A 57,671-nucleotide genomic window follows, 5' to 3' on the forward strand; every position below is an offset into this window, starting at 1 on the left:
GAAATACGGTATTCTGATGTGACAAAACCTGAATCCTGGTCGTTAAAGTGTTTGTTTGCACTCATATTTTAACTGTTAGGACTCAGGTTTTTTTATTTAAAGCAAACTATGGGACAGCAGTGGCCCTTAGGCAGCTTTTTAAATCGGTACGATGAACTTAAAGCGGTTTAAAACCCTGCTGACGCCATGCTTCATAGACAATCACAGCAGTCGCATTAGACAAGTTCAAGCTACGTGAATTCTCTGCCATTGGCAAACGAATCCAGTGCTCTTTCGGAAACATCATACGTACATGCTCTGGCAAGCCACGAGTTTCTGGTCCCATCAACAAGGCTACAGAACGATTTAGATCTGAGGTATGCGGGGTTTCAAAACCTTTGGTGGTCAGCGGATAAACTGCATCTACACCTACGCCCTTAGTAGCCAGATCGGCCAGACAGTCATCAATATTTTCCCAAATCTGCATATTGGCATATTCATGATAATCGAGACCGGCACGTCTTAGTTTTTTATCATCCAGTTCAAAGCCAAGCGGCTTGACCAAATGTAACTGTGCTCCCGTATTTGCGCATAGGCGAATAATATTACCTGTATTGGCAGGAATTTCAGGTTCATATAAAACAACATGGATCACAGCTTTTCTCTACTTTTGGGAGTCCAATGGCCGTTTAGGACCACTTCAATTTTTCACGTAAACGCACCACTTCACCAATAATGGTCAAAGTTGGTGCCTGAATATGGTGCTCATTCACTTTCGATGCAATATCTTGGAGCGTTCCCACCACTACTTTTTGCTCTGGTGTGGTGCCTTTTGAGACTAGGGCTACTGGCATATCTGGACGCTGACCATGCTCAATCAATTGTGCACAGATTTTTTCCAGTCCAACCAGTCCCATATACAGTACTAAGGTCTGGTTTTCATAGACCAGTTCATTCCAAGGCAGCTCTGGTGAACCTTCTTTTAAATGACCTGTCAGGAAGCGCACGCTTTGCGCATAATCACGATGAGTGAGCGGAATACCAGCATAAGCTGAACAGCCTGAAGCTGCAGTAATGCCAGGCACGACCTGAAAGGCCACGCCAGCAGCAAACAGCTCTTCAATCTCTTCACCGCCACGACCAAAGATAAACGGATCACCGCCTTTTAGACGACAAACGCGCTTGCCTTCGCTGGCATATTTCACCAGTAAGGCATTAATTCCTTCTTGTGGCACTGCATGATTAGACCGCGCCTTACCGACATAGATCTTCTCTGCATCACGGCGACAGAGATCCATAATTGGTGCAGAGACCAAACGGTCATAGATCACCACATCGGCTTGTTGCATCAAACGTAAGGCTTTTAGCGTCAATAACTCTGGATCACCCGGTCCAGCACCGACCAGATAAACCTCACCTTTTGGCTTTTGCCATTCATTTAAGGCTTGTTCAATCAGACGGTCAGCTTCAGCCAGATTGTCATTAAATACCTGTTCTTTCAAAGGACTGGCATATAAATCTTCCCAGAAGATACGGCGTTCATCGGGATTAGTGATCTTGGCTTTAACTGCACTACGCCACTTACCAGAGAACTCAGCCAGTTTACCCATACCATGCGGAATGGTAGCTTCAAGCTGAGTACGGATCTGACGGGACAATACCGGTGAAGTACCGTTACTCGCGACTGAAATAATCAGTGGTGAGCGGTCGATAATCGCTGGTACCATGAAACGGCAATGTGGTGGATCATCAACACTGTTGACCAGCACATTTTCAGCTTCACAGTCTTCAAACACCTGACGGTTGACTCGAGCATCATTGGTCGCTGCAATCACCAGACGGTAGGAACGTAGAGGAATTTCAGAATTGAAAGGTGCCTGAACATATTGACCGGCGGTCGCTTGAACAATCTCAAGCAGACTCGCTTCGATCTCAGGGGCAACCACCGAAATGACTGCCCCTGCTTTCTGTAGCAATACCGCTTTACGGTATGCAATATGTCCACCACCGACAATCAGACAAGGTTGCTGTTGCAACTTTAACGAGATTGGAAAGATATCCACAAAATGCCTCAAAAAGTTTTAAATCTGACTGTCTAAGCAATTTTCATGCACATTTTGGTGCATACACCGACATTTAGTCGATATAAGTTGCACCACCCATATACGGACGCAGTACTTCAGGGATCTCAATTGAACCATCAGCACGTTGATAGTTTTCCATGACCGCCAGTAAAGTACGACCTACAGCCAGGCCTGAACCATTCAACGTATGCACGAATTCAGTTTTTTTCTGGTCAGCACGGTAACGCGCTTTCATACGGCGTGCCTGAAAGTCCCACATATTTGAGCAAGATGAAATTTCACGATACGTATTTTGACTTGGCACCCAGACTTCAAGGTCATAGGTTTTGCATGCACCAAAGCCCATATCACCACCACACAGAATGATTTTACGGTATGGCAGACCTAATGCCTGCAAAATACCTTCTGCATGACCAGTCAACTCTTCCAGTGCCTGCATAGAGTCTTCAGGTTTTACAATCTGCACCATCTCAACTTTGTCAAACTGGTGCTGACGGATCAAACCACGGGTATCACGGCCATAAGAGCCAGCTTCACTACGGAAACATGGGGTATGTGCTGCATATTTTAGTGGCAGACGGTCAGCATCAATGATTTCATCACGCACGAAGTTGGTTACAGGCACTTCAGCCGTAGGGATCAGGTAGAATTCTTTCTCACCTTGCAGCTTGAACAGGTCTTCTTCAAATTTTGGTAATTGACCAGTACCACGTAGAGAATCTGCATTCACCAAATAAGGAACATAGGCTTCGGTATAGCCATTTTTAGTGGTATGCGTATCCAGCATAAACTGGGTAATCGCACGTTGCAGACGCGCTAAAGGACCTTTCAGAACGCTGAAACGTGAACCGGTCAGTTTGGTCGCAGTTTCAAATTCCAGACCGCCCATCATTTCGCCCAAGTCAGTATGGTCTTTGATTTCAAAATCAAATTCGCGTGGTGTACCCCATTTCAGGACTTCCACATTGTCATTTTCATCTTTACCTTCAGGTACAGATTCATCTGGAAGGTTTGGAATAGACAGTGATTTTTCTTCTAGTTCAGCTTGCAGTTCAGCCAGAGCAGCTTCAGCAGCCTTAATTTCATCACCAATCGCAGACATGCGTGCCATAATTTCAGAGGCATCGCCACCTGCTTTTTTGATCTGACCCACTTGCTTGGCACCGGCATTACGCTCAGCTTGCAAGGATTCAGTTTTGGATTGAATCTCTTTACGTCGAGCTTCTAATGATGCCCACTCCTCAACATTCAGTTGAACACCACGTTTTGCCAAGGCTAAATTTACAGCCTCAATATTATTTCTAAGTAATTTCGGGTCGATCATAGCCAATCTTTGGATAAGAAAAAAACTGGCTATAGTGTAAGCTCTTAACGTCAAAAAATACAGTGACTGACCTACCGGCTGGAGTTTATTAGCGCAATATTTAAAGGCTTGTTTGAGGCAGAAGCGATAAATATTCAGGCCGGATGATCTCGCTTAATGCTGTATAAGGTACTTTTAATTCTGCCATGTCACTGATTGGCTTACTCAACTCACCTGCCGGATAAACCAGTACCAAGCCCTGACCGTCAAAATAATAATTGTCGCTCAATGCTAATTTCTGCTGGGTGATTTGATAGCGATCTAGCCAGTCTTTATTTGCTTGATATAGAGCCTGTTTCAGTTTTTCATCTGTATTACCGCGCACAACCTGATGAAGAGCTAGACGTTTCTTCTGTTTTATATCTAGATTGACATATTCACTATGAGATTGTGACTGGGCACGTTCAGGCTGATGAGTAGTTTTGAAGATAAAAGTAGCTAGATGAGCATGCTGATTCAGGTAACTCACCTGAATGGAACGCTGATCAATAAATTTCGGCTCATCCTTTGCTTTAATTTTATTACTGGTCACTTTGCTAAAAGCGACCGGCTCAGTACGCTGGATCCGCTCCATAAAATACTGATCAATCCAGCTTATATTGGTATCTACAGTCTGCAAATCAAAACGCACACAACCTTCGATTTCACACACGACCTGATTAGCATCTTTAACCGGAATTGTTTTGGACTGAATTTGCCCCGTGTCTTCTGATTGCGCGGATGTAGTGACTGAAGAGGTTTGAGGCTGACAGGCAAATAGCCCAAGATTCAGACATAAGATACAATCGATCCAGCCTATTTTACATGAAGTCATTTTCATCCTGAGCTCCTAAAATTTTGCAATTTCATTGACTCAACTTTTGTTTATTCTAAAACGCCCGAACTTCCAGATATACGCCAACCTTGTAATGACTCCAAATCCATCCCGATCAGGAACAAAAAAAGCAACCCGAAGGTTGCTTTTTTATTTAGGGTGTATTGATGCTTACTGATCAATAATGTCTGTGCCCTTTGGCGGAGTAAAGTTAAACGTAGATGCCGGAATCGTGGTATTCAGTTTTACATTACTAAATTTAATATTCGTAGTCTGGCCTAAGGAATCTTGCAAAATCATCAAGCTAGGCGCTTTGTTCGCACCAAAACTAATAGTCAGGCTTTCAAACACCCCATCGGTATTTTTCGGATAAAGCGTGTAATAGGTTTTAGCTTTATTCGGCTGAGTTACGCGATAAGATTGCATAATCTGGCTGGTATTGCCGGACAATAATAACGCCGGTGTATTTGCCACCTGGTCGTCTAGACTCTGACGCACTGCTTGCTGCAAGTCTGGATCATAGATCCATACGGTTTTACCTGTAGTAGCAATAGTCTGTTTCGACGGGCTAGAAGTTTCCCAGTAGAATTTACCCGGACGTGCCACTTTCATCACACCTTTAAAGGTCTGGTTCATGTGCTGCGCGGTCAAGCCTTTTTTCTGGGTCGCTTTCGGATTCGTGACTTTAGTCGTTTGTTCAAAATTTGCAGTTAAGCTACGGATATTGCTGAGCTGTTTCACCAGATTCGCAGTAGCTTGCTGCTCCGTCGCTGCAGTTGCGGCAAATACAGTCGTGCTCATGACAGGTGCCAGTGTCGCCGTACCGATTGTTATGGCACATACAGTTTTACGAAGCATACTCATAATCTCACCTTTTTGTATTTGCATATTGCTATTTATCTAATGGCTCATATTAAACCAATTTCTCGAACTAAGATGATAGAAAATAAGAAGTTTTGTATTGTTATTAATGCAGAATTCCTGTTTTTATTCATCATGATGAAGATTCAATAGTGATATTTACATTCGCTGTCACAGCTTTATAAGCCGATAAATCTTCATGCATAAAAAAACCCACAGAAACTGTGGGTCTTTTTTCTATTTCAGCAAATTATGCTTCAACAGATACGTAGCGACGGCCAAATTGACCTTTCACTTCGAATTTTACTACGCCATCAGCAGTAGCAAATAATGTATGGTCACGGCCCATACCTACGTTTTGACCAGCGTGGAATTCAGTACCACGTTGACGAACGATGATGTTACCTGCAGTTACAGTTTGGCCACCGTAAACTTTAACACCTAACATCTTAGGATTCGAATCACGACCGTTCTTAGTCGAACCACCGGCTTTTTTAGTTGCCATGTCTATTTACTCCTAGTAATTAGCCTGAGATACCAGTAATTTTCAACTCAGTGAACCATTGACGGTGACCTTGTTGTTTACGGTAGTGCTTACGACGACGCATTTTGATGATGCGGATTTTGTCGTGACGACCATGGCTAACTACTTCTGCAGTTACTTTAGCGCCAGCTACAACTGGAGCACCGATTTGAATGCTATCACCGTTTACAAGCATAAGTACGTCATCAAACGTAATTGTTGAACCAGTTTCAGCTTTCAATAATTCAACTTTAAGGGTTTCACCCTCAACTACACGGTGCTGTTTACCACCGCTTTGGATTACTGCGTACATAATGTACTCCAAACATGCCCGTGTCGACGTGCCGATAAAGGAATATATCGATCTTAAAACGCGCGCCACTGGGGGTTATACAAGGGCAAAGATTTTAAGGGATATTATAAGAAACAACAAGCCATTTTAAGGAAATAATCATGAACTCCATTACAAAGCCTATAAATCATTAAATTATTCATTCAAAATCAAAGATTAATACCGGATATACTGACCAAAAAACGCTGCTCAATTCCGAGTTTTCCAGCTGCCTGAGAATGTTTAGAAAAAAACTTTAGCGGAAAGATATTGTTCATTTTTTAAATGTCAAAATTTAGGCTAAACTCAAAGAAGTGCTATAAAAAGCTGATTTTTAGTGGAGTTTGTGCTTTTCTTAGCTTTCACTCATGTTATAAATTGTTAAACTACCCGCTGCGATTTACCAAACTAGAGGTTTTCTTTCACATGGCCATCGACTTTAAGCAAGATATTCTCGCTCCTGTTGCTAACGACTTTGCTGCGATGGACACATTCATTAACGAAGGAATTACCTCAAAAGTAGCGCTGGTGATGGCGGTCAGCAAGCATGTGGTTGAAGCTGGCGGCAAGCGTATGCGCCCAATCATGTGCCTGTTGGCAGCAAAAGCCTGTGGTGCCGTAGAACTGGAACAACATCGCAAACTGGCCGCCATTATCGAAATGTTGCATACGGCAACTCTAGTTCATGATGATGTTGTGGATGAGTCAGGCTTACGCCGTGGCCGTCCAACCGCTAATGCCACCTGGAACAATCAGACAGCTGTGCTAGTGGGTGATTTCCTAATTTCGCGTGCCTTTGATTTGTTGGTCGACCTTAACAATATGACCCTGCTCAAAGACTTCTCTACGGGTACCTGCGAAATTGCCGAAGGCGAAGTTCTGCAACTGCAATCGCAACATCAGCCAGAAACCTCAGAAGAAACCTATTTGAGCATTATTCATGGCAAGACTTCTCGCCTGTTTGAACTGGCGACCGAAGGTGCCGCTATTCTTTCCGACAAGACTGAGTTCCGTGAACCGTTACGTAAATTCGCCGGTCACTTCGGTAATGCTTTCCAGATTATTGATGACATTCTGGACTATACATCTGATGCTGAAACCCTAGGTAAAAACATCGGTGATGACCTGATGGAAGGCAAACCGACCCTGCCATTGATTGCTGCCATGAAGAATACTACAGGTGAATCACATGAAATTATCCGTCGCAGTATTGCAACGGGCGGAACAGATCATTTGGCAGAAGTCATCAAGATCGTAAATGATTCTGGCGCCTTGGATTATTGTCGCCAGCGTGCAACTGAAGAAACAGAAATTGCAATTCAAGCCTTGAATGCACTACCCGATTCAGAGTATCGTCAGGCCCTCGTTAATCTGGCCAAACTGGCTCTTCACCGGATTCAATAGCCGCTTACCTCGCCTATGCATATTAATTTTCTTGATATTTTTCAAAGCATGCAGCACCAGCTTGAACAACCACAGACGGTGCTGGATGAGAATTTGCTCATCCAACTTGTAGAACGTATACGCCCAGAAGACAGCAGAAATACAGAAGAAATCGAAACAAAATTTAATGCATTTATCCGGGCTTTACTGCTCACTCCCAATGCAGTCTTAACCTTACAAAGTTTCACTTTAAGAGTTATCAATCGTTATAAACAAGCCAGCCTGTTTTCCGATACCGGAATTCTTTCTCTGGATGGTTTCTGGAATCAGCTGAATCAGCGGATCGGGGCGCATATCCTACCGGTGATTCCAGATCATCTACAACTTCAGGAATTGTTCCGCAAAATTTTCTATTTGCGTACCGATAAATACTGGCTGGATTATTTTGATGAAGCGGATTGGCAGCGACTTTTTGCTGTTGTAAATCAAGGTCATTCCAATCAGGTAGAAAAAACCCGAATCAAAGATCAGATCATTAAAGCACTAACGATTCTGTCCTACCGGGTGAGTGGGATCGGCCTGCATCCTGAATTTATTAATGCCCAGCCTGAGCTCATGGAATATGAATCACCTTTTCTGGTGCAAAACCGTGAGATCATTGAATTTATCCAGGAATATAAAAAACGCTATAACACCGTAGAACTGGTAGATGCGATTACACCGCCAGATGCTTCCCAAGCTCTGGTCATGCTGGAGCAGTGTCACGATGTTGTCGCCAAAATTCGCCGCTCTACCAAACGGATTGGGGTCAGTGTCAGCCTGACCTATATGCTGGCCTTACTGGAACAGTGTCTGGAACGGATTGAAATCCTGCTGAATATGGTGCTGGATGATGATGACCTGCGTTATCAATCCATTGGCCTGTTTATCGCCGATATTACCGAAGCAATTTATAGTGAACGCAGTGTGCGTGCCTTACTGACTACCAATAGTGAACTCCTGGCTTTACAGGTGACTGAAAATGCCAGTAAAACCGGTGAACATTATGTAAGTACCGACAAGCAAGGCTTTCTGGCCATGTACAAATCGGCAGCCGGTGCCGGTGTCATCATTGCCTTTATGGCTTCGCTGAAAGTCTTAATGGCGCGTGTCACGATGGCACCTTTAATGCAGGCCTTTAGCTATAGCATGAACTATTCGCTCGGTTTTATGCTCATTCATGTGCTGCACTTCACCGTTGCAACCAAACAGCCGGCGATGACTGCAGCTGCACTCGCTTCTACCGTACAACAGCGTAAGGGTTCGAAAACCGCCCAGATTGCTGAACTGGCTGCACTGATTGTGAATATCATTCGGACCCAGTTTGTCGCAATTCTTGGGAATATTTCCATCGCAATTCCGGTTGCAGCACTGATTGCCCTGATGTGGGAATTTGCCCTACATGAGCCATTAATGACACATGCCAAAGCAGCTAAAACCTTATATGACCTGAATCCATTTACTTCTTTGGCGATTCCTCATGCAGCAGTGGCTGGAGTATGTTTGTTCCTGTCAGGCCTATTAGCCGGTTATTTCGATAATATGGCAGTGTATCGGAAGGTTGGTCCTCGTCTGAGAGCTCATGTGCGCCTGTCGCAACTGATGGGACAAGAACGTTTACATCGATTTGCCGATTATATTGAACGTAATCTGGGTGCACTGGCGGGTAATTTTATTTTTGGGGTTATGCTGGGCAGTATGGGTACCATCGGTTTCATTCTTGGCTTGCCTTTAGATATTCGTCATATTGCCTTTGCCTCTGCCAACTTTATCCAAGGACTGATCAATATTAATGGTCCAGATATTGGACTCATTATCATCTCTTTCCTGGGTGTTCTGCTGATTGGTCTGACTAACCTTTTTGTAAGTTTCAGCCTGACCATTATTGTGGCATTACGCGCACGACGGGTGCGTTTCGAACAGTGGAAACCGCTCGCCAAACTGGTCATGACCCATTTCCTGACTCGCCCAAGTGAGTTTTTCTGGCCGCCGAAGCAAACCATTAAAATTGACGAAAATCATACATCCACAAAACTGTAAAATTGCGAGAATATTTGGGCATTTAGGTACAAAATCCCATAAATAAAAAATGGAATTTGCATAAAATACGCACTCTTGAAAAAAAGTGTACTGACAAGTACACTTTAGCGCAGACAGTTAACCGGTTGAATAACGGTTAAAAGGACAAGGATTTTTGGCATGCATTACTTGTTACTTATTGTCGGAATTTTATTTTTAATTTTCAGTGTGTTATTTCTTGATATTGCAACTTTAAGCCAGTTAGATGTGCTTGCAATAGAATGGATTAGCGGCTATCGCACAGAATTTTTAAATCAAATTAATCAGTCCTTATCAGTGATAGGTGGCATGCCATTTGTATTATTTTTATCCACACTATGGTGTATTTTTCTACTGTGGTATAAAAAGTATGCAAGCGTAATTTTTATATGTATCGGAATTATCGGAGGAATTCTCCTAGGCTGGCTTTTAAAATTCAGTATTGCCCGACCTCGACCAGCAGAGTCTTTTCATCTGGTTGAAAGCTATGGAAGCTCCTTCCCGAGTGCCCATAGCGTCTATGCAGCCTGTCTCGGCTGTCTGGCAATATTCATATATCGGCAACATCCCCGACATACCATCATCTGGATGGGTGCAGGTGCATGGATGCTGATTATGGGTATTTCAAGAGTTTATCTAGGTGTACATTTTCCTTCAGATGTCATATCCGGCTGGAGTATAAGTTTTATTTGGATTTCGTTGTGGTATATGGTCTGGATCAGATATTGCACGGCTCACAAATAAAAAAATTTAGATAAGAATCCAATTGAGGTGGAACAATGATGTCTGCAAAGCTTTGGGCTCCCGCCCTGACTGCTTGCGCATTAGCAACAAGTCTTGCACTTGTTGGTTGTAGCAAAGATCCTAAAGAGGGCCAGCAAGCTGGTGCTCAGCAGCAAATGCCACCGACTGAAGTCGGTATTCTTGTTGCACAGCCACAAAGTGTCGAGCAGTCTGTAGAGCTCTCAGGTCGTACAACAGCATTTGAGATTTCTGAAGTACGTCCACAGGCTAGTGGTGTGGTGCTTAAACGCTTATTCACTGAGGGTAGCTATGTCCGTGAAGGTCAGGCGCTTTATGAAATCGATTCAAGCACTAACCGTACTACTGTTGATAATGCCCGTGCTGCGATTGCCCGTGCTGAAGCGAATTTAGGTGTATTGCGTGTTAAAGAAGGCCGTTACCGTCAACTGGTCGGTACCAATGCCATTTCTAAACAGGAATACGATGACATTGCAGCACAGGTCAAACTGGCTGAAGCTGATTTGAATGCAAACCGTGCAACTTTACGTAATGCTGAAATCAACCTGGGCTATTCAACCGTACGTGCCCCGATTTCTGGTCAAACTAACCGTTCTTCGATTACGGCGGGTGCGTTAGTGACTGCAAATCAGACAGAACCACTGGTTACGATTCAGCGTCTAGATCCAATCTATGTAGATATCAACCAATCCAGTGCTGAACTGCTGCGCCTGCGTCAACAGCTAAGCAAAGGCAACCTCAACAGCTCAAACAACACCAAAGTGAAGTTAAAGCTTGAAGATGGCAGCATCTACCCTGTCGAAGGCCGTCTTGCATTCTCGGATGCCAGCGTGAACCCTGAAACAGGTACTGTGACTTTACGTGCAGTATTCCCGAACAAGAACCATTTACTTCTGCCAGGTATGTTTGCCACAGCGCAAATCGTACAGGGTGAAATTCCAAATGCCTTCATGATTCCACAAGCGGCGTTAACCCGTACGCCTACTGGTCAAGCCATGGCGATGCTGGTGGGTGCTGATAATAAAGTGACTCCACGTCCAGTAACGACAGTCGGGACTCAAGGCAGCAACTGGATCGTAACCGAAGGTCTTAATCCGGGTGATAAAGTGATTGTTGACGGTATTGCTAAGGTAAAACCTGAACAGCAAGTGGTGCCTAAACCTTATCAACCTCAAGCGGCTGCCCCACAAGGTGCTGCTCAACCAGCTGCACAGCAACCTGCAGCAGATGCAAAAAAGGCAGATGATGCAAAGAAACAACCTGAACAAAAACCTGCTGCAAATGCATAAGGAGTAATGGTTCATGGCTCAATTCTTTATCCATCGCCCGATTTTTGCATGGGTGATTGCATTGGTAATTATGCTGGCGGGTATTTTGACCATCAGCAAAATGCCAATTGCTCAATATCCGACGATCGCGCCACCGACAGTCACCATTTCTGCGACTTATCCGGGTGCATCTGCAGCGACTGTAGAAAATACAGTAACGCAGATCATCGAGCAGCAGATGAACGGTCTGGATGGCTTGCGTTATATTTCTTCGAACAGTGCCGGTAACGGTCAGGCATCCATCGCCTTAAACTTTGAACAGGGTGTCGATCCTGATATCGCACAGGTACAGGTACAAAACAAGTTACAGTCAGCGACTGCACTTTTGCCTGATGATGTACAACGTCAGGGTGTACGTGTTACCAAATCTGGTGCCAGCTTCCTTCAGGTATTAGCTTTCTATTCGCCTGATGGCAGCCTGACTGCAGATGACATTAAAGACTATGTGAACTCAAATATTTCTGAACCTTTAAGCCGTGTGGCCGGGGTTGGTGAAGTTCAGGTCTTTGGTGGTTCTTATGCAATGCGTATCTGGCTGGATCCAGCCAAAATGGCTAGTCTGCAAGTGACTCCAAGTGATGTGGCTCAGGCAATCCGTACCCAGAACGCTCAGGTGGCTGTCGGTCAATTAGGTGGTGCGCCACAGATTGAAGGTCAGGTGCTGAATGCGACGGTGAATGCGCAAAGTCTGCTGCAAACACCTGAACAGTTCGAAAACATCTTCTTGAAAAATACCACTTCAGGTGCACAAGTCCGTCTGGGCGATGTCGCACGTGTAGAACTGGGTGCAGACAACTACCAGTTTGATTCTAAATTCAACGGTAAACCGGCTGGCGGTGTTGCGATTAAACTTGCAACTGGCGCCAATGCGCTGGATACCGCTGAAGCAGTTGAAGAGCGTTTAAAACAGTTACGTCCGAACTATCCTCAAGGGATGGTAGATACCCTGGCATTTGATACCACACCATTTATTCAGTTATCGATTGAATCGGTGGTTCATACCCTAATCGAAGCGGTCATTCTGGTCTTCATCGTGATGTTCCTGTTCTTGCAGAACTGGCGTGCAACGATTATTCCAACCATGGCCGTTCCAGTGGTTGTACTGGGTACTTTTGCAATCATTAATATCTTCGGCTTCTCGATCAATACCTTGACCATGTTTGCGATGGTTCTTGCAATTGGTCTGTTAGTCGATGATGCGATCGTTGTGGTCGAAAACGTTGAACGTGTCATGGCTGAAGAGCATCTTGATCCTGTGACGGCGACTGCAAAGTCGATGAAACAGATCTCTGGTGCGCTGATCGGTATTACCTCTGTACTGTCTGCAGTATTCGTACCAATGGCATTCTTTGGTGGTTCTACAGGGGTTATCTATCGCCAGTTCTCAATCACGCTGGTCACAGCAATGGTTCTGTCTCTGGTGGTGGCCTTAACCTTTACCCCTGCCCTGTGTGCGACCATTCTAAAACAGCATGATCCGAACAAGCCGCAAAGCAACAACCCGGCTGCGCGTTTCTTCCGCTGGTTTAACCATAGCTTTGACCGTGTTTCTGTGAAATATCAGGGCGGTGTCAATCGTATGACCCACCACAAGATTTTCTCCGGTATCATCTATGCGGTGGTGATCGGGATTATTGTGCTGATCTTCCAGAAACTGCCTTCTTCATTCTTACCTGATGAAGACCAAGGTGTCGTGATGACACTGGTACAGTTGCCACCAAATGCAACCCTGGAACGTACCGATAAAGTCATCAACACCATGACTGGCTACTTCCTGGAGAATGAGAAAGATCATGTTCAATCTGTCTTCAGTGTGGCTGGTTTCTCATTCACAGGTGTAGGTCAAAACGCTGGTCTGGCATTTATTAAACTAAAAGACTGGTCTGAACGTACCACACCAGAATCACAGGTCGGTGCAATTATCCAACGTGGTATGGCACTGAACATGATTGTGAAAGATGCGTCTTACATCATGCCGTTACAATTGCCAGCGATGCCTGAACTGGGTGTGTCTGCCGGCTTTAACATGCAGTTAAAAGCAGCAAGTGGTCAAAGCCATGAGCAACTTTTAGCAGCGCGTAATACTGTTCTGGGTCTGGCTGCACAAGACAAACGTCTTGCAGGTGTCCGTCCAAATGGTCAGGAAGATAACCCGCAGTACCGTGTGATTGTCGATCATGCACAAGCCGGTGCTTTAGGTGTCAGCATTTCTGAAATTAACAGCACCATGAGCATGGCGTGGGGTGGTTCGTACATCAACGACTTCCTTGACCGTGGTCGTGTGAAGAAAGTATATGTTCAGGGTGAAGCCAGCTCTCGTATGATGCCAGAAGACCTGAACCAGTGGTATGTTCGTAACAATCGTGGCGAAATGGTACCGTTCTCGGCATTCGCAACCGGCGAATGGACCTATGGTTCGCCTCGTCTGGAACGCTATAACGGCGTATCTGCGATGAACATTCAGGGTACACCAGCACCGGGTGTGAGCTCAGGTGATGCAATGCGCGCAATGGAAGAAATCATTGCCAAGCTTCCTGAAATGGGCATGCAAGGTTTCGACTATGAATGGACTGGTCTGTCTCTGGAAGAACGTGAGTCTGGCGCACAAGCACCATTCTTGTACGCGCTTTCACTGTTGATCGTGTTCCTGTGTCTGGCTGCATTGTATGAAAGCTGGTCAATTCCATTCTCGGTTCTTCTGGTTGTACCGCTAGGTATTGTGGGTGCATTGTTATTGACCTTTGGCGGTATGATTCTGTTTAAAGACCCGAACCTGTCGAATAACATCTACTTCCAGGTAGCGATTATTGCCGTAATTGGTCTTTCTGCGAAAAACGCAATCTTGATTGTGGAATTCGCCAAAGAGCTGCAGGAACAGGGTGAAGAGTTGTTTGATGCAACCTTGCATGCGGCAAAAATGCGTTTACGTCCAATTATCATGACCACCCTTGCCTTCGGTTTTGGTGTACTTCCACTAGCACTTGCTTCAGGTGCCGGTGCGGGTAGCCAGCACTCTGTCGGTTACGGTGTCCTCGGTGGTGTAATCAGTTCGACGCTTTTAGGTATCTTCTTTATTCCTGTATTCTACGTGTGGATTCGAAGTATCTTTAAATACAAACCAAAACAACAAAATCAGGAGTACTAGTCGTAATGCAAAATATATGGTCTATTACAGGTCGTAGCATTGCGGTATCTGCCCTCGCGCTTGCTTTGACTGCATGTCAAAGCATGCGTGGCCCAGAGCCCGTTGCAGAGGCAAATATCCCAAGCAGTTATACCAATGCTTCAGGTACTTCTGTAGCAGAACAGGGTTATAAAGAATTCTTTGCTGACCAGCGCCTGTTACAGGTACTGGACTTGGCATTGACCAATAACCGTGATTTGCGTACTGCCGCATTAAACATTCAGCGTGCCCAACAGGCTTATCAGATTTCTGAAAATGACCGTCTGCCAACCATTGGTGCGAGCGGCAGCGTGTTACGTCAGGATACTGGCAGTAACAACCCGCAAAGCCGTGGCGCTGTGACGACTTATAATGTCGGTCTAGGCGTAACTGCATTTGAGCTAGATTTCTGGGGTCGTGTGCGTAGCTTGCGTGACAATGCTTTAGATACTTATCTGGCGACTCAAAGTGCGCGTGATGCGACTCAGATTTCCCTGATCGGTCAGGTAGCCCAAGCATGGCTCAGTTACTCATTTGCCAATGCCAATCTGGCACTGGCTGAGCAAACACTGAAAGCCCAGCTTGAATCCTATAACCTAAACAAGAAACGTTTTGATGTGGGAATCGATAGCGAACTTCCAGTACGTCAAGCACAGATTTCTGTTGAAACTGCACGTAATGATGTTGCCAACTATCGCACCCAGGTGGCTCAGGCACAAAACCTGCTAAATCTACTTGTAGGTCAACCTGTACCGGCCAACCTGTTACCGGCACAACGTGTTACCCGCATTACCTCTAATGCGGCACTAGGTGCAGGTTTACCAAGTGATCTGCTGATTAACCGTCCGGATGTACGTGCTGCTGAATATCGTCTGTCTGCTGCAGGTGCCAATATTGGTGCTGCCCGTGCGCGTCTGTACCCAACCATCAGCCTGACGGGTTCTGCAGGTTTTGCATCTGCGGATCTGGGTGATCTGTTCAAATCTGGCAGTTTTGCGTGGTCTATAGGCCCAAGTCTGGATATTCCAATTTTCGATTGGGGTACACGTCAGGCCAATATTCGTATTTCTGAAACAGATCAGCAAATTGCGCTGTCAGATTATGAAAAATCCATTCAGACTGCATTCCGTGAAGTGAATGATGCCCTGGCGGTACGTCAGAATATTGGTGACCGTATTGCTGCTCAACGCCGTCTGGTTGATGCGACTAACACGACTTACCGCCTGTCTCTAGCACGTTTCCGTGCCGGTATTGACAGCTATCTGACTGTACTGGATGCACAACGTGCTTCATATGCAGCAGAACAAGGTTTGTTATTACTTGAACAGGCGAATCTGAACAGCCAGGTTGAGCTGTACAAGAGCCTTGGTGGTGGTTTGAAAGTTAACACCTCAGACACTGTGCCGTATCGCCCATCTGTGACCGAACAGCGTCGTGTGGAACAGGCAAAATAAGCTCAACCTCTTTTTCAGAAAAGCTCACTTCGGTGGGCTTTTTTTATACGTTGGTCCAATAGCCGATATATTTTATTGAATCAAGAAATCTGTATACTCAATTGGATGAGACTTAACACTTTATAAAATGTAAATCGATGAAAAAAATATTGTTATCTGCCTTGGTAAGTTCAATTTTCTTAACCGCATGCCAACAAAAAAATACAGTAGATTCAAAACCTGAACCAACAGCGGAAACCGTCGCTGAAAAAGAAAGCTTACCGTTGATTAAGGCTAAAACTGAACGTGTACAGCTCAGTAAAAATGAAGTATGCCATCCAGCCAGTGAGGATGAGTTTGCCAGTTGCACTAAATATCATCTGCAAACAGTGAAAACGAATGTAAATTGGTTAAACCAATATTTTTTGGAGCGTTTACAAAAAGACCATGCTGAAGCTTTCGACAAATCACCTGCTGTAGAGGTCACTCTTGATCCTGAAATGCCATCAACCAACTACAGTACCACTGCTGTACGTTATATCGGTCAGCATTACAATATCGCAAACTTTACATACTTTTCCGAATATTACCCAGCAGGCGCTGCACATGGTATGCATCATAGTGACTACGTTATTTTTGATCTCAATACCAAGCAGCGTTTAAGCCTGAATGATATTTTGGCACCTGCAAGCAAAGAAAAACTCAAAACTGAACTTTACGAACATAATCGTGAGTGGCTTGAACAACATCATATTGAGCAAAATGCATTTGAAGTAAGTGATAATTTCTATTTCAATGCCAATGGAATTGTATTTGTCTATCCATTGTATGAATTGGCTTCTTATGCAGAAGGTATTACTGAACTTGAACTTCCCTATTGGTCAGCTCAAGGGGTGATCCAAACAAAGTATTTACCCCAGCTGCCTGAGTCATCTGAAGAAATTTATAATGACTAAACTATCTATTTTAAGTGTAATAATAATCAAAGTATTTTTTCTAATTTAGGGATATGAATGTTACTCAGCAATCTGGAATCTGTACCGGGACATACCATTCGCCAGCAAATCGATGTGGTCTATGGCAGTACTGTGCGCAGTAAGCATGTTGGACGTGATTTGCTGGCCGGCCTGAAAAATATTGTCGGCGGCGAGTTGACCGCTTATACCGAATTACTGGAAGAATCCCGTCAGGAAGCCATGAACCGGATGATTGAAAAAGCTCGCAGTATGGGTGCCAATGCGATTGTAGGTATCCGTTTTTCTACCTCAAATATTGCCCAAGGTGCTTCTGAGCTGTTTGTTTATGGCACAGCAGTCATCGCTGATCCAGTTATCGCTGATCCAGTCATGCCTAAACTGCCTGATCCATTTTCACAGGCGAACTAATGCATGGACGGATTGATTATACAGATTGTCATTTTTGCCATTCTGTTCAGCGTGGGTTTCGGTTTTGGTCGCTATAACGAGCGCAAGCATCTGCAATATCTGGATGAGCAGGAACAGCGTTTAGCTTATATCCGGGTCAATAATAGCCGTTTTAACGAATCTACATTCCCCGGTCATATGATCAGCAGCAATGTGGTCATTTCACATGATTACTTTAAATATGCGATTGCTAATGTGCAAAACATGTTAGGTGGTCGTTTGACCAGTTATGAGAGTGTCGTTGAACGGGCACGACGTGAAGCTATAGTACGGTTAAAACTGGAAGCAGAAAAAATGGGCGCTGACCAGATTATGGGAATCCGCCTCAGTACGACTGAACTTGGCATGCAAGGCGGTATGGTTGAAGTCTTTGCTTATGGCACTGCAATTCAGACCAAGTAATTATGCTTCTGCAAGCTTCTCTACAAATAGAATTCCATTCAGGTGGTCAATTTCGTGCTGTACAATTCGTGCCGGAAAGCCTTTGAACACTTGAACCATTTCATTTCCCTCTAAGGTAAAATAACGCACCTCAACCTCTTCTGCTCGAGCTACCCTCCCTCTTTGCTCGGGCACACTTAAACAGCCTTCCTCACCCAATACTTGTGTAGCTGAAGTACTGATAATCTCCGGATTGATCATGGTCACGGCTTCCATATACGGCGCATCCGGATAACGTAAATTCGGCCGTGATGCGACAATAATAATGCGTTTAGACACATAAACTTGCGGTGCTGCAATGCCCACGCCCTGACGTTGTTGCATGGTCTCCATCAAGGCGCTGTTAAATTGCCGCAACCAGTCACTGTCAAATTCAGCCTGTGTGACCGGACTGGCAATTAGGGTTAAAATGGCCTCACCTTGCTGTGCCACCGCCAAGGTATTTGTCATCGCGCTTTCCTGTATTTTTTTCATTTAACTCTATCTTAGAGGGAAAATTACAGAATGAACATCATACTAAAATGAATAAATACGTCTAAAAAAGATAAGCTGGGTTTTAAGTAGTATGTCGAAATCCAGCTTATGGTTGCCTTAATAACTTCACTTAACAGGAAAATAATTAATCAAAATATTCCAAATAATTTCGTTCGTTCAAATTTTAATAACTTTTAGTTTAGATTAAACAAAGAAAGATTGATTATTCAAGAAAATAACCCTTCTTTAAAATCAGCATTCAAGTCATGGATATTAAATAATGGAACGACCACATGAATGCACAACCCTATCTGAGCCGTGCTGATAAACGCACCCTCGGACTATCGTCCCTAGGTGGCGCACTGGAATTCTATGATTTTGTCATTTATGTGTTCTACGCCAAACTAATTTCCGAACTGTTCTTTCCAAGTACCCTGAGTCCATTTTGGGCCATGCTGAATACCTATGGCATCTTTGCCGCAGGCTATTTCTTCCGCCCACTCGGTGGTGTGGTGATGGCACATTTTGGGGATCTGATCGGTCGTAAACGTCTATTCAGTCTATCCATCTTGCTGATGGCGCTACCGACCCTCATGATCGGGATCATGCCAACCTTTGAAAGTATTGGTTATGCTGCACCATTACTGCTGCTATTGATGCGTGTTATTCAAGGTATTGCGATTGGCGGTGAAATTCCGGCTGCCTGGACCTTTGTGTCAGAGCATGTGCCAGAACGCCGAATTGGGATTGCCAATGGTTTGCTGACTGCCGGCCTATCGCTCGGGATTCTACTTGGTGCCCTAATGTCGCTATTTATTTCACTTCAGTTCACTGAAGCGGAAATCAAAGACTGGGCTTGGCGCGTTCCTTTCATTCTGGGTGGGATTTTCGGCTTTGTGGCACTGTACCTGCGCAGTTATTTGAAAGAAACTCCAGTCTTTAAAGCCATGCAGGCGAAAAAAGAACTGGCGAAAGAATTACCAGTCAAACAGGTACTATTAAGCCACAAAACTGCTGTAGGCATTGGGATGTTATTTACCTGGTTCCTGACCGGCTGTGTGGTGGTCTTGATTCTGGCGATGCCGAATCTGCTGGTGGCTAGTTTTGGCTTCGAACGTGCTGATGCATTCAAAATGCAAAGTGCTGCGATCCTGATGCAAATGCTCGGTTGCATTATTGCGGGTGTACTGGCTGACCGTTTCGGTGCAGGTAAAGTGATTTTGCTTGGCTCTATTTTTGTCGCGGCAATGGCTGGGATTTTTTATCACAGTCTGGGTCATGTTGAAGCATCTACCGTATTCATGCTGTATATGCTCCTAGGCCTGAGCTCAGGAACCGTGGGCATGGTGTCCTATAGCATGGTGAAAATGTTCCCGGCACAAATCCGTTTCAGCGGAATTTCATTTTCCTATAATCTGGCCTATGCGATTGCAGGTGGAATCACCTTGCCACTGGTACAATGGTTGAGCCTATATAGCAATATTGGTGCCCTGTACTATATCTGGACCGTTTGTCTAGTGACGCTATTTACTGCCCTGCTTTACCGCAGCAAATTTGAAAAAACAGCCTAAAATAAAAAAGAGCCTGACTCACAGGCTCTTTTCCTAAGCGTAAAAATACGAGCTTAAGCCTTCAGATTCTTGCGTAGCTCATCTTCCACGATGCTGATCTCGATCTCACTGAATTTACGGATTTCACCTTCGGCATGTTTTTCTAGCATGCCACCGACCAAAGGCACTTTCACATTCACCGTCCAGTTCAACAGGAACTGGATCTGCTGTTCATCACCTGTAACGGCACGCTGACATTTGGCTTCAATTGGCAGATTGGCACCTAGTTCCACAACAGAAGTCATTTCTTCTAAATTGCTGACATCGGTACGTTGCAAGCGAAATGCATCTTTTAGCAGTTTTTTGGCAATATCTGGGATTTTGACATCCAGATTGTAGGCACGTTTCAGGGTATACAGGTGTCCCTGCTTTTCTGAAACCAGAATTTCCATATTTTGAGCAGGGATCCGATGACAAACCGCTTCATGCAAACTGATGTCATTTGCCAGACGTTTAAACTCATCAATCGAAACACCGCGAATAATTGCATTTACGGTAAACTGGTGGGCCATATCTATTTTCCTTATTTTTATTAGGGGTTATGGACTCAAATTAAGTCAAATGAATCATCTGACAGAGAAGATAAGCTATTTAAGTCAATTTTACATCGGCTGTCATTATTTTTTTATTGAGAAAAATTGGCATTGAGGTCAATGTTTCCAGGCAATTTTTGCAGATATACAGGGTCCACAGCTGAGTAAAAGCTGAACTTCACGATACTCAATGACCGCATGAAATTCTTCTGCCCCATCATCTAGGCCGGAAGCATACCAGACCGTACCCGCAGGAAATTTCTTTAACCAGCTGGCCTTATAAAAATCAGAAACGGAATCAAACTGTAAATAGTGTTCCGGTTCAGCTTCAACCTGAGTCGCTAAAGCCATAAATTTCTGTAATTGTGCCTGATGAAAATCAATCAGCATGAGGTAGCCCTTCCTTTTGTATGAGGCGATTACATGCCATATAGGTAAGCATAGATGTCATTTACGACTCGTGAGTTTTGACATCATGGCTTAGATCAGATTAAAAATAATATAGATTCACCTCCCCTGATTCAATCCACGTATAAGGATATCCAGTATGCAACAAGGAAAAGTTCAGGTTGAAACCGTGCAGTTTCTGGCAGAAGATGGCTATACCTTAACCGGCAAGCTTTACCGCAGTGAATATGCCAAAGCCAATATTGTCATCGCCTGTGCGACAGGTGTTCCCCAAGCTTTTTACCGGCGCTTTGCCGATTATGCAGCACATGCAGGTTTTCAGGTACTGACTTTTGATTATCGTGGGGTGGCTGATTCTGCGCCTAAATGTTTAAAGAATTTTAAAATGTCATATCTGGACTGGGGGCAATATGATCTCAGCGCTGCGATTGATTATCTCAGCCAAACCGGTCTGGACATCTATATGATTGGCCATTCCTATGGCGGACAGGCCTTGGGATTAAGCAAATATCATGATCGCATTGAAGCAATGTACTGCTTTGGCACTGGTGCTGGCTGGCATGGTTATATGCCTTTAACTGAAAGAATCAAGGTTCAGGTAATCTGGAATATTGTTTTCCCACCGATGGTGGCAGTGACAGGTTATTTGCCATGGAACCGTTTAAATATGGGCGCTGACTTGCCACGTGATGTTTATCGTCAGTGGCGAAAATGGTGTAAAAATCCGACCTATTTCTTTGCCGATCCTGAACTGAAAGACCTGCATGCCCATTATGCGGCGGTAAAAACACCTATTTATGCCGTAGCCGCGCTTGATGATGCCTGGGCCTTACCTGAATCCAGACAAGCCTTTATGCAACATTATCGTCAGGCTCCGTTGCATTATATCAATATTCAGGCAGCTGATTATGGACTCAAGCATATGGGACATATGGGTTATTTCCGTCAGGGCGCAGAACAGCTCTGGGATGAAGTGCTCACCAAGTTCAGCGAATTACATCAACTCAAATATGCAGCTTGATTTTAGTTTCTAGAGCATTTAAGCATTTAGCTGCTTAAGCATAACGTGCCTGTTGAATATCGGTTCTGATTTCCTGACGGTGTTCCTCGCCGAAACGGTCGACATGGGCATAAAATACTCCATAACGGCCGACATAATACTCCAGTGACTGGTCATAAAAATTCCAGAAAATTGACCATTCGCCTAAATCCATCTGACGGATTTGTGTACCGGTATGCATCGGCATCTTACGGAGCAGTTCCTGCTGTAACTGCTCTGCTTCATTGCGGTCCTGAATCTGAACCTGATGCTGGAAAAATAATTGCGCCACGTCATCAAACAGTTCCAGCTCATAGGCATCGACCACATGCAATGTTTCCTGAGACTCAGATTGACTCTCTTCAGTACTGCTGGAAATCGGGTCCTTTTTTTCGACACGTTTACTCTTTACATAACGCTGGGTTTTATAGATTTTCATGCCGATAAACCAGGTCGCATAAAGTATCAGGGCTAGACATGAAAAAATCAGGAATTTAAGAATCATTGATCATCTCGTGTGGTTAATTTTATTTTTATCACGGTCTGCCAATTCTTGATTTGGCGATCTTCTTTCAACTTAACACAAGTCTATTTTTTGTACAGCAAACTTGAGGATTTTTTTAGATCTTCTTGGATTTTTTCTTTGGTTGAGCCCTATTTCCTAGTATTTAATTTGAAATGAAAATCTAAAATCTTGTTAAAAATTAGAATTAATTCAAAAGACCAATATTGATCAGGATAAATAAAGCAGACAAATCACTACAGAATTGATCATTAACTCTGGATTCTTTAGCAAATGCACTCAAAAAGCTACACGATTGGTATTTGTTTTTTTGAGCATTTTCCTTCAAATAAAAGGTCCCTCTTTATGGTCGAGTAAATGAATAAAATTATGATTCGTGAAGGGAAGATTCAAGATATACCTCAAATAATTCAGGTCATCCACGACAGTATTCAATCCTGTATTTTGGATCATCAACGTGAAGACAGCGTGATCCAGCACTGGCTGGAGCAGTTTAATCACGCCCAGTTAATTGTGGAAATGCTTTATAACGACTGCTGGGTGTATATTTTAAATGATCAGATTGTCGGCTTTTTGCTGGTCAGTGACACTGGAGAAATCCTGATGCACTATGTGGCTGCACGTTTCCAGCGACTCGGCTTTGGCACCCAGCTTTTTGATCAGATGCACAAATCCTTAGTGCGTAAAAATATCCATAAAATTAAAGTCCAATCGACTCAAACGGCTTTAAGTTATTATCAAAAAAATGGATTTTTCTCACCGAATCCTCAATCGGAAAATGAAGAAAATTATCATTTATATAAATACGCTTTTTAAAATTAAAACTTTTTTATGTCATTTTAAGTTGATCTCGCCCTGCCTGCTTAGCCGCATATAACTGTACATCTGCCGCTTTCATCAGTGCATGAATATCTGGATATGGATGTGTTTGATCCATCCAGGAAATGCCCATACTGACCGTGACATAGGATTTATCATCTGTGCGATTTAAATGTTCAAATTGCTGTTCGCGAATCTTGATTAAGACTTTTTCCAGAGATTGAAATGCTGCCTGGACAGGTACATCAGTAAGTAGAATCGCAAATTCTTCTCCACCATAACGGGCTAAATACGCGGATTCGGGGAGTACCGTCTGAATGACCTTGACCAGATTCTGTAAAATTTCATCTCCTTTTAAGTGCCCATAATAATCATTGTAGTTTTTAAAATAGTCGACATCGAGCATGGCAAAAATCAGTGTACTGTGTGGATGTTGCTGACAGTATAAAAACTGCTGCTGGATTTGGTCATTTAAAGCACGGCGGTTAAAGGCTCCCGTCAAAGCATCAATATTCACCTGATGTTCGAGTTTGGCATTCAGTTCACGTAATTGCTCGGTACGTGCTTTGACTTTCTGATCGAGTGAATTATTTAACTCTTTCAGATTCATATTCAACTGCTCTGTCGCATAGGTTTGATGGGCATAATTTTGCGACTGCTGAAACATAATGATCACGGCATACAGACTGGTCGAGATAAAAGACAGATGCACACTTTCAATCACATTGATCAGCAATAAATAGTCATTTATAAAGGTCAGGCATAGAAAAATGACCGCATAGAGAGTCAAGCGCGAATAATTGTCTTTATGATGTAAAGTCTGATAAAAGCCATAGATAAAATTGACCACCACGACTATCCCGAAAATCGCACTATACAAGGCCAGACGTTGAAAATTTTCCGGATCGGTCAACAGGGTTACGACACAGTTCAGTAGTAAAAGTCCTGCGGCAACACTATAAATAAATCGATGCAAATAGCGCTGATTAAACAGGTACATATAACTGAGGAAAAATAGAATCGCCAGGAAAGTGAACAGATATTCTAGGCGTGTTCCCCATAGCCAACCGAGCTTAGTCACGATCGAATAGGCATACGGCGCTGCAAAAAAGTTATGCAAGGCCAGAAAAATAATGAACAAGCCAAAGATAAAAATACTTTTGCTATTGCGTTCTGTTGATCCCCTAAACATTGAAAAAAGAATCGTGAAAAAGCCCACCCCCAGCACCAGTCCACAGACCATACTGATGCTCATCATAAGTTGCTGATATTGAAGGTTAATAGTCCCGGCTGTTCCAATGCGTATAGGCTGCTCAATCCCGCCATGTAGATGGGTATAATTTGACGCCTGAATACTCATGGTGAAATATTCACTTTCAGGAACAAAATAACCGATTCGAGGAGCCCTTTCATTTCTCTGCTCTTCCGCTGTTTTCGCAATTTCCCCATGCCGCAGAATAAATTTTCCATCGATATAGATTCGATAGGCACCATATTCAGCCGGAATATGCACGGCGATCCGACGTCCGATAAATTCTGATGGAATTTTGAAATGTCCGATAAAGGTTCCATAGCCAATATTTGAACCGGTCAGGTCTTTAAATGAAGCGGGTAATTGAACCTCTTGCGGAGTAAGTACGGAACTTGGTTCAGTAATAAACTGGTTTGGATAAAACTGCCAATTTTGGGGCAATTGGCTACTATGATCTTCAGTAAAGTGAATTTCGGAAATATGCGGTTGACTGTGCTGCGTGACAGAGGAAGATTCAAGAGATGCCTGGGCGAAAACTGGAATCATCACTAATAGGACCCAGCTAATGCTCCAAATCAATATTACAGAATAGACATTCCTTATCATGTTTTGCAAAGACAGTATTTTCCTGAAAAGTGCTTTATTCTTCTTATAATCTACGTCGAATAGCAGGGAGTGCAAAGCTTTTTTTGTAGCTCATCGGATGAAGTCCATATTGCTAAGACTTCACCCGTTCAACATTCACTCATCACAATGAATGAAGCTTATTTCAGTGAATCAATCACGTGTTTTAACATCATACAGTTCGATTTCAAAAATCAGGTTTGAATTGGCCGGGATGATATTCCCCATTTTACGTTCACCATAAGCCAAATGAGCAGGCACAATTAGTTTACGCTTACCGCCCACTTTCATACCGATAATCCCTTGATCCCAGCCCTTGATCACACGGCCAGTGCCAATCACGGTTTCAAAATAGTTACCACGATCCAGTGATGAGTCAAACTTGGTGCCATCTTCTAGCCAGCCAGTATAGTGAGTCGTAATAAGCGCGCCCTTAACCGCTTCTTTACCTTCACCCACTTTCAAATCAATAATTTCTAGCTCTTTGGTCATGACCAATATCCTTTCTCTGGCAAATACGCATAGTATAAACGGGATTAGACAGAATTCCTTTAGCTTTGAGGCTTAAAGGATTAAAAGCTGAGTTCCTGGATATTTGAATCATTCAGTAAATAGTTAGTCAATTTTTTATGATTTTCGGCGGAGCCAATTAAAATCCAGCGTCCACTAATACGGTGTTCCGTTTTATGCTGCACACTGCGAACGACTTTCATATTATAAGTTTTAAATAATTCTTCGTATTGCTCTAAGGTTTTACGTTGATAAGGACAGATAATTCGGTAGGTTCGTGCCTGACTTAAAGTTTCTATTCCCTCTTGGACATAGATCAGAAAAATCAGCACGATTAATACAATAAAAGTAGCAAACAGACTCAGCCATTCATAACCCGCGCCAGCTGCCATGCCCAGTGCTGCTGTCATCCAGATGGTTGTCGCTGTCGTAATGCCTGAAATCCGGTTTTCATCTTTAAAGATAACTCCCGCACCGACAAAGCCCAAGCCAGTAAGGATATTGGCTGCAATCCTATCCTGACTATCCAGACCAATTTTGATTGACATAATCGTGAACAAGCAGGAACTCAGACTGACCATGATCATAGTCCGCAAACCGGCAGACTTACTGCGATATTCGCGTTCTGCACCAATAATTGCACCAATACCGAGGGCAATGAGCAAACGATAAAGATCCGGATGCATATATTTATCCCTGTTTCATTTTTATTATTGTCAGGTATACGCAATTTCTGAATCAGGATACAAGCCGAGACTTGCATCCTTATTGGCTGTTATTGTAACTGTTCCCATTCAATTACAGCTTGGGCCTGATCACCGATCAAGGTCCATTCGCCATCCATGACATTCAGTTGCAGCTGCATGGTACGTTCACATAACTGTTGTACCGCTTCAGTGCTGGCGGTCGAGATTTTCCAGACCTCAACATTCGACAGCGTTTTCAGTTTGGAATTACGTTTATACCATTCATCAACTGAAGAACCATAAGCAACTACTGCGACCTGTTTGCAACGTGCGCTGGCTTTTTTGACTTTATCTTCGTCAGGACAACCCACTTCGATCCATTTCAATAATTGGCCAGTCAGGTCTTTTTCCCACAGCGCTGGCTCATCAGTCTCAAACAGATCCTTGGTAAATTCAAGCGCCTCGCCAGCAAAACGTGCATAAGCCAAAACACGTACCATCAGACGTTCAATGGTTTCCGAAGGATGCAGCGCCATCGTCAACTGATAGTCTTCATAACGATGGGTATCCATATCGGCAACGTTCAAATCTGCCTTATAAATTGTCGCTTTTAACGCCATAATACAATCCTCAAATTTGGCGCCTAGCATATAAGATTTATTGCATTTTTGCTGAACAGATTTCATCTTATCCAGCTATTTTCAACACGCAGATTCGAAGTTATTTTTCCTGAACAATCCGGCATTGCATTAAGGCGGTTTCAAATTCCAGCCAGTCACGTGAGGTCTGGTAAATCACTTCTACCCGGTTATCAATGCCTTCTTCGGCAGACTGATAATTAAACTGATCAGGATTGAAATTAAAGCTTTTCCAGCCCTGATTGGTATTAAAAATCCCTTTGATTCTGAGCCAATCCTGCTGCTCACAAAGCAGATCCAGCAGATCATAAAAATCAAACTGCCAGCGTTTTGGCAATTTCCAACCTGCCACCTGATAGCCTTGTGCACTTTCAACATAATGATAAGGCAACTGATGTACGACAGCCGGCACCTCTCCCAACACTTGGCGCTGTTGCTTGAGCAGTGGCTGAATCTGACGTGAAGCACCCTGATAATCCTGTTTGATTTGCTCAATATCCAGCTGTCCGTTTTCTATCATCAGCCAGTGCTGGGCATATGGCTGATACTCAGACTTGAGTTCAGTTAAAGCAGCATGATCAGTTTCAGTCATCAAATCAGCATGGGAAATAACCACGATATTGGCAACTTTCAGCTGATCCGCATACAGGTTCTGATGCGTCCAGTCCCGATCATGTAAACGTGAACCATCGACTACCGTGACCAGAGCCTGCATTTTCAAATGACTCTGCCAATGCGGTTCGGTGAGCTGTTCCAGCAGTTGCCCGGGATGTCCGAGTCCTGTAGGTTCAATAAATAGCCGGTCCGGTTTGGTTTCTGACAATAGCCGGGATAAAGCAATCTGCATTGGCAACTGACTGCTACAACATAAACAGCCGCCCAGCAATTCTTTTACTGCATAGCCCTGATCCTGAGGCAGTAATTGCTGGTCGACGCCAATCTGACCAAACTCATTCATCAGCACAGCCCAGACTTCTTGCTCCGGTTTCTGGCTCAGTAAATATTTTAATAAAGTGGTTTTACCAGCACCCAAGAATCCGGAAATGATGTGTACAGGAATAGGCTGCTGAGCGGCAAGAACTTTCAAAATTGATTCTCAAAGATAGAATTAGAAGTAGTAAACCTGACTATTATAGAACACTGGACTCTTGCAAAAATGTTCATTCTTGGATGATTAGATTCTATTTATCTCGGTTCAAATAAAAATAACAGTCTGTAGTAAGTACTTTTTAACCGTTAACTAGTTCACTTAAACGCTATATTTGAAATATTTACACACATTTCCAGCTAACAATTTCCTATACATTTAACAGAAGAAAACAAATTTCCAATGATTGTATTTGCTTGGTTAACAGCTTCGTGCGGCTTTTGTTAATTGCTTTGCTCCATAAAATTTTCATGCTTAGGATGAATTCCTGCCGGATTGATGTGATGGTCATTCGGCAGTTTATAAATGTAATAAAAAGGATGCTCAACATGAAATATGCACAAATCTTACTTGCAACAACGCTTACTGCAGCCGCAGCTACCAGTTTTGCAGCAAACAACACCACTGACACGAAGACCACTGAGGAACAGAAAGTCACTGTGACAACTCAGGAACTTCCTGCAACGAATAACCCAAATCTAAATGTAACCACAGCTGGACCTGCTGACCAGCCTGCTGCGTCTGAAGCTGCTACAGAAGACAAAGATGGTAAAAAAACAACTAAGTCGACATCGACTCGTTAATCAGGTTTAAAGCAACATCTCGTGCAGTAAATCTCCAGTAGGTTTGACCTATGCTGCCGGATGTAGACTAAGGCTGAATCATGCAACTGCGTGATTCAGCTTTTTTATACCTTATAGGCTATTCACTATAGCCAGAAATGATCATAGGATTCATTCATCTTATGAATAAATTTAAATATTATTATTTATTATCAATAACTTATTAAAATAAAATTCTTTTCAACTAAATCTTTTTGATAGACATGACCTACTATGGACTAGCTTGTTTAGCGCTATTGATTGTTCCTTAATAGTCTCAATCCTGAATTGATGGAATGGACATTCGCGATGAGCAATACAAATTACACCACTGAAGTGGCGATTTTGGGGGCCGGCCCGGTAGGTTTAACAATTGCCAACTATTTAAGCAAACAGGGTGTACAGGTCACTGTGGTTGAACAGCTAGATAGTCTGATCGATTATCCGCGTGCCATCGGCATTGATGATGAATCCTTGCGTACCATTCAATCTTTGGGACTGGTTGATCAGGTCTTGCCGCATACTACCCCGAATCATGCCATGCGCTTCCTGACACCCAAAGGCCGTTGCTTCGCAGACATTCAGCCACTGACTCGTGAATTTGGTTTCTCCCGCCGTAATGCTTTCATTCAGCCACAAGTAGATAACGTTCTGCTAGAAGGCCTCAAACAATATAAAAAAACTGAAGTACTTTTCTCTCGCCATCTGACACATTTCAGCCAGGATGCTGAGGGTGTAACTTTAAATGTTCAGACTAAAAATGGCAGCTTAGAAACCATTCGTGCGCAATACCTGATTGCCTGTGATGGTGGAAACTCTTATGTACGCCGTACCCTCAACATTCCATTCGAAGGTGAAACTGCGCCAAACCAGTGGATCGTGATTGATATCGATAATGACCCATTGGCAACCCCACATATTTATCTATGCTGTGACCCGGTGCGTCCTTATGTATCAGCTGCCCTGCCGCATGGCATTCGCCGCTTCGAATTCATGGTTATGCCAGGCGAAACTCAGGAAGAACTCAGTAAACCGGAAAATATTGCTAAACTGCTTTCTAAAGTTTTACCGAATACCGATGGAATCGAAGTAATTCGTCAACGTGTCTATACCCACAATGCACGTATTGCAGATAAATTCCGTGCTGACCGTATCCTGCTTGCTGGTGATGCTGCGCACATCATGCCGGTATGGCAAGGCCAAGGCTATAACAGCGGTATGCGTGATGCCTTTAACCTGGCCTGGAAAGTTGCATTGGTGATCCAGGGTAAAGCAAGCCATGAATTACTGGACTCTTACCAGGTAGAACGTAAGGATCATGCCAAGGCGATGATCGATCTTTCAGTCATGGCAGGCCACGTCCTTGCTCCACCAAAAAAATGGCAAGGCTTTGTTCGTGACGGTATTGCTTACGCATTGAACTATATCAAGCCAATCAAACAGTACCTGCTGGAAATGCGCTTTAAGCCTATGCCGAAGTATCATGATGGTGCCCTGCTGGCCAATACTCAGAAAGACTCTCCAGTCGGCAAGATGTTCATTCAGCCGCAGGTGAAACTGGAGTCTGATGAAACTGTATTGCTGGATGAAGTGATTGGCAATGACTTTGCCATCATTGCCTGGGGGGTGGATCCGAAATGGGGCTTAAGCAAGCAAACGATACAACAGTGGAAAAAACTTGGCGTAAAATTTATCCAGGTTATTCCTACAGTTCAATTGTCTAATCAACATCGTAAGCAATACGAAGATGTGATCACCATTGGTGATATCGGTACGGACATTCGTACCTGGTTCGGCAAGACCAAGGACTCTATCGTCATCCTGCGTCCAGACCGCTTCGTGGCAGCCTTAGCGATTCCTCAATCTATAGAAAGCACAAGTCAGGCGCTATTTAACAAGCTCCATGTCAAATAATTGACCTCAGTCAAAAAAACCACGCTACGGCGTGATTTTTATTTATAGATGAACATAGAAGCTAAGTTCGGTATTGCTCAAACCATGAAATATCTTTGAGAGAATCACGACGTGCCATTTGCTGTAGGAAAGGTTTAAATTCTTCCAACGGCGGCAAAATTTTGGTACTAATTGCGAAGATCAGACAATAGGCCACATATAGATCTGCAGCAGAAACTTTTTCACCTAAAAGATAAGGCTTGGCCTGCGACAAACCTCGTTTAAAAAAATCAAATACCGCGGCTTCGTTACCAAAACTTAAACTGGTTCGGACCTTTTCAATCTGTTCTTGAGATACTTGTAAATTTTTTACATCAATATATTCAGTCAGTGGCCCATGACAGAAGAAAATCCATTTTAAATAAGTACCACGCTTGGGATCATCTAAAGCGGGTGCCAATCCTTTGTCCTGATACTTATCTGCCAGATAGATGATAATAGCCGCCATTTCTGAAATTACGACGCCTTGATCGACCAGACATGGGACTTTACCCATCGGATTGATCTGAAGATATTCAGGCTGATGCATATCTTTAAAAGGAACTTCCACCTGCTCAAGCTGGTCTTCAATCTGTAGTTCTTTAAGGATAGGCAGCAAGGTCATGCCACGTGACTGAGGGTTGTTATAGAGCTTTATCATTCTGCTTCAATCGATTTCTTATTTTTTGAATTTCAGTATAAAGCGATTTTCCTCTGCGATTAAAAAGCATGTGCTACAGATCATTTCTGTAGCACATTTCATTTATGGAAGATCAATAATTTACTTAAAAAGGTCTACACAAAACTTTTCTTTGAGCACTTTCAGAATCAGCTCAATCGCAGGATGCTGGTTATTTTTACGGTAACTGACATAGAGAGCAATCATCGGTAAAGGTTCCAGCGTTTTCTTCACCACAATATTATCGCCGAGTAATGGAATCACATAGGCTGGTACCAGACTCCAGCCAACCCCCATGCCGACCAGATTGACATTCAGCAGAATATTGGTGGAATACTGCACCACATTCACGTTCAGTTTCGACTGCCTAAAGAAATCATCAATAATCTTATGCAGCTGTGGTGAGGCTTGTTCATCACTAATCACAAAGTCCTGATTTTCAAACTTCTTGATGCTGACATAGGGCATTTCTGCGACCGGAGAATTTTTCGGCACAATCAGCGTCAGTGGCTCATCAAAAATCTGAACGGACTCAAACTCATCCGACTGATCTCGGTAGCGGGTAAAGGCAATATCAATACTGCCCTGTCTCAGCGCGCTAAACTGTTCTGCATCGGTCAGGCTATGAAACAGTGCTTTCAGTTCAGGAAAATGTGCACGGATATTCGGCATGATATAAGGAAAAATTTTCATTTCCGCGACCGGTACGAAGCCGATATTCAGCTGACCCTTATGTGCATGGGCGATCTGACGGGCTGCCTGCACGGCACGTTCCGCATGTTCTAAGCTCAACAGAGCTTCCTTTAGAAAAGCCTGTCCAGCCTCGGTCAGCTCAACCTTGCGGTTATTCCGCTCCAGCAATTGCGCATCTACTTCACGCTCCAGATCCTTAATCTGCTGACTGAGTGAAGGCTGAACAGTATTCAGTTTTTCAGCTGCACGGGTGAAATTCAGCTCTTCAGCCACTGTAACAAAATAGCGTAAATGTCTTAATTCCATTTTATTCTTCCGGTAAGGATGCTGAAATCGAAGGTCGCTTCCTGGCCACATATTGACGGTAGATCAATAAAGTGAAAATCACCATCACTGCACAGAACATATAGGTCTTTTCAAAACCGTATTGCGCAATGATCATACCCATCACTACTGAACCCACTGCCAGTCCAATATCAAACAGGGTAAAAAAGGTAGAAATTGCATGGCCCATACGCTGTTTTTCGACAGATTGAATCGCCAGAGTTTGTAAACATGGAAATAATGAACCGTAACCAATTCCGATAAATACCGCAGACAACCACATAGTCCATTGGCTGGACATGACACCGACAATCATCATGCCAATCGCAAAGAAAATAAAGGAAGGATAGATAACTGCACTTGGTCCTTTACGGTCGTAAATTTTGCCCACCCAAGGCCGTACCAACAACATTGAGGCCGCAAAAACAATAAAGAAGATGCCGGTATAAGCCAGTAGTTGCTTGGTTTCACTAAAGGGCGTGATAAAACTCATGATACTGGAGTAAGCAAAAGCCGTGAGCAGTGCCACAAAACTCACCGCCAGCACTTTGACTTCAATAATGTCATGCAGGCTGAATTTTGATTTTTCGACCACTGTAGCTTGAGGTTTTGCTAATTCGGTAATTTTCAGCATGAAGGAAAAGATCAAGCCGATAGAGATAATCACGGCAAGCAAGCCAAACAGCACTTTAAAGCTGGTGAACTGAACTACGGTTAAGGCCAGTAATGGACCAAATACCACACCCAGATTAGTCGACATGACAAAATAGCCCATGCCCTCACCCTTACGAGATTCCGGAATAAACTCATTTGCAACGGGAACGGTGACCGTCGTCAGTATGCTGAACCAGATCCCATGTAAGAAACGCACTGCCAATAATGACCACATGCTATCGACCAGCAAATAACTAAAGGAAAATAAGGCAAAAATAACTCCGGCTCCGCGCATTGCCAATTTCTTGCCGAGTTTCTCGATGATCATGCCAGAAAAAGGTCGAATGGCGATGGATGAAACTAAGAACAGGGTCAAAGCTAAACCTGCTTCTTTGACTGATCCGCCCAGATCTTTCATGATATAAACCGGCAGAATGGTCAGTAAGGCAAAGTAATAGACAAACAGGAACAGATTGTTCAATAAACACAGAATAAAGGAGCGATTCCATAAGCGCTCAGGACTAGCAGACATAACACGCAACTTTTAAAAACAAATTTAAGAACTGACTAAACTCAGGGAGAAATCAAAGCTGGGCTTAAGGCCAGATCTACCAGATTCTGGATATATTGATCATCCGGCATGCGGTTGAAGAAAATGATCTGGTAATGAATCGGCCCGTATAAGGTGTCCAGCATCAGGTCAAAAGGATAATCCGCACGTAATTCCCCACGCTTGATGGCCTGTTGAATCAATTGGTGGGTTTGTTTTCGACGTGGTAATAGATACTGCTGAAAAAAGTCTGCAGCCAGCTCCCGATGATTGGCCATAACGACCAGCAAAGCTCGGCCTACCGGATGATTAAGCGCCTGAACCAGCAGAGTTAGCTGTTGAACCAGATTGCTGCGCAAGCTTTGTGAAGCATCCAGTTCAAATACCCCTGCTGTGCGCTGCTTGAAAGCATCTAGTACCAGTTCAGATTTATGTTTCCACCAGCGGTAAATCGTAGATTTGCCAACCCCTGCCCGTGCAGCCACATCTTCAATGGTTAGCTGATGATATTCACCTTCTGCCAGTGCATCCGAAACCGCCTGCAGAATACTGTGCTGACGCCGTGAACATTTTTCTTCTTCACTCATGCTTAAAACCAAAAAACAAAACGATACGTATCGTTTCATATTAGATTAAAAAAGAAGCTTAAGCCAGAGTTAAATGAATTTTATAGACAAAAAAAGACCTCTCATTGAAGGTCTTTTTAATAAGCAAATTAAGTTTAGTTCTTAGCTATGCGCTGATTTTTTATAGATACTGCATGAAGGATGATGATTTTCCTGCAGACGGGCAACTTTACGTTGTTCAGCTGCTTCAAAACGGCAACGTTTCCAGTCATTGTCCAGATTCAGCGGTGGAATCTGTTTAGGCTTACCATTTTCATCAACAGCGACCATCGTGAAGTAGCAACTATTGGTATGGCGTACAGTACGTTTCTGAATATTTTGCGCTTCTACACGAATGCCAATTTCCATTGAAGTACGACCTACATGGTTCACACTTGCCAGGAAAGTCACCAGCTCACCCACATGAATCGGTTCTTTGAAATTTACTTTGTCTACAGACAGGGTTACGACATAACTACCCGAATAGCGACTCGCACAAGCATAAGCAACCTGGTCCAATAATTTCAGAATTGTTCCACCATGTACATTTCCTGAAAAGTTCGCCATATCTGGCGTCATAAGGACCGACATCGTTAACTCTGACTGGTCATCCGATGCTGTTGCAATTTGATCTAAAGGGGCCATCGTTTTCTCTGAACTCTTTGAATGACAATGATATAGACCATTATTATAGCGTTTTTGGCCTAAATAAAATGTTCAATTCGGCAAATAAAACATCATAATTCTTGATATGAAATTTTTCTCCATACAAAAAAAAAAGATATTCCTCTGAGGATCCATAGAAATCATCAGAAAGTTATTTTCAGTAACTATAAAATAAACAGGAATTTATCCACTAAAGTATTTTCTTGAATCAATGCACTGCAATGAAGAAATTTTCCATTAAGCATGCAGAACTCGGTTTAAGAAAACTGCATGCATTAACAAAAAATAACCTCGAATTAAGCAGGCACTTGTCTCAACATTTCTCGCGCCACATTCTCATAACTTAAAGTCTGCTGGCCATGCAATATAGTTTCAACGGTAAAAGAACCATCGGGATGAACTTTAGTTACAGTAAAAATCGTATTTTCAAACTGAGCTAATGTGACTTGCTGGCCAATTTCGATGTGATTCATATGGCTTTTACATTTATTAATCTGTCGATTTTTATTCTGTCATGATCTTCTAAGCTTTTGAACAGTTGTTTAACTTAAGTCTGTGAATAATTTTGTTAAAATCAAAAAATAGCCTTAAAATATTTTCATAAAATCACTATATTTTTATAATTCAAAGATTTATTTCCCATTAAAACTTGGGCTTTAAGTGACTTTCAATAGGTAGAAAACATCAGCTCATCTCTAAAAACGATGAGCAAAAATGAGCCGCTTTTCACCTATATGAGGAAAGTGGTGAATATCTTTATACATCTATTTGAAAAATAAATACTTTATTCAAAATCTTAGAACAAACTATTGTTGCTGAGCCAAGAGCAATGGAATCTGATGACCTTGACTATAATTATGCTTCTGATAGACCTGAGCAATTTCTGGTAGCTTGAGTTTAGCCGCCTCAATCCCAGCATCCATGGTCAACTCCCTGCCACGCACGTCAAAGATATGACCTTTTTCGCGTAAGTCTGGTTGAATCACTACATCGGCGTATTGCAGTTCCTCAGAAGCTAGACGTTGCTGCATGATATTGATGTTCTGGTTGAATAGGCCCCAGACATTGGTGGTTTCGGTATGGATCGGCTGTGCCAGAATATCGACAGCAATCACAATATCAGCGCCCAACTCACGAGCCACTTTGACCGGCACCGGACTGACCAGCCCTCCATCCACATATTCCTTTTTCTGGATAACAGTCGGAATAAACATGCTTGGAATAGAAACGGATGCACGCACTGCCTGACCGGTATTACCATAATTAAAAACTACGCGCTTGCCCTCTTTCAAGGCTGTGGCTACCACAAACATCGGGATTTTCATGGCTTGCAGAGGTGTCTGATCGACCTGTAAATTCACATAATTTTCAACTTTTTTGCCATCAAAAAAGCCTTTACGGTCCAGCTTGATGTCGCGGACGTCAGTTGCTTTCATGCTTAATGCAATATTACGCAGTTCAATCGCTGGTTTACCACTGGCATAAATGGAACCTACGATACTGCCAGCACTGGTTCCCACAATAAAGTCAGGTTGTATGCCTGCCTGCTCCAATACTTCAATTGCACCGATATGCGCATAGCCACGCGCACCGCCACTGCCAAGAACGAGTGCAATCACCGGACGGTTTTCTGTTTGCTTGATCTTGCGGAAATTGATCTGGTTTGGACGTGCCTGGGCTTCTGCTACTGAACTGGCAGATTTGATATGACTAGAGTTAGATGGATTAAAACCGGATGTCGTTTGGCAGCCGCTCAAACCTACCATTGTCATCGCCAATATACTCAGTACATATTTCTGCATGCAGAGCACGTCCTCATTTTGTTAAAGCAACATAGTGTATAAACACATGCTTAAATAATCTGTAGAATTTCGTAAAACTGTCATACAGTTGCACTAATGTCTTTCAATTTTCAGCCACTGTATGAATACACCTTCACTGTACCGGATCTTTCTCACTTTCCTGCAACTGGGCTGTATGGCATTCGGTGGACCGGCAGCGCATCTGGTGTTTTTTCACCGTAAATTTGTCGACCAGTTACAGTGGTTAAATGCGACACAATATGGCCAGCTGGTTGCATTAGCGCAGCTTTTGCCCGGCCCAAGCAGTAGTCAGGTAGGCCTTTCAATTGGCTATCTGCAAAGAGGTTATGCTGGGGCATTCGTGGCTTGGCTTGGATTTACTCTGCCTTCAACGCTTCTGATGAGCTTGATCGCAGTACTCGGTCAGCACTATTTCCATATTCTAAACTCAAACAGCTTTCATAGCATTCAATTGATCGTTTTTTCTGTAATCGTCTGGGCATTCTGGCAAATGCTCAATAGCTTCTGCAAGAGCATCTGGCAGTATGTACTGGTCTTCATTTCAGTCCTGATCCTAAGCTTCATTAGTATCAGTTTGAATCAGCTACTGGTCATTATTTTAGGGGCAGTTTTTGGCCTCGTAATGGCAAAATTTTCCAATTCTCCTCAGGAAAATAAGCCCGCTTCAAATTCATCTACCATTCACTCAAGTTATATTCGGCCACGTCATGCACCTTACTGGTTCATCGCATTTTTATTACCGTTTTTCCTGATTCCTCTACTAGTCAAATCTGGTTCTTGGCCTGAACTCGCATTTTTTGCTGATTTCTATCAAACTGGCTCATTAGTCTTTGGTGGCGGGCATGTCATTCTGCCTTTGCTGCATCAGGACTTTGTGGCGACCAATTTACTTTCGCCCCAATCTTTCGATCTAGGTTATGCATTTGCCCAATTGATGCCGGGTCCATTATTTAGTTTTTCCAGCTATGTCGGTGCTCTGTTGCCTTGGACAGGTTCATCCTGGATTAATGCACTGTTAGCAACCTGTGCCATTTTCCTGCCTTCGTTTTTTCTGATTTTTGCTACTTTGCCTTATTGGTCATGGTTAATGCAGCAACGTATTATTTTTCAGGCGGTGAACGGGATTAATGCAGCGGTGGTCGGTCTGCTTTTATATTTGCTGATTGATCTCTCTCAGGCATATTTTCGTTCCTGGTCTGATCTGGTTTTTGTCATCGTGATGATTTTACTGTTACGCTCGAAATTACCAGTCTGGTTCAGCCTGATTGCTGGCTTTATCCTATATCAAAGCTATCTTAATTTTGTGTCATTCTAACCATTTAAACCCATAAAAAAGCCCCGAACCAGTCGGGGCTTTTGCTCAAGTCTTACCAGATATCTGATTTAACTTTATCTTTAAATTTCGGATGATCATCGAGCTTAAACTCTGGTTGCTCGATGCCACGTTTCAGCTGACCGGTATAGTCCTTGAGCAGCATCAAAATAAATGGCATCAGCAGCACAATCGCAATCAGGTTAATACTGGCCATGACACCCATGAACAGGTCCGCCATATTCCAGATCAACGGCACACTAGCAATCGAGCCAAAATACACCATAAACAATACCAGCAACCGGAAAATAAACATGACCTTGCTGTTATTATTGATGAACTGAATATTTCCTTCTGCATAGGCATAGTTACCAATGATAGAAGAATAGGCAAACAGGAACAGAATCAAGGCCAGGAAGTCATCGCCCCAAGCACCAATCTGGCTTTCAAGCGCCATCTGGGTCAAGGTCACGCCTTCAAAACCGGCATTTTCATATAGGCCAGAAACCAGAATCACGATAGCGGTACATGAACACACAACGAAGGTATCTACAAATACGCCAAGCATTTGAACCAGACCCTGATTCACCGGATGTTTCACGTCAGAGGCAGCCGCCGCATTCGGTGCTGAACCCATCCCCGCTTCATTCGAAAATAAACCGCGCTTAATCCCCATCATCATGGCCATCGAGATCATGGCACCGAAGAAACCGCCTGCAGCTGCTTCAAACTCAAATGCTTTGCTAAAGATCAGCTGAAAAATAGACGGCAACATATCGTAATTGATGACGGCGATATATAAAGCTACACCCAGATAAAGAACTGCCATGAAAGGGACCACCCCTTCAGCAACTTTTGCAATCCGTTTGATCCCGCCAAAAATAATCATGGCCGTAATCAAGACCAAGACCAGACCAATCCAGGAAACTTCCAGATCGAAACCACCTAATGGCAACATCAGATTGGCTTCATTCCAGCCCCAGGCATGTGAGGTTGCACCCGTAATGGCATTGGCCTGCACGGCATTGAACACAAAGCCATAGGTCGTAATCAGTGCAATTGCAAAGACAATTCCCAGCCATTTCTGTTTAAGACCCTGAGTAATGTAATACGCAGGTCCACCACGGAATTGCTGATTCTTGTTATCCCGAACTTTAAACAACTGGGCTAATGATGATTCTACAAAAGCAGAACTCATTCCCAGAAATGCAGTAAACCACATCCAGAACACAGCACCTGGACCACCGACAGCAATCGCAATGGCAACACCTGCAACATTACCCACACCGACCCGGCTAGCCAGACCTGTTACAAAGGCCTGAAACGGCGTAATACCATGGTCATCATCGACCTTGCCACGACTACGTTTCATGACTTTGATACTGTGCCAGAATAAACGGATCTGTACTGCACCGGTCATGATCGTATACAAAATACCGACTGCGACTAGAAACACCACCAAAAAGTCCCAGAGTGGACCATTTAAGGCATCGACCCAGCCCAGTAAGGTTTCATTTAGCTGATCATTCATGTCATATCCTTATGAGCTTATGACTCATTATCAAGCTTAAAATTAGACGAAAAATTTCAAGATCATCTGGATGATCGTGGCATTAATCAAGTCAACGAAGAAAGCACCACATAATGGAACGATCAGAAAGGCTTTATGCGAAGCGCCATACATATTGGTAATCGCCTGCATATTGGCAACAGCCGTTGGGGTTGCACCCATCCCAAAACCACAGTGACCTGCAGCAAGTACTGCGGCATCGTAGTTTTTGCCCATCACCCGGAAAGTGACAAATGCTGCATATAAAGCCATAGTCAAGGTCTGTGCACCGAGAATCACCATCAATGGTCCTGCCAGATCCGCCAGTTGCCATAATTTTAATGACAGCAGCGCCATGGCCAGATAAAGCGACAATGAAGCATTACCAAACACATCAATCGCACGGTCGAAGATCTGGATTTTCAGGATACCTTCCAGCACGTTACGCAAAATCACGCCGCCAGCCAGTGCCCATACAAAGGTTGGCAGTTCAAATACTGTATCTTTACTAAAGCCAGTCATCAGTTCTGCAAATGCCAGACAGCCTGCAAACAGACCAAGTGTGGTAATGGCATTATCTGCAGTGATCAGACGGACACGATGTGGATATTCAAATTGAACATATTCATCTGTCGTGCTGTCCATTGGTGTATTGTCACGCTTTTCGATCTGCTGATCGGTACGTGCCACAGCAAGATTATGACGGTTAATCAACAGTTTCGCCAAAGGTCCACCGATAACACCACCAATGATCAGACCAAAGGTTGCACTTGCCATCCCGAGCGCCAAAGCCCCCTGAATACCATGCTCAACCTCCATAATTTCACCCCAGGCGCCAGCAGTACCGTGTCCACCAGTCAAGGTAATCGAACCGGCAATCAGACCGATCAGAGGATCAATACCTAACAAGCTTGCCAGCCCCATACCCACTGCATTTTGTAGGGCAATAAATGTTGAGATGGCAACCAGGAAGATCACCAGTCCGATCCCGCCTTCGCGTAATTTAGCGAAGTTCGCACTCAGACCGATCGAAGCAAAGAAAATCAGCATAAAACTGGTTTGCAGTTCCGCGCTCGTGGTAATGCTGTAGCCCCAGAACGAATGAACCAGCAGAGAGATAACCGCTGCAACCAGACCACCTGCGACAGGTTCAGGAATGTTGTAACGTTTTAGAAAATCGATTTTATCTACCAGAAACCGGCCCAGTAATAGCACAATTACTGCAGCGATCAGGGTATAAAATGCGTTAAAAGTAAAATCCATAATTTTTTTGTCCAAGATGGTTCTGAATTTTTGTCATTCTAAAAGTCGTGTTGCGATTCATTTCCACAGAAGAAAACCTTACATTACCCCATGTAATTGTCATCTACTTCATTCATCCATCGCCTTTAGAATCAACAAAGCATTCCGCATCTGTTTCAAACTTATGAATATCATCGTGATGATCATATTCAGTGAGAGATTTATAAAAGCGAAAAACAGCCTTTTGCTGATTGCATAAGCTACGCCAGATGCATAAATTCATCTAAGCGTGCAACTCATAGCGATAACATCCAGCCTATATTTTTTACTTCTCAACCAGCATGAATTGCTGCATGAGTGCTTTTAACCTAACTGAGTTCATCAAGTCATTTGCAATAAGATATTTCAAATAGAGCTTGACCATGCAATCTTCATTATTTCTTCAAAATGCATGTATTCAACTGAAAAGTCGCACATTATGCTGTTTCTTTGTATAAAGTTTTATTGTTTTTTATTAACTATAGTTAGTGAATATATAAAAAATAATTATAACTTCTTATTTTTTATAGTTTACTACCCCCAAATTTTAATCGAAATAAAATATTAATTGAACGTAAAAACGGATATTTAATTTTATTTTTAAGATTGAATTTTAATCATTCTATTTTGTTCTTAACTTTCCTTTTAGTTCCAGCCATCGATGTTAATTGCTCAAGATATCAGCATCTAAAATATCGGTTGCATGTTTAGAAGGAGTTTTGTTTAAGCATTCAATAAATTTCTTAGGCTATTTATATAACTTCTATATCTCTTAAGTGCATTCTCATTCATGTGATTTTTATTAATCATCATAATTCACTGTGAAACTAAAATTACCCCTGCCCGACAGAGTTTGTTTGGTTTATAGTCAGTTCACCATCATTAAGGATATGAGATTGGAAATTAGAATGGATCAAAACCTCGTTCGTGCTGTAGATCAAACCATTACTTCCCGTCATTCAGTTCGTGCTTTTCTGGATACGCCGGTCAGTACCGACATGCTCAAAGACATTTTGACTGTGGCCAGTCGCGCCCCTTCAGGAACCAATACCCAGCCATGGAAAGTATATGTGCTGACAGGGAAAAAGCGTGATGAGCTGGTGCAGCGTGTCTGTCAGGCGCAAATGGAGCTTTACCAGAATCCGGCACTGGCCGAGCAATATAAAGAAACCTTTGCCTATTATCCCGAACAATGGTTCTCTCCTTATATCGACCGACGCCGTGAAAATGGCTGGGGCTTATATGGTTTGCTGAATATCCAGAAAGGCGAAAAAGAAAAAATGGCGCGCCAGAACCTGCGTAATTTTGAACTGTTTGATGCACCAGTGGGGCTATTCTTCACCTTACATAAAGATTTGGGCGTAGGTTCAAAAATGGATATTTCCATGATGATTCAAAACGTGATGCTGGCTGCCAAGGCACGTGGTCTGGATACCTGTCCGCAGGCTGCCTGGAATCATTTTCATAGCATTGTGCTAGATGTACTGGGAGCAGGTGAAGATGAAGAGCTGGTCTGTGGCATGTCACTAGGCTATGCAGATCCAGACCATATCGTAAATACCTTTATCACCCCACGTGTCCCGGTAGAGGAATTTGCCGTTTTTGTAGATGAATAAGATTTGATAAGCCATGATCCAAGCATCAACTTTGAGCTGCTTGGATTGTCTGACAGAGATATAGAGTTCTTGCAGCTCCTTATTTCTGTTTAACTCTAGGCAGTTCTAATTTCAATACAGATCTAAAGGCTATAACTACAAAGATCGCCATTACCAAGGCCATATTGAATAAAGCATCCCACAGCATAAAGTTCAGCAAAACCCCACCCAACAAACCGCAGGCAAATTGCATACTGCCCATGATCGCACTGGCGGTTCCCGCACGCGCGCCCTGCTCTGCCATGGCCAGCGCCATCGCATTCGGTCCCACAAAACCAATCGAGGCCACAACGACAAATAAGGCCGCCATAACTAGGACAACAGATTCAATATTCAGATAGCCTAAAACCAGTAAAGCCAGGACACCGATTCCCTGTAAAGAAGCACCTAGTTTTAAGCGACTTAATACTGAAAGATATTGAGCCAGATGCTTATTCAGGGTCGAGAACAGCATGATTCCAACGGCATTCCCCCCGAAAGCATAAGCAAACTGCTGCTCGGTCAGATGATAATGATCCATCAGAATGGCTGAAGAAGCGCTGATATAGCAGAACATCACCGCCCCAGAAAAACAGCCCACCAGCATCGGTCGTCTGAAACTTTCATCCTGAAAAATGGTTCGGTATAAACTCAATACCTGTTGCAAATTCAGTTTAAGACGGCGTTCCGAGGGCAAGGTTTCCTGAAAGAAAAAATGCACACAGACCAGACTAAACAAGCCACAGCCCATCAGCACCAAGAAAATAATATTCCACTCAAAGAACATCAGTACCCATGCGCCGAGACTTGGCGCAATAATCGGTGCAATGGTCGTTACAATCATCATGCTGGCAAAGGCCTGTGCAGCCGCCTGCATATCCAGCCGATCACGAATGGTTGCTCGGGCAACCACGACTCCTACACATCCTCCTAAGGCTTGTAATACCCGTGCTGCAATCAGGCTCCATTCATTCTGTGCAAACATACATAACAGGCTGGCCAGAATATATAGGCACAATCCAAAATAAAGCGGTGGCTTACGTCCAATCCGGTCACTGATCGGGCCATATAGCAACTGCCCAACCGCTAGTCCAAGGAAATAAGCTGGCAGGCTATTGGAGATCATCTGGGTGCTGACACCAAAATCCGCTGCCATTTCTGGCAAGGCAGAGAGATACATATCAATAGATAAAGGACCAAGTGCAGTCAGTGAAGCCAGCAAAATAATCCAGGACATGGCATAAGGCCGTGGTGCTGTCGTATTGGAGTTCATGTAATTAAAGATTTTAATGCGTAGTAGGCAGACAAATTAACATAGCGCATAGTATGATTTACATGGAAATTAAAAGTTATAAATATACTTTTTCTCATATGTATATTCAGCTTTGCAGCAGAGACTGCAAGAGAAAGGATCACCGTTGAAATCTTGGCTCAATCGTCTTAAGCACGCGACCTATAATACGACCCTGATGTATAACCTGCGTATGCTGATCGCTTTTGCAGGAACTGCCTTCGTTCCCTATTTCATGGGACAGCAGTTAATGACTATTCCACTCACCCTTGGGGTGGTGGCCGCAGGTTTAAGCGATATTGATGACCGCTTTTCCGTACGTATCCTGAATCTGTTCTATACCTATTTAGGCTTCTTCATTACCGCAGTGGCAGTCTATCTGTTATTTCCTTATCCGCTGCTGTTTGCTTCTGCCCTCATTGTTTCTTGTATTGTCCTGATTCTGCTTGGCTCGCTTGGTCGACGTTATGCCACGATTTCCTATGGCTGTCTGGTGATTTCTGTCTATTCCATGCTGGGGGTTGAACTTTTTGATGGATGGTATCAGCAGGCAAGCTTGCTGCTGATTGGTGCGGTCTGGTATGGCTTTTTGTCGACCCTCAGCTTTCTACTGTTTCCTGCGCGACGTGCACAGGATAATCTGGCCAAATGCTATGCCTCATTGGGTGATTTCCTCTATGCCAAGTCGAATCTGTTCGATGTCGATATGACTGCAAAAAGTTATCAGCAAAGTATGATCGAGCTGTCACTGGAAAATGGCAAACTGATTTCAATTTTTAATGAAATGAAGACTGTCCTTTTGACCCGCCTGAAAGGTGACCGGGGTCAGAAAGATACTCGTCGTAGCCTGCAATATTATTTTGTGGCACAAGATATTCACGAGCGTGCCGATTCTGCGCATATTGATTATCAGAAACTGGCCAAGATTTTTGAACACAGCGACGTTTTGTTCCGTTTTCAGCGCATCCTGTCGATTCAGGGCAAAGCCTGTAAAGACCTGAGTGAAAGCATTCAGCAGCGCAAAACCTATAAACATAATAAACGCTTCAAACATGCCTTTGAAAACCTGAGATTGTCCCTGGAAAAATTGCGTACAGAACAGCAGTATGATCAGGTCTGGATCAATGCCCTATTTGCCTTATTCCAGAACCTGAAATCCATTGATGCGCAGTTACGCAACCTGGAAACTGAACGTAATATCAAATTTGATCGTGCTAAACATATTGAAAACCAGCTCAAAGATGACGACCTGAAAGGCTGGGAAGATATCAAGATTCGGGTCAAGCAGCATCTGACACCTGAATCGGTGTTGTTCCGTCATGCCATTCGTCTGTCGATTGTGCTGCTGATCAGCTATATCTTTGTCCAGCTGACCGATATTCAGTATGGTTACTGGATCCTGCTTACAGCACTATTCGTCAGCCAGCCTAACTTTAATGCTACCAAGCGCCGCTTACGTTTACGTATTGTCGGGACTCTGGCAGGTATTCTTTTGGGATATGCCATTCTGTACTTTATTCCTTCTGTTGAAGGACAATTATTGCTGCTGATTTTGAGTGGGATTCTGTTCTTTGAATTACGCAGTAAACAGTATGCACAGGCCACTGCCTTTATTACCATTCTGGCCCTGATCAACTTTAACCTGGACGGTATGGGCTTTGCCGCAGCTATTCCACGTATGATTGATACCCTGATTGGCTGTGCGATTGCCTGGTTTGGTGTGAGCTTTATCTTTCCAGACTGGAAATTCCGTCGCTTGCCACGCAGCATTAGCCGTAGTCTGCAGGCAGAATGTGACTACTTGAGTGAAGTGATTGAACAGTATAAGTCTGGACGAAATAATGGTCTGACCTACCGCGTGGTACGTCGTGCAGCTCATAATACGGATGCTGAAGTTGCTTCCCTGATTTCGACTTTGGCCACTGAACCTGATTTTGATCCGGTGCAAAAATCACAGGCTTTTGAGTTCCTGTGCCTGAATCATACTTTTATCAGTTATATTGCCGCGCTGGGTGCGCATCGTGAAAAAATTCAGGATCAGGATGTGCTGGACTTGCTAGACCAAGCCCTAGAAAATATTCGTGGTGCCCTGCTTTATGATGAAGTCCCTGACCTAAGTACCCAGAATATGATCCAGAATATCCGTCAGCGTCTGTCACAACAGCAGGAAGAAGACCAGAAACCATTGATCATTTTGCAACAGTTGTCTTTAATGTTTAGTATCTTGAAGCAATTGAGTCAGTTAAAGCAAAGTTTAAGTCACGAACGTGACGAACAGGCCACTGAATTGGCCTCATTATAATTTGGCTGATTTTGGAACAATATACTCACTGAATCAGCATAATTAATGCTAAACTTTTTACAGTTTTAAATCTGTTAATTTCATTATGACCGCGAAAAATTTATACGCTTATACCCTACAGCCTGTGAACTATGAAATTTCAGAAGCTGAGCAGCGTCATGCTCAGCTGATGATCTGGCGTAGTACCAATAAAATTGGCATGAAAGCCTGGCTGATCATGGGTGCTATTGTTGCCTTGTCTATTCTGGGAATTATCCTGATCAAGAACTACTCAACAGTCATCTGCTGGGTAGCGATTGTCTGTGTAGTATTGTATTACCTGATCCGTACTTTCGGTCTGGAATGGTATGTTAAACGCAAGATGAATGAATTTCCGGTACAGGAAATTAAAGGTATCCGTCTGGGCGTACAGCCACATGGTATCGTGATGCGCCAGAAAATGGGCATGCAGGAAGGCGTGGGTGCTATTGGCTGGAAAGACATTTATGAATGGTATAACACGCCGGAATTCATGCTGATCAATTTTAAAGTCAAAGGTCAGCAAGGTGCTTATATCCTGCCTAAACGTTTAGACAGTAAAAACTTCTCTTTCGCGACCATTCGCAAGCATCTGCAAGAAGAAGTGGGCGCACCAAAAGAAATCTAAGATATATCCCGGTTTTGAAAGACCTCCTGTTTCGACATGGAGGTTTTTTTATGACTATCTTTTATCCAACTCATCGACACAAATGATAATGAGAATAAATATTATCATCATAATCTATAATTTGTTCTGATTCTTCAGTTATAATTTGCCTACTTTTACACATACCACCATAAATCTGACCATCATGTTTAAAAAGACATTTTTCCAAATCCACTGGTTTCTGGGGATTACTGCAGGTTTGATTCTCTCAATTATGGGAGTCACGGGTGCTATTTATTCTTATGAGCCGCAAATCTTAAAATGGATGAATAGCGACAGTTATACTGTACAGGTTCAAGAGCGAGACAAGCTTAGCCCTGCCCAGCTGTATCAGCATTTCCAGACCCAAAACCCTGAAATGAAAATTAACAGTATTACCGTGGCACAGGATCCAAGTGCCTCCAGTACGGTCAATATTGCGAAAGAGGGAGCACGTCGTGGTTATAACATGATGGTCAACCCCTACACGGCTGAAGTATTGCCTGAAATTAAAGGCCGTGAATTCTTCCAGTTTGTACAGCAGTTACATCGTAATTTAACAGTAGGTCCCGTTGGTAAACAGATTACCGGTGCCTGTACCCTGATGCTGATCTTTTTCGTCCTGTCTGGCCTGTATTTACGCTGGCCAAAACGTCATTCAATTAAGCAATGGCTGGCAGTGAAGCCGCAACTGAAAGGCCGTAACTTTATCTGGGATCTGCATGCAGTGGTGGGTACCTGGGTGGTAATTTTCTACCTGATTCTGGCTTGTACCGGTCTTACCTGGTCTTATGGCTGGTGGCGTGATGGTATGTATAAAGTTCTGGGCGTAGAACGTCCACAACCAGAAATGCAGGCCAATGGCGGTCGCGGCGAAGGTGGTGAACGTGGTCCTCGTGGTGAACTGGGACAACGTGGTGAAGGCCGTGAAGAAGCTGGCATGAGTCCAGAAAGTATTTCACGTGCACTGGATCAAAGCTGGGCTGGCTTCAGTACACAATTTACAGGCAAATATTCGACTGTGACATTTAACCTGCCGAAAAAACCGGATGGTGAAATGCAGTTGAGTTTTGTTGACCCTGTGGCACAGCATGAACGTGCCCGCAACAATGCGACTTATAATTATCGCAGTGCTGAATTTACCGAAGTCCAGCTCTATGAAGATAAAAAGCTCAATGAAAAAATCATGAGCAGTATGTTACCTGTGCACCGTGGCAGCTTTTTTGGTCCTATTTACCAGTTCCTGGTCATGATTGCTGCATTATTAATGCCATTGTTCTTCGTGACCGGCTGGATGCTCTATCTGAAACGTCGTAAGCAGAAAAAACTTACTCTGGCTGCACGCCAAGGGGCAACTGCCCTGCCTCTGGATCCAAATGCCAAGCCTTGGCTGATTACGTATGCCTCACAAACAGGTGTCTCTGAACAACTGGCATGGCGCACGGCCACTGCCTTACAGGAAGCACGTCAACCTGTCAGCGTTAAAGCAGTACAACAGTTAAGCCTTGCAGATCTGCAACAGGCAGAACAGGTTTTATTTGTAGCCAGTACTTATGGCACAGGTGAAGCGCCTGACCTGGCCTCCTCTTTTGAAAAGAAAATTTTGTCTGCCAAAGCGGATCTTAATCATCTCAATTATGCAGTTTTGGCTCTAGGCTCCCAGGAATATCCTGATACCTATTGCAGCTTCGGTCATCGTATTGACCAGTGGTTACAGCAGAATGGTGCCAAGCAGCTCTTCAAGACCATTGAAGTGGATAATGCCAATAATGAGCATATCCAGCAATGGACCAATGCCCTTGCCCATGTGACCCAGTTTGAATTGCAGGACATGGGCATCGATAAGACCTTCGATCAATGGACTTTGAGCAAACGTGAATTGCTGAATCCAGACAGTCTTGGTGCGCCTGCGTTCAATATTGAACTGGTTCCACAGCATGAAGCCGTCTGGCAGGCAGGTGATATTGCCGAAATCCAGCCAGGAAACAGCCCTGAACGTATCCGTGCATTTATGGAGAAATACCGTATTGCCGCGGGTACACAAGTGCCTTCTCTGAAGCAAAGTATCGAACAGGCACTTTGGAATCGTGATTTGACTCAGGTTGATCCTTTTGATTCAGTAGATGAGCTGTTACAGCAATTACCAACTCTTGCTACACGTGAATATTCAATCGCCAGTATTCCAAGTCAGCAAGTGCTACGTCTGGTCGTGCGTCAGCAATCTGATGCACAAGGCCAGTTAGGTCTGGGCTCAGGCTGGTTAACACAGCATACTGCCCTAAATTCACCGATTGCCCTGCGTATTCGCAAGAATGAATCTTTCCATCTGATTGCAGATAACCGTCCGATTATCTGTATTGGTAATGGTACGGGGATCGCAGGTTTGATGAGCTTGCTGAGTGCGCGTAACCGTCAGGACTATACTCAGAACTGGCTCATCTTTGGTGAACGTCAGCGTGCCCATGATTTCTTCTTTGAAGAAACCATTCAGGCCTGGCTGCAAATGGGTACATTAAAACGACTGGACCTTGCTTTCTCTCGTGACCAGCAGGAAAAAGTTTATGTGCATCATAAATTGCGTGAGCAAGCTGAAGAATTGAAACTCTGGGTCGCTCAAGGCGCCGTGATTTATGTGTGTGGTAGCATTAATGGCATGGCCAGCGATGTCGATCAGGCTCTGATTGAAATTCTCGGTGAAAGCACAGTAGATCAATTACGTCTGGATGGTCGTTATCGTCGTGATGTATATTAAGATCAGCTGATCTATAAAAGACCGGGCTTCATGCCCGGTTTTTTATTAATAAGATAGAAGAAAAGATAAAAAGATTAATAAAAATATGAGTATCCAAATATCCAACCCACTTAAACGAAGTCTCAGCCTGATCTTTGGTTTGATCCTTGGCATAAACAGCCTCTGGTTAATAAGTCAGGGACAAAGACATTTCGGTGTTCTTTTGCCAATTTTCATTAGTGTAGCACTGATCCTGTATACTCTGCTCTTTTCAAGTATTCAACGCTGGAAACAGAACTCCAGATTTAGAACCTGGTTCTGGAATAGCCTCTGGGCCGGATTTCTACTCTGGATGATCAGTGTCGTAATCTTCTTTGCTTATATCCAGATGTCTATTCGTACAAATGAATCTACACAGCCTCCTGCCGCTATTCTGGTTTTAGGCAGTGGAATTTCAAATGGACAGCCTTCACCCATCTTAAAAAGCCGTCTAGATACCGCGGCAAAATATGCAGCACACTATCCAGATACTTTAGTGATTATGACAGGTGGGCGTAATTATCGGGAAAGGCAAAGTGAGGCTGAAGTCATGCAGCACTATATTAACACTACCTATCCAGAACTCATCAACCCCATTCAACTTGAAGATCGAAGCAGAAGTACTGCTCAAAACCTGATGTATTCTCAAGTAATATTGGAACAACAAAATATAAGTCAAAATGATCCGATTGCGATTGCAACCAGCGATTTTCATAGTCCCCGTGCACGTGCCATTGCCAGACACCAAGGCTATCCGCAAGTGATTAGTTTAAGTGCCAGCACTCCACTTTATCTACGCTATAACTCCTGGTTAAGAGAATATTTTGCATTTTTGAGTGGTTGGCTGCTCAATGAATATTCACTATTTAAATAAGTGACTTAAACACTAAATTAATTTAAACGGATATGCCTTGGCGAAGGAATCGCTGGATTTTTGAATAGTTCAGGTTTCTGTACATAGACCTGATACAGGTAATTTTTGAGATCCAGCAAAAGTTTTTCAGGCGCGACCAGAATATTCTGCCCTTCCGGTGTTAGATCCAATGACACGATAGTGCTTTCCTGACGTAAGAAAGGAATGACCTTTTCAACAAAATCTTTGAGGGTAATTTCCTGAATCTGGTAATTGGCCCAGTTATCTTTAATGAGTAGTCTGGCCAGACCTTTGCTTTGCCAAGTTGCAAAAGCACGCTGTCCTGTAGGCGTTGCACATAAAGCCCAACCTTCTTGATAAAGTGCAAAAATGCCACCTTGGGTAACAATAGCTTCAATAAAATTTTTATAAACTTGTAGAGGATCGTAGGCGGTATTTTGCGATTTAATCGCTGCCTTGCGCTGATATGGATTTCTCATAGTCTGAAATCTTCAAATTATTATAGACTTCGAATTCTATGAAATATTGAGGATTTAGGCAAGAAAGATATGGTGGGCGCTGACGGGATCGAACCGCCGACATTCTGCTTGTAAGGCAGACGCTCTACCAACTGAGCTAAGCGCCCTGAAGAGTAAAAAATAACATCGTTATTTTTTATGATGCAAGACAAGCGAAGCGTGTAGTCTTGAATTTTGAAACACATTTTCCACATCAGGGAATGAAAAATGGCGCAGCGGACGGGACTCGAACCCGCGACCCCCGGCGTGACAGGCCGGTATTCTAACCAACTGAACTACCGCTGCATCGCGTATATCTTTAGAAGATATGGTGGGCGCTGACGGGATCGAACCGCCGACATTCTGCTTGTAAGGCAGACGCTCTACCAACTGAGCTAAGCGCCCTTAAAGGGTCAAACTGTTTGATTCTTAGGATGGCGCAGCGGACGGGACTCGAACCCGCGACCCCCGGCGTGACAGGCCGGTATTCTAACCAACTGAACTACCGCTGCATCACAAAAAATCTGGTGGGCGCTGACGGGATCGAACCGCCGACATTCTGCTTGTAAGGCAGACGCTCTACCAACTGAGCTAAGCGCCCTCAAAAGGTCTATCATGTAAATGGCGCAGCGGACGGGACTCGAACCCGCGACCCCCGGCGTGACAGGCCGGTATTCTAACCAACTGAACTACCGCTGCACTTACACAATGTCGCTATTGTGGCAAACGATTTATCAAGAACTTAAAGTGGCGCAGCGGACGGGACTCGAACCCGCGACCCCCGGCGTGACAGGCCGGTATTCTAACCAACTGAACTACCGCTGCACTATAAGTGTCTCAACTTTGAAAGAAGCTTGGTGGGCGCTGACGGGATCGAACCGCCGACATTCTGCTTGTAAGGCAGACGCTCTACCAACTGAGCTAAGCGCCCTTTCAAATCGACTTCATCGCTTGATGAGGTGCATTATAGAGAATCTTCACAGACTGTCAAACGCTTTTCTGACTGTTTTCTGCTTTTTCGGTGTGAGTGATTAAAAAATAGGTTGATTGTTAAAAAAAACAACACTTTTTGTTTATTTTTTAAGTCTATACCGATTTTCTAAGGACACTCTCTGAAACTAAAAGCCGAATTTTTACGGTTTTACTCATGAAAATTGAGACCAGAACATGCAACAGACTTCAGTATTGCTGAAAGATTATACAAAGCCCAGCTCACCGCAACGTTGTGATCCTGTAATCTTTATTTTAAAAGCTTGCAGCCCTCTAAAAACAAATCGATGACTTTTATTGGCGGGCTATAACTCCTGTTTCTAAGTCTATTTGTCTATAAAAGTAGAGTACATAGATGATCGATGACCTCATCTACTTTCCCTTATTTAAATAGAAGATATTTCAATTAATTTTAAATCATCCACAAATTTTCTTATGTCATTTAAGTCATTTAAACAGTCAGATTCAGCGGCTGCTCTGAAATATAGACCAGTGCATCTTCATTCACCAGTTCAAACAGCTCGGCCACATCCGTATTCCGCATGCGGATACAGCCATGTGACATTGCAATACCCATCGGCTCAGAATCAGGCGTACCATGAATATAGATATAACGTTGGTAAGTATCACAACCCTCGCCCTGGTTAAAACCTTCTTCAAGCCCACTTAGCCATAAGATCCGGCTGAGAATCCAGTCTCGCTGCGGGAATTGCTGTGCCAGTTCTGCATTATAAATTTCACCTGTCGCTTGACGGGCAATAAACACACTATTTAAAGGTGTCTGCTGGCCAAACTTTTCAGCGACTTTATGCCATCCACGAGGCGTCTTGCCACTATTTTCTGCTTCACCTATGCCATTCTTACCCGTAGAAATCAGGTACTGCTTATTATATTTTGGCAAATATAGTTTTTGTTGGGCGAGATCAATCAGGATTTCTGCCTGATCCAGCTGCAAATGGCTCATGACTTCTCTTTCTCTGTCTTGATAGTTTCTAGTTCTACTTTCTTTGTGGCCATGTGTTCTGGATGGATTATGTCCTGAACTGGTTCGGGTCGACGCCATAACCAGATCGCCACAATCAGCATGGTCACATCAGTGAAGATTTTGACGGCTAAAGGAGCTGTCGTAAATAACATAATAATACCACTGATGAACATCATGATACTGGCCAGCCATTTGGCCTTGCGTGGCACAGTACCATTGGTACGCCAGGCTCTTAAAGTCGGACCATATTTTGGATGATTTAGCAGCCATGCATCCATCTGTGGCCAGCCTTTGGATGCCGCCCAAGCCGCCAGAATTAAAAATACTGTAGTTGGCATGCCGGGCAAGATTGCGCCGATAAAACCCAGTACGACAAATAGTACGACCAGGCTTCGCCAAAACAATATTTTCATAAATCGGTCCTACCCACAAAATTAGGGGTAGTATAAAGTGTTTTTAAAATCTGTCCGTTGTATTTGTGCACTTTTCACAGGATGTGCTATGCCCTTTTCCAGTCTAAATCATCATCTTGTAGAAGCATGGCAATATTATCAGCATCCTTTGGTGCGGCAACTGGCATTTGCTGTCGGTAGTCCAAACCTTCTGTCTCAAATTCCAGACGAACTTGAAGTCGTCCATGCTTTTGACTTACATGATTCTGAGACTTGGCAACATCACCTGCAAAATTATCATCCACGTCTGAAATATCTGGACCGGCATCCAGAAGAGCTGGAGCAATTCGTGCAGCAGCTTAAAAGCACCCGGCTGGGTTTGCGCTTTGAAATGCTGGTCTGGTTCTGGCTGCTGGATGATGCCTATCACCCTTATAAGCTTTTAGGTCATAGCATTCAGAAAATTGACGGCGCTAAAACACTGGGTGAACTGGATTTTCTGTTATTCAATACAGAGACTGGTCTGACTGAACATTGGGAAGTGGCGCTGAAATACTACCTCGCAGAAGCCGATTTTAGCCTGCCAAACTGGTATGGCCTGAACCGCACCGATACTTTAATCCGTAAAATGAAGCATTTTACCCAGAAACAGTTCCAGTTTGATGAGGCTCTGGATCAGCAGATTGATCAGCGCTTCTGTATGTTAAAAGGCCAGCTTTATCTTCCAGTGCATCGTGCCGATCAGACCTTACCTGACTGGGTCAATACCCAACGTCGCATAGGCTTATGGGGTCAGCAGATTCCCAACCCAGCGGCTAATTTCTATCGTTTGCAACGTCATGAATGGATTTATCCCAATGCTCAGATCAGCAGTTCAAGTCCCTATTGGTGGACAAATGGACTTTATAAAAAGGCTGATCAAGAGGATTTTTATATGTATCGCAGCCCGCTTCTGCTGCCCTTTCCTGCGCATAAACCCTTTTAAAACATTACATTTATTAACCGAAGCACTATGAAAACCACATATTTTTTATGTCGTATATTTTCTAATCTTAGTTCCACATCATAATAATTTTATTATCGATAATACGGAGATGATGATGAAAAAAATTCTTGCTGCTTCATTGGTAATGGCTTTTGTTTTAACTGGCTGTAACACTGTCAAAGGTGTGGGTAAAGACGTTTCTAAAGCAGGCGAAGCTGTAACAGGCACTGCAGAAAAAACTTCTGAAGAAATCCGTCAAAACTAAACTCTTTCTAGCTTCTCCACAAACCCTATCTCAGATAGGGTTTTTTTATGCGGAACATTCACATTACAGGCCATATTCGCCTATCATAGAGCCGACAAATTTATCGACTTATGAATTCACCATATGACATCTTCCGCGACTCTTGATTTAAGCCTGCAATTATTACGTCAGCCTTCTGTGACCCCTATTGATCATGACTGCCAGAATATCATGGCAGAACGTTTGAAGAAGGTGGGTTTCAATATTGAATCAATGCGCTTTGAAGATGTTGATAATATTTGGGCGCGTAAAGGTACTGAAGGCCCGGTTTTCTGTTTTGCTGGCCATACCGATGTTGTGCCAACCGGCAACCTGGATGCCTGGAACTCTGACCCATTTGCTCCAGAAATTCGTGACGGCAAGCTATATGGCCGTGGTAGTGCCGACATGAAAACCGCCTTGGCTGCGATGGTTGTAGCCACTGAACGTTTTGTCGAAAAATATCCGAATCATAAAGGTTCAATTGCCTATCTGATCACTTCAGATGAAGAAGGTCCATCGATCAATGGTACGGTAAAAGTGATTGAAACTCTGGAAGCCCGTAATGAGAAAATTACCTGGTGTCTGGTAGGTGAACCATCAAGTACCAACAAACTGGGTGATATTGTCAAAAATGGCCGTCGTGGTTCATTGAATGCCAACTTGACTGTAAAAGGCAAACAAGGTCATGTGGCTTATCCACACTTAGCAGTGAATCCAATTCATACAGCATCTAAAGCCATTGCCGAACTCTGCGAAACAGTCTGGGATAATGGCAATGAATACTTCCCTGCGACGTCTTTCCAGATTTCAAATATCAATGCCGGTACTGGTGCAACCAACGTTGTTCCAGGTACGATGAACCTGCTCTGCAACTGGCGTTATTCAACTGAAGTGACTGCTGAAGAACTAAAAGCACGTATGCTTGAAATTCTGGATCGTCATGGTGTGGACTATGATATTTCATGGACTTTATCTGGCCTGCCATTCCTGACACCAGTAGGTGAGCTGGTGAATGCCGCTAAAGATGCCATTTTAACGGTGACTGGTACTGAAACTGAATTATCAACTTCAGGCGGCACCTCAGATGGTCGCTTTATTGCGCCTACCGGTGCACAGGTGCTGGAACTCGGTGTACTGAATGCCACGATCCATCAGATTAATGAGCATGTCGATATTGCAGATCTTGAACCACTGGCTGAAATTTATGAGCAGATTCTGGTGAACCTGTTAGCCAATTAATCACCAGATGTAAAAAAAGGAACTCTTATGAGTTCCTTTTTTTATACATTCAAAAGAATTATAGACCGATTGAAGACTGGATATGGCCCATTTGCGGGATGTGAAATAACTGATCCCCCATACGCACATACTGGAATACTGCGGGGTCAGTCACTTGCTGATCGGCATCAACCACTTCAGAAATACGCAGACGAATGGTTTTCGGCATTTCATTGCACATCAGGGCAAAACGCTGATGCACCTCATCTCCTTCAATCACCAGCGCCACACCACTTTTACGTGTTGGATCATTAACTGCATAAACCGGTAATTGCGCATCATGCCACTCAACCACTTTAACCTGGGTATCACTATCCAGTGCAGACAGGACAATATTTTGTGGTAACAGCATTGGATCTTTGCCGTGACAGTCAATAATATAAGCATCAATAAATCCGGTAGATACCGTAATTAAATGCTGAAGTTCCTGCTGACTTATCTGATCAGCCATTTTGGCATTAGTCGTATTCTGACTCATTTATGACCCCTGTTTTTCAGCAATTAACTGTTGAATATTCGCCAGTAATTCAGCTTCCTGGAACGGTTTGCCCATGTAGTGGGTTACGCCCAGACTGAAGGCACGTTCACGGTGTTTTTCACCAGTACGTGAAGTAATCATGATGATTGGCAGGTCACGGTGAATATCGTGGTGACGAACCAGGTTCGTGACCTCAAAACCATCCATACGCGGCATTTCAATATCCAGCAGCATCAGATCCGGACGGACATTTTCAAGCTGCTCAATCGCATCTACACCATCTTTGGCGGTGACAATATCATAGCCCTGACGCTCAAGCAGACGCGAGGTCACCTTACGTACAGTCACCGAGTCATCCACGATCATCACCAGACGGCGAGCATTGCCAGAACGTGAACCATCGCGTTGATCCTGCATGTGTTTCACACGCTGCGTACCATGGATCTGACGGGCAATATTCTGACCATCCAGAATCAGACAAACCTGACCATCACCAAGAATCGTCGCACCAGTGACTACACCAATATTGGCGAACTGATGGCCGATTGGTTTCACCACGATCTGTGCACGTGAACCTACTAACTGATCCACAAGTAAGGCAATGGTTTGACCACTGTTGCCTTTAATCAGCAATACTGGCAGTGAATGCGCTACGTTGTTCAGACGAGGAATTGGCTGATTCGATACGAACTCAGACAGGTAACGCAATTTGTAATTAACGCCATCAATCTTGAAGAAATCGTCTTTACTGTTGAAGTAAGTTTCCAGAGTAGATGGTGCAATACGTACAATACGGTCGATTTGCGCCAGAGAAACGGCGTATTGCTGATCGCCCACTTTTACCATCAAGGCATCGCTGACCGCTACAGTCGTCGGTACGCGAATAGTGAAGGTTGTGCCTTTGCCGACTTCAGAGCTGACAGATACGTGACCGCCCAGAGACTTGATCTCGCTTTGTACTACATCCAGACCCACACCACGACCAGAAATCTGGGTTACAGATTTAGCGGTACTAAAGCCCGGGTGAAAAATGAATTGCAATAGCTCTTCCGAATCCAGTGTCTGATCTTCTTTGATCAGGCCTTGACTAAGTGCTTTCTCACGAATCTTCTCAGCATCGATACCTTTACCATCATCACTAAATGAGACGATGACATCTGTACCCTGACGGCTGATGTTCAACAGGATTGAACCGACTTCCGGTTTATTCAGAGCAATACGATCTGCTGTATCTTCCAAACCATGGTCAATCGCATTACGCAGCATATGCTCGAATGGCGTTACCAGACGTTCCAGAATATTACGGTCTAATTCACCTTCACTATT

General features: G+C 43.6%; 54 protein-coding genes and 8 tRNA genes (1 of these 62 running past the window's edge). 23 read left to right on the forward strand and 39 right to left on the reverse strand.

The features are described from left to right. Positions 1-157: 157 nt before the first annotated feature. The 7 genes from FTU03_RS07220 to rplU all read right to left on the reverse strand — a co-directional run bounded on the left by FTU03_RS07220 (position 158) and on the right by rplU (position 5,937). On the reverse strand, positions 158-634 hold the full coding sequence (locus FTU03_RS07220; protein WP_159123408.1) for a tRNA (cytidine(34)-2'-O)-methyltransferase: 477 nt from the start codon (positions 632-634) through the stop codon (positions 158-160). Positions 635-668: 34 nt separating this feature from the next. Beyond that, positions 669-2,042, reverse strand: a complete 1,374-nt coding sequence (gene cysG, locus FTU03_RS07225; RefSeq protein WP_166137861.1) for a siroheme synthase CysG — start codon at positions 2,040-2,042, stop codon at positions 669-671. 73 nt (positions 2,043-2,115) lie between these two features. Beyond that, positions 2,116-3,387, reverse strand: a complete 1,272-nt coding sequence (serS, locus tag FTU03_RS07230; RefSeq protein WP_005236894.1) for a serine--tRNA ligase — start codon at positions 3,385-3,387, stop codon at positions 2,116-2,118. A 100-nt stretch (positions 3,388-3,487) separates the two neighbouring features. Beyond that, a complete protein-coding gene (locus FTU03_RS07235) occupies positions 3,488-4,246 on the reverse strand; it encodes a DUF3298 domain-containing protein (RefSeq protein ID WP_166137863.1) in 759 nt (252 codons plus the stop codon). A 165-nt stretch (positions 4,247-4,411) separates the two neighbouring features. Beyond that, entirely contained in the window at positions 4,412-5,104 is a 693-nt protein-coding gene (gene lolA / locus FTU03_RS07240; RefSeq protein WP_004784895.1) for an outer membrane lipoprotein chaperone LolA, read from the reverse strand. A gap of 247 nt (positions 5,105-5,351) precedes the next feature. Continuing rightward, positions 5,352-5,606: a 50S ribosomal protein L27 gene (rpmA, locus tag FTU03_RS07245; RefSeq protein ID WP_004784896.1), complete on the reverse strand. Its 255-nt coding sequence runs from the start codon at positions 5,604-5,606 to the stop codon at positions 5,352-5,354. Between the two features lie 19 nt (positions 5,607-5,625). Continuing rightward, a complete protein-coding gene (gene rplU, locus FTU03_RS07250; protein WP_004784898.1) occupies positions 5,626-5,937 on the reverse strand; it encodes a 50S ribosomal protein L21 in 312 nt (103 codons plus the stop codon). Between the two features lie 444 nt (positions 5,938-6,381). Between rplU and sdsA the strand changes: the two genes are divergently transcribed. From sdsA to FTU03_RS07295, 9 genes are all read left to right on the forward strand, one after another. Further along, positions 6,382-7,359 (forward strand): All-trans-nonaprenyl-diphosphate synthase, encoded by a 978-nt coding sequence (sdsA, locus tag FTU03_RS07255; protein ID WP_004784900.1) that lies wholly within the window; start codon positions 6,382-6,384, stop codon positions 7,357-7,359. Positions 7,360-7,374: 15 nt separating this feature from the next. Further along, positions 7,375-9,417, forward strand: coding sequence for a site-specific recombinase (locus tag FTU03_RS07260; protein WP_179992618.1), 2,043 nt, complete (start codon positions 7,375-7,377; stop codon positions 9,415-9,417). Between the two features lie 159 nt (positions 9,418-9,576). Then, positions 9,577-10,179 carry a phosphatase PAP2 family protein gene (locus FTU03_RS07265; RefSeq protein ID WP_159123404.1) on the forward strand — a complete coding sequence of 201 codons (603 nt, stop codon included), beginning with the start codon at positions 9,577-9,579 and terminating at the stop codon, positions 10,177-10,179. 35 nt (positions 10,180-10,214) lie between these two features. Beyond that, positions 10,215-11,486 carry an efflux RND transporter periplasmic adaptor subunit gene (locus FTU03_RS07270; protein ID WP_179992619.1) on the forward strand — a complete coding sequence of 424 codons (1,272 nt, stop codon included), beginning with the start codon at positions 10,215-10,217 and terminating at the stop codon, positions 11,484-11,486. 13 nt (positions 11,487-11,499) lie between these two features. After that, positions 11,500-14,670: an efflux RND transporter permease subunit gene (locus tag FTU03_RS07275; protein ID WP_179992620.1), complete on the forward strand. Its 3,171-nt coding sequence runs from the start codon at positions 11,500-11,502 to the stop codon at positions 14,668-14,670. Between the two features lie 5 nt (positions 14,671-14,675). Continuing rightward, complete coding sequence (gene adeK / locus FTU03_RS07280; RefSeq protein WP_179992621.1) at positions 14,676-16,142, forward strand: multidrug efflux RND transporter AdeIJK outer membrane channel subunit AdeK; 1,467 nt, start codon at positions 14,676-14,678, stop codon at positions 16,140-16,142. 137 nt (positions 16,143-16,279) lie between these two features. Continuing rightward, positions 16,280-17,077 (forward strand): RsiV family protein, encoded by a 798-nt coding sequence (locus FTU03_RS07285; protein WP_159123400.1) that lies wholly within the window; start codon positions 16,280-16,282, stop codon positions 17,075-17,077. 57 nt (positions 17,078-17,134) lie between these two features. Beyond that, positions 17,135-17,506: a YbjQ family protein gene (locus FTU03_RS07290; protein WP_179992622.1), complete on the forward strand. Its 372-nt coding sequence runs from the start codon at positions 17,135-17,137 to the stop codon at positions 17,504-17,506. A gap of 3 nt (positions 17,507-17,509) precedes the next feature. Next, positions 17,510-17,947: a YbjQ family protein gene (locus FTU03_RS07295; protein ID WP_159123399.1), complete on the forward strand. Its 438-nt coding sequence runs from the start codon at positions 17,510-17,512 to the stop codon at positions 17,945-17,947. On the opposite strand, the gene def is transcribed toward FTU03_RS07295, so the two are convergent. Beyond that, positions 17,948-18,436 (reverse strand): peptide deformylase, encoded by a 489-nt coding sequence (def, locus tag FTU03_RS07300; protein ID WP_179992623.1) that lies wholly within the window; start codon positions 18,434-18,436, stop codon positions 17,948-17,950. Positions 18,437-18,753: 317 nt separating this feature from the next. Between def and FTU03_RS07305 the strand changes: the two genes are divergently transcribed. After that, positions 18,754-20,031 (forward strand): MFS transporter, encoded by a 1,278-nt coding sequence (locus FTU03_RS07305; protein WP_179992624.1) that lies wholly within the window; start codon positions 18,754-18,756, stop codon positions 20,029-20,031. Between the two features lie 53 nt (positions 20,032-20,084). On the opposite strand, the gene FTU03_RS07310 is transcribed toward FTU03_RS07305, so the two are convergent. Together FTU03_RS07310 and FTU03_RS07315 are read right to left on the reverse strand one after the other, a co-directional pair. After that, positions 20,085-20,582 (reverse strand): DUF2505 family protein, encoded by a 498-nt coding sequence (locus FTU03_RS07310; RefSeq protein WP_004784919.1) that lies wholly within the window; start codon positions 20,580-20,582, stop codon positions 20,085-20,087. Between the two features lie 138 nt (positions 20,583-20,720). Further along, positions 20,721-20,993 (reverse strand): hypothetical protein, encoded by a 273-nt coding sequence (locus tag FTU03_RS07315; RefSeq protein ID WP_004784921.1) that lies wholly within the window; start codon positions 20,991-20,993, stop codon positions 20,721-20,723. A 157-nt stretch (positions 20,994-21,150) separates the two neighbouring features. On the opposite strand from FTU03_RS07315, the gene FTU03_RS07320 reads away from it, so the two are divergent. Then, complete coding sequence (locus tag FTU03_RS07320) at positions 21,151-22,032, forward strand: alpha/beta fold hydrolase (RefSeq protein WP_179992625.1); 882 nt, start codon at positions 21,151-21,153, stop codon at positions 22,030-22,032. Positions 22,033-22,066: 34 nt separating this feature from the next. Here FTU03_RS07320 and FTU03_RS07325 read toward each other — a convergent pair whose 3' ends face one another. Next, on the reverse strand, positions 22,067-22,552 hold the full coding sequence (locus FTU03_RS07325) for a hypothetical protein (protein WP_179992651.1): 486 nt from the start codon (positions 22,550-22,552) through the stop codon (positions 22,067-22,069). Between the two features lie 390 nt (positions 22,553-22,942). Between FTU03_RS07325 and FTU03_RS07330 the strand changes: the two genes are divergently transcribed. Continuing rightward, positions 22,943-23,389: a GNAT family N-acetyltransferase gene (locus FTU03_RS07330; protein WP_179992652.1), complete on the forward strand. Its 447-nt coding sequence runs from the start codon at positions 22,943-22,945 to the stop codon at positions 23,387-23,389. A gap of 13 nt (positions 23,390-23,402) precedes the next feature. On the opposite strand, the gene FTU03_RS07335 is transcribed toward FTU03_RS07330, so the two are convergent. From FTU03_RS07335 to FTU03_RS07355, 5 genes are all read right to left on the reverse strand, one after another. Next, positions 23,403-25,190 (reverse strand): GGDEF domain-containing protein, encoded by a 1,788-nt coding sequence (locus tag FTU03_RS07335; RefSeq protein WP_257224154.1) that lies wholly within the window; start codon positions 25,188-25,190, stop codon positions 23,403-23,405. A gap of 231 nt (positions 25,191-25,421) precedes the next feature. Continuing rightward, positions 25,422-25,760, reverse strand: a complete 339-nt coding sequence (locus FTU03_RS07340) for an FKBP-type peptidyl-prolyl cis-trans isomerase (protein ID WP_159123393.1) — start codon at positions 25,758-25,760, stop codon at positions 25,422-25,424. Positions 25,761-25,840: 80 nt separating this feature from the next. Next, positions 25,841-26,464, reverse strand: a complete 624-nt coding sequence (locus tag FTU03_RS07345; RefSeq protein WP_103799665.1) for an MgtC/SapB family protein — start codon at positions 26,462-26,464, stop codon at positions 25,841-25,843. An 89-nt stretch (positions 26,465-26,553) separates the two neighbouring features. Beyond that, a complete protein-coding gene (locus tag FTU03_RS07350) occupies positions 26,554-27,084 on the reverse strand; it encodes a YaeQ family protein (RefSeq protein WP_159123391.1) in 531 nt (176 codons plus the stop codon). Positions 27,085-27,184: 100 nt separating this feature from the next. Then, complete coding sequence (locus tag FTU03_RS07355) at positions 27,185-28,189, reverse strand: GTP-binding protein (protein WP_159123390.1); 1,005 nt, start codon at positions 28,187-28,189, stop codon at positions 27,185-27,187. Positions 28,190-28,578: 389 nt separating this feature from the next. Here FTU03_RS07355 and FTU03_RS07360 point away from each other — a divergent pair, with 389 nt between their 5' ends. Both FTU03_RS07360 and FTU03_RS07365 read left to right on the forward strand, forming a co-directional pair. After that, positions 28,579-28,833, forward strand: coding sequence for a hypothetical protein (locus FTU03_RS07360; protein WP_179992627.1), 255 nt, complete (start codon positions 28,579-28,581; stop codon positions 28,831-28,833). A 327-nt stretch (positions 28,834-29,160) separates the two neighbouring features. Continuing rightward, positions 29,161-30,765 (forward strand): bifunctional 3-(3-hydroxy-phenyl)propionate/3-hydroxycinnamic acid hydroxylase, encoded by a 1,605-nt coding sequence (locus FTU03_RS07365; protein WP_179992628.1) that lies wholly within the window; start codon positions 29,161-29,163, stop codon positions 30,763-30,765. 61 nt (positions 30,766-30,826) lie between these two features. Here FTU03_RS07365 and FTU03_RS07370 read toward each other — a convergent pair whose 3' ends face one another. From FTU03_RS07370 to FTU03_RS07400, 7 genes are all read right to left on the reverse strand, one after another. Then, positions 30,827-31,444, reverse strand: coding sequence for a glutathione S-transferase family protein (locus tag FTU03_RS07370; protein WP_179992629.1), 618 nt, complete (start codon positions 31,442-31,444; stop codon positions 30,827-30,829). Positions 31,445-31,564: 120 nt separating this feature from the next. Then, positions 31,565-32,461 carry a LysR substrate-binding domain-containing protein gene (locus FTU03_RS07375; RefSeq protein WP_159123387.1) on the reverse strand — a complete coding sequence of 299 codons (897 nt, stop codon included), beginning with the start codon at positions 32,459-32,461 and terminating at the stop codon, positions 31,565-31,567. Position 32,462: 1 nt separating this feature from the next. Continuing rightward, complete coding sequence (locus FTU03_RS07380) at positions 32,463-33,665, reverse strand: MFS transporter (RefSeq protein ID WP_179992630.1); 1,203 nt, start codon at positions 33,663-33,665, stop codon at positions 32,463-32,465. 41 nt (positions 33,666-33,706) lie between these two features. Next, a complete protein-coding gene (locus FTU03_RS07385) occupies positions 33,707-34,270 on the reverse strand; it encodes a TetR/AcrR family transcriptional regulator (RefSeq protein WP_179992631.1) in 564 nt (187 codons plus the stop codon). 141 nt (positions 34,271-34,411) lie between these two features. Then, positions 34,412-34,933 (reverse strand): acyl-CoA thioesterase, encoded by a 522-nt coding sequence (locus tag FTU03_RS07390; protein WP_004784949.1) that lies wholly within the window; start codon positions 34,931-34,933, stop codon positions 34,412-34,414. A gap of 317 nt (positions 34,934-35,250) precedes the next feature. After that, a complete protein-coding gene (locus FTU03_RS07395) occupies positions 35,251-35,427 on the reverse strand; it encodes a hypothetical protein (RefSeq protein WP_162835329.1) in 177 nt (58 codons plus the stop codon). A 333-nt stretch (positions 35,428-35,760) separates the two neighbouring features. Continuing rightward, entirely contained in the window at positions 35,761-36,756 is a 996-nt protein-coding gene (locus tag FTU03_RS07400; RefSeq protein WP_159123384.1) for a patatin-like phospholipase family protein, read from the reverse strand. A 121-nt stretch (positions 36,757-36,877) separates the two neighbouring features. Between FTU03_RS07400 and chrA the strand changes: the two genes are divergently transcribed. Next, on the forward strand, positions 36,878-38,092 hold the full coding sequence (gene chrA, locus FTU03_RS07405; protein WP_179992632.1) for a chromate efflux transporter: 1,215 nt from the start codon (positions 36,878-36,880) through the stop codon (positions 38,090-38,092). A 52-nt stretch (positions 38,093-38,144) separates the two neighbouring features. Here chrA and FTU03_RS07410 read toward each other — a convergent pair whose 3' ends face one another. After that, positions 38,145-39,620: a sodium:alanine symporter family protein gene (locus tag FTU03_RS07410; RefSeq protein WP_159123382.1), complete on the reverse strand. Its 1,476-nt coding sequence runs from the start codon at positions 39,618-39,620 to the stop codon at positions 38,145-38,147. A 42-nt stretch (positions 39,621-39,662) separates the two neighbouring features. Next, positions 39,663-40,901, reverse strand: coding sequence for a sodium/glutamate symporter (gltS, locus tag FTU03_RS07415; protein ID WP_166137667.1), 1,239 nt, complete (start codon positions 40,899-40,901; stop codon positions 39,663-39,665). Between the two features lie 926 nt (positions 40,902-41,827). Between gltS and FTU03_RS07420 the strand changes: the two genes are divergently transcribed. After that, positions 41,828-42,535, forward strand: coding sequence for a nitroreductase (locus FTU03_RS07420; RefSeq protein WP_179992633.1), 708 nt, complete (start codon positions 41,828-41,830; stop codon positions 42,533-42,535). Positions 42,536-42,614: 79 nt separating this feature from the next. Here the strand turns inward: FTU03_RS07420 and FTU03_RS07425 are convergent, their stop codons facing one another. After that, positions 42,615-43,826, reverse strand: coding sequence for a multidrug effflux MFS transporter (locus FTU03_RS07425; RefSeq protein ID WP_179992634.1), 1,212 nt, complete (start codon positions 43,824-43,826; stop codon positions 42,615-42,617). 145 nt (positions 43,827-43,971) lie between these two features. Here FTU03_RS07425 and yccS point away from each other — a divergent pair, with 145 nt between their 5' ends. The 4 genes from yccS to FTU03_RS07445 all read left to right on the forward strand — a co-directional run bounded on the left by yccS (position 43,972) and on the right by FTU03_RS07445 (position 50,454). Further along, positions 43,972-46,146, forward strand: coding sequence for a YccS family putative transporter (yccS, locus tag FTU03_RS07430; protein WP_159123379.1), 2,175 nt, complete (start codon positions 43,972-43,974; stop codon positions 46,144-46,146). A gap of 85 nt (positions 46,147-46,231) precedes the next feature. Next, positions 46,232-46,792 (forward strand): YcxB family protein, encoded by a 561-nt coding sequence (locus tag FTU03_RS07435; RefSeq protein ID WP_004784963.1) that lies wholly within the window; start codon positions 46,232-46,234, stop codon positions 46,790-46,792. Positions 46,793-46,976: 184 nt separating this feature from the next. Continuing rightward, complete coding sequence (locus FTU03_RS07440; RefSeq protein WP_179992635.1) at positions 46,977-49,562, forward strand: sulfite reductase flavoprotein subunit alpha; 2,586 nt, start codon at positions 46,977-46,979, stop codon at positions 49,560-49,562. A gap of 97 nt (positions 49,563-49,659) precedes the next feature. Further along, complete coding sequence (locus FTU03_RS07445; protein ID WP_179992653.1) at positions 49,660-50,454, forward strand: YdcF family protein; 795 nt, start codon at positions 49,660-49,662, stop codon at positions 50,452-50,454. Between the two features lie 17 nt (positions 50,455-50,471). Here the strand turns inward: FTU03_RS07445 and FTU03_RS07450 are convergent, their stop codons facing one another. The 11 genes from FTU03_RS07450 to FTU03_RS07500 form a co-directional block, all read right to left on the reverse strand. Next, positions 50,472-50,933 (reverse strand): DUF2750 domain-containing protein, encoded by a 462-nt coding sequence (locus FTU03_RS07450; protein WP_005236987.1) that lies wholly within the window; start codon positions 50,931-50,933, stop codon positions 50,472-50,474. Positions 50,934-51,003: 70 nt separating this feature from the next. After that, positions 51,004-51,079, reverse strand: a tRNA-Val gene (locus tag FTU03_RS07455). A gap of 101 nt (positions 51,080-51,180) precedes the next feature. After that, positions 51,181-51,257: transfer RNA gene (locus tag FTU03_RS07460), tRNA-Asp, on the reverse strand. Positions 51,258-51,280: 23 nt separating this feature from the next. Next, positions 51,281-51,356 (reverse strand) — tRNA-Val (locus tag FTU03_RS07465). A gap of 30 nt (positions 51,357-51,386) precedes the next feature. After that, a tRNA-Asp gene (locus FTU03_RS07470) sits at positions 51,387-51,463 on the reverse strand. 13 nt (positions 51,464-51,476) lie between these two features. After that, a tRNA-Val gene (locus FTU03_RS07475) sits at positions 51,477-51,552 on the reverse strand. A gap of 21 nt (positions 51,553-51,573) precedes the next feature. Further along, positions 51,574-51,650 (reverse strand) — tRNA-Asp (locus FTU03_RS07480). Between the two features lie 49 nt (positions 51,651-51,699). Further along, positions 51,700-51,776, reverse strand: a tRNA-Asp gene (locus FTU03_RS07485). Positions 51,777-51,806: 30 nt separating this feature from the next. Then, positions 51,807-51,882 (reverse strand) — tRNA-Val (locus tag FTU03_RS07490). 510 nt (positions 51,883-52,392) lie between these two features. Further along, entirely contained in the window at positions 52,393-52,905 is a 513-nt protein-coding gene (elsL, locus tag FTU03_RS07495) for a cell wall-recycling L,D-carboxypeptidase ElsL (protein ID WP_159123377.1), read from the reverse strand. Next, positions 52,902-53,339, reverse strand: a complete 438-nt coding sequence (locus FTU03_RS07500; RefSeq protein ID WP_159123376.1) for a YbaN family protein — start codon at positions 53,337-53,339, stop codon at positions 52,902-52,904. Before FTU03_RS07500 ends, elsL begins: the two co-directional genes overlap by 4 nt. A gap of 88 nt (positions 53,340-53,427) precedes the next feature. On the opposite strand from FTU03_RS07500, the gene FTU03_RS07505 reads away from it, so the two are divergent. The 3 genes from FTU03_RS07505 to dapE all read left to right on the forward strand — a co-directional run bounded on the left by FTU03_RS07505 (position 53,428) and on the right by dapE (position 55,828). Next, positions 53,428-54,303: a DUF1853 family protein gene (locus FTU03_RS07505; protein ID WP_159123375.1), complete on the forward strand. Its 876-nt coding sequence runs from the start codon at positions 53,428-53,430 to the stop codon at positions 54,301-54,303. Between the two features lie 115 nt (positions 54,304-54,418). Next, entirely contained in the window at positions 54,419-54,568 is a 150-nt protein-coding gene (locus FTU03_RS07510) for an entericidin A/B family lipoprotein (protein ID WP_004784975.1), read from the forward strand. A 123-nt stretch (positions 54,569-54,691) separates the two neighbouring features. Then, entirely contained in the window at positions 54,692-55,828 is a 1,137-nt protein-coding gene (gene dapE / locus FTU03_RS07515; protein WP_004784977.1) for a succinyl-diaminopimelate desuccinylase, read from the forward strand. 58 nt (positions 55,829-55,886) lie between these two features. Here dapE and FTU03_RS07520 read toward each other — a convergent pair whose 3' ends face one another. Together FTU03_RS07520 and FTU03_RS07525 are read right to left on the reverse strand one after the other, a co-directional pair. Then, a complete protein-coding gene (locus FTU03_RS07520; RefSeq protein WP_159123374.1) occupies positions 55,887-56,345 on the reverse strand; it encodes a hypothetical protein in 459 nt (152 codons plus the stop codon). After that, positions 56,346-57,671, reverse strand: partial view of an Hpt domain-containing protein gene (locus FTU03_RS07525; protein WP_159123373.1) — the final stretch only. The gene runs 3,192 nt beyond the window's last position; 1,326 of the gene's 4,518 nt are visible here — the last part of the coding sequence; the start codon falls outside the window, past its right edge — the gene reads right to left on this strand; its stop codon occupies positions 56,346-56,348. It abuts the gene before it with no gap.

This window comes from Acinetobacter sp. YH12046 (genome assembly GCF_013419905.1).
Lineage (GTDB): Bacteria > Pseudomonadota > Gammaproteobacteria > Pseudomonadales > Moraxellaceae > Acinetobacter.

Excerpts from the sequence above, each read along its gene's own strand:
- serS (WP_005236894.1), bottom strand. The coding sequence starts at position 3,387 with ATGATCGACCCGAAATTACTTAGAAATAATATTGAGGCTGTAAATTTA.
- FTU03_RS07235 (WP_166137863.1), bottom strand. The coding sequence starts at position 4,246 with ATGAAAATGACTTCATGTAAAATAGGCTGGATCGATTGTATCTTATGT.
- lolA (WP_004784895.1), bottom strand. The coding sequence starts at position 5,104 with ATGAGTATGCTTCGTAAAACTGTATGTGCCATAACAATCGGTACGGCG.
- rpmA (WP_004784896.1), bottom strand. The coding sequence starts at position 5,606 with ATGGCAACTAAAAAAGCCGGTGGTTCGACTAAGAACGGTCGTGATTCG.
- rplU (WP_004784898.1), bottom strand. The coding sequence starts at position 5,937 with ATGTACGCAGTAATCCAAAGCGGTGGTAAACAGCACCGTGTAGTTGAG.
- sdsA (WP_004784900.1), top strand. The coding sequence starts at position 6,382 with ATGGCCATCGACTTTAAGCAAGATATTCTCGCTCCTGTTGCTAACGAC.
- FTU03_RS07260 (WP_179992618.1), top strand. The coding sequence starts at position 7,375 with ATGCATATTAATTTTCTTGATATTTTTCAAAGCATGCAGCACCAGCTT.
- FTU03_RS07265 (WP_159123404.1), top strand. The coding sequence starts at position 9,577 with ATGCATTACTTGTTACTTATTGTCGGAATTTTATTTTTAATTTTCAGT.
- FTU03_RS07270 (WP_179992619.1), top strand. The coding sequence starts at position 10,215 with ATGATGTCTGCAAAGCTTTGGGCTCCCGCCCTGACTGCTTGCGCATTA.
- FTU03_RS07275 (WP_179992620.1), top strand. The coding sequence starts at position 11,500 with ATGGCTCAATTCTTTATCCATCGCCCGATTTTTGCATGGGTGATTGCA.
- adeK (WP_179992621.1), top strand. The coding sequence starts at position 14,676 with ATGCAAAATATATGGTCTATTACAGGTCGTAGCATTGCGGTATCTGCC.
- FTU03_RS07285 (WP_159123400.1), top strand. The coding sequence starts at position 16,280 with ATGAAAAAAATATTGTTATCTGCCTTGGTAAGTTCAATTTTCTTAACC.
- FTU03_RS07290 (WP_179992622.1), top strand. The coding sequence starts at position 17,135 with ATGTTACTCAGCAATCTGGAATCTGTACCGGGACATACCATTCGCCAG.
- FTU03_RS07295 (WP_159123399.1), top strand. The coding sequence starts at position 17,510 with ATGGACGGATTGATTATACAGATTGTCATTTTTGCCATTCTGTTCAGC.
- def (WP_179992623.1), bottom strand. The coding sequence starts at position 18,436 with ATGACAAATACCTTGGCGGTGGCACAGCAAGGTGAGGCCATTTTAACC.
- FTU03_RS07305 (WP_179992624.1), top strand. The coding sequence starts at position 18,754 with ATGAATGCACAACCCTATCTGAGCCGTGCTGATAAACGCACCCTCGGA.
- FTU03_RS07310 (WP_004784919.1), bottom strand. The coding sequence starts at position 20,582 with ATGGCCCACCAGTTTACCGTAAATGCAATTATTCGCGGTGTTTCGATT.
- FTU03_RS07315 (WP_004784921.1), bottom strand. The coding sequence starts at position 20,993 with ATGCTGATTGATTTTCATCAGGCACAATTACAGAAATTTATGGCTTTA.
- FTU03_RS07320 (WP_179992625.1), top strand. The coding sequence starts at position 21,151 with ATGCAACAAGGAAAAGTTCAGGTTGAAACCGTGCAGTTTCTGGCAGAA.
- FTU03_RS07330 (WP_179992652.1), top strand. The coding sequence starts at position 22,943 with ATGATTCGTGAAGGGAAGATTCAAGATATACCTCAAATAATTCAGGTC.
- FTU03_RS07335 (WP_257224154.1), bottom strand. The coding sequence starts at position 25,190 with ATGATTCCAGTTTTCGCCCAGGCATCTCTTGAATCTTCCTCTGTCACG.
- FTU03_RS07340 (WP_159123393.1), bottom strand. The coding sequence starts at position 25,760 with ATGACCAAAGAGCTAGAAATTATTGATTTGAAAGTGGGTGAAGGTAAA.
- FTU03_RS07345 (WP_103799665.1), bottom strand. The coding sequence starts at position 26,464 with ATGCATCCGGATCTTTATCGTTTGCTCATTGCCCTCGGTATTGGTGCA.
- FTU03_RS07350 (WP_159123391.1), bottom strand. The coding sequence starts at position 27,084 with ATGGCGTTAAAAGCGACAATTTATAAGGCAGATTTGAACGTTGCCGAT.
- FTU03_RS07360 (WP_179992627.1), top strand. The coding sequence starts at position 28,579 with ATGAAATATGCACAAATCTTACTTGCAACAACGCTTACTGCAGCCGCA.
- FTU03_RS07365 (WP_179992628.1), top strand. The coding sequence starts at position 29,161 with ATGAGCAATACAAATTACACCACTGAAGTGGCGATTTTGGGGGCCGGC.
- FTU03_RS07370 (WP_179992629.1), bottom strand. The coding sequence starts at position 31,444 with ATGATAAAGCTCTATAACAACCCTCAGTCACGTGGCATGACCTTGCTG.
- FTU03_RS07375 (WP_159123387.1), bottom strand. The coding sequence starts at position 32,461 with ATGGAATTAAGACATTTACGCTATTTTGTTACAGTGGCTGAAGAGCTG.
- FTU03_RS07380 (WP_179992630.1), bottom strand. The coding sequence starts at position 33,665 with ATGTCTGCTAGTCCTGAGCGCTTATGGAATCGCTCCTTTATTCTGTGT.
- FTU03_RS07385 (WP_179992631.1), bottom strand. The coding sequence starts at position 34,270 with ATGAGTGAAGAAGAAAAATGTTCACGGCGTCAGCACAGTATTCTGCAG.
- FTU03_RS07390 (WP_004784949.1), bottom strand. The coding sequence starts at position 34,933 with ATGGCCCCTTTAGATCAAATTGCAACAGCATCGGATGACCAGTCAGAG.
- FTU03_RS07395 (WP_162835329.1), bottom strand. The coding sequence starts at position 35,427 with ATGAATCACATCGAAATTGGCCAGCAAGTCACATTAGCTCAGTTTGAA.
- FTU03_RS07400 (WP_159123384.1), bottom strand. The coding sequence starts at position 36,756 with ATGCAGAAATATGTACTGAGTATATTGGCGATGACAATGGTAGGTTTG.
- chrA (WP_179992632.1), top strand. The coding sequence starts at position 36,878 with ATGAATACACCTTCACTGTACCGGATCTTTCTCACTTTCCTGCAACTG.
- FTU03_RS07410 (WP_159123382.1), bottom strand. The coding sequence starts at position 39,620 with ATGAATGATCAGCTAAATGAAACCTTACTGGGCTGGGTCGATGCCTTA.
- gltS (WP_166137667.1), bottom strand. The coding sequence starts at position 40,901 with ATGGATTTTACTTTTAACGCATTTTATACCCTGATCGCTGCAGTAATT.
- FTU03_RS07420 (WP_179992633.1), top strand. The coding sequence starts at position 41,828 with ATGGATCAAAACCTCGTTCGTGCTGTAGATCAAACCATTACTTCCCGT.
- FTU03_RS07425 (WP_179992634.1), bottom strand. The coding sequence starts at position 43,826 with ATGAACTCCAATACGACAGCACCACGGCCTTATGCCATGTCCTGGATT.
- FTU03_RS07435 (WP_004784963.1), top strand. The coding sequence starts at position 46,232 with ATGACCGCGAAAAATTTATACGCTTATACCCTACAGCCTGTGAACTAT.
- FTU03_RS07440 (WP_179992635.1), top strand. The coding sequence starts at position 46,977 with ATGTTTAAAAAGACATTTTTCCAAATCCACTGGTTTCTGGGGATTACT.
- FTU03_RS07450 (WP_005236987.1), bottom strand. The coding sequence starts at position 50,933 with ATGAGAAATCCATATCAGCGCAAGGCAGCGATTAAATCGCAAAATACC.
- elsL (WP_159123377.1), bottom strand. The coding sequence starts at position 52,905 with ATGAGCCATTTGCAGCTGGATCAGGCAGAAATCCTGATTGATCTCGCC.
- FTU03_RS07500 (WP_159123376.1), bottom strand. The coding sequence starts at position 53,339 with ATGAAAATATTGTTTTGGCGAAGCCTGGTCGTACTATTTGTCGTACTG.
- FTU03_RS07505 (WP_159123375.1), top strand. The coding sequence starts at position 53,428 with ATGCCCTTTTCCAGTCTAAATCATCATCTTGTAGAAGCATGGCAATAT.
- FTU03_RS07510 (WP_004784975.1), top strand. The coding sequence starts at position 54,419 with ATGAAAAAAATTCTTGCTGCTTCATTGGTAATGGCTTTTGTTTTAACT.
- dapE (WP_004784977.1), top strand. The coding sequence starts at position 54,692 with ATGACATCTTCCGCGACTCTTGATTTAAGCCTGCAATTATTACGTCAG.
- FTU03_RS07520 (WP_159123374.1), bottom strand. The coding sequence starts at position 56,345 with ATGAGTCAGAATACGACTAATGCCAAAATGGCTGATCAGATAAGTCAG.